At 64.2% G+C, this 55,465-nt stretch carries 50 protein-coding genes, 1 tRNA gene and 5 pseudogenes (2 of these 56 running past the window's edge); 27 read left to right on the forward strand and 29 right to left on the reverse strand.

What is annotated here, in order from left to right:
• Together AC56QQ_RS06650 and AC56QQ_RS06655 are read right to left on the reverse strand one after the other, a co-directional pair.
• Positions 1-2,552, reverse strand: a pseudogene (locus AC56QQ_RS06650) (TIGR02302 family protein); it reaches 39 nt to the left of the window's first position.
• A gap of 116 nt (positions 2,553-2,668) precedes the next feature.
• Positions 2,669-3,610: a threonine/serine dehydratase gene (locus AC56QQ_RS06655; RefSeq protein ID WP_497125994.1), complete on the reverse strand. Its 942-nt coding sequence runs from the start codon at positions 3,608-3,610 to the stop codon at positions 2,669-2,671.
• A 50-nt stretch (positions 3,611-3,660) separates the two neighbouring features.
• On the opposite strand from AC56QQ_RS06655, the gene AC56QQ_RS06660 reads away from it, so the two are divergent.
• Positions 3,661-3,963 (forward strand): ArsR/SmtB family transcription factor, encoded by a 303-nt coding sequence (locus AC56QQ_RS06660; protein WP_489858001.1) that lies wholly within the window; start codon positions 3,661-3,663, stop codon positions 3,961-3,963.
• A gap of 23 nt (positions 3,964-3,986) precedes the next feature.
• On the opposite strand, the gene lysA is transcribed toward AC56QQ_RS06660, so the two are convergent.
• The 3 genes from lysA to argH all read right to left on the reverse strand — a co-directional run bounded on the left by lysA (position 3,987) and on the right by argH (position 6,999).
• Complete coding sequence (gene lysA, locus AC56QQ_RS06665) at positions 3,987-5,255, reverse strand: diaminopimelate decarboxylase (protein WP_497125995.1); 1,269 nt, start codon at positions 5,253-5,255, stop codon at positions 3,987-3,989.
• A gap of 67 nt (positions 5,256-5,322) precedes the next feature.
• The gene (gene lptM, locus AC56QQ_RS06670; RefSeq protein WP_256751764.1) at positions 5,323-5,529 is read right to left on the reverse strand and encodes an LPS translocon maturation chaperone LptM; all 207 of its coding nucleotides are present in this window, start codon (positions 5,527-5,529) and stop codon (positions 5,323-5,325) included.
• A gap of 69 nt (positions 5,530-5,598) precedes the next feature.
• Entirely contained in the window at positions 5,599-6,999 is a 1,401-nt protein-coding gene (gene argH, locus AC56QQ_RS06675; protein WP_091585322.1) for an argininosuccinate lyase, read from the reverse strand.
• A gap of 35 nt (positions 7,000-7,034) precedes the next feature.
• Here argH and tlpA point away from each other — a divergent pair, with 35 nt between their 5' ends.
• Positions 7,035-7,715 (forward strand): thiol:disulfide interchange protein TlpA, encoded by a 681-nt coding sequence (gene tlpA / locus AC56QQ_RS06680; RefSeq protein WP_497125996.1) that lies wholly within the window; start codon positions 7,035-7,037, stop codon positions 7,713-7,715.
• Between the two features lie 161 nt (positions 7,716-7,876).
• Here tlpA and AC56QQ_RS06685 read toward each other — a convergent pair whose 3' ends face one another.
• Positions 7,877-8,068, reverse strand: coding sequence for a hypothetical protein (locus AC56QQ_RS06685; RefSeq protein ID WP_497125997.1), 192 nt, complete (start codon positions 8,066-8,068; stop codon positions 7,877-7,879).
• A gap of 236 nt (positions 8,069-8,304) precedes the next feature.
• Between AC56QQ_RS06685 and AC56QQ_RS06690 the strand changes: the two genes are divergently transcribed.
• The 5 genes and pseudogenes from AC56QQ_RS06690 to AC56QQ_RS06710 all read left to right on the forward strand — a co-directional run bounded on the left by AC56QQ_RS06690 (position 8,305) and on the right by AC56QQ_RS06710 (position 13,613).
• A complete protein-coding gene (locus AC56QQ_RS06690) occupies positions 8,305-9,657 on the forward strand; it encodes an extracellular solute-binding protein (RefSeq protein ID WP_497125998.1) in 1,353 nt (450 codons plus the stop codon).
• A gap of 142 nt (positions 9,658-9,799) precedes the next feature.
• Complete coding sequence (locus tag AC56QQ_RS06695) at positions 9,800-10,684, forward strand: carbohydrate ABC transporter permease (protein WP_497125999.1); 885 nt, start codon at positions 9,800-9,802, stop codon at positions 10,682-10,684.
• 7 nt (positions 10,685-10,691) lie between these two features.
• On the forward strand, positions 10,692-11,606 hold the full coding sequence (locus tag AC56QQ_RS06700) for an ABC transporter permease subunit (RefSeq protein ID WP_497126000.1): 915 nt from the start codon (positions 10,692-10,694) through the stop codon (positions 11,604-11,606).
• Positions 11,607-11,619: 13 nt separating this feature from the next.
• Positions 11,620-12,719 (forward strand): annotated as a pseudogene (locus tag AC56QQ_RS06705) (sn-glycerol-3-phosphate import ATP-binding protein UgpC).
• Between the two features lie 63 nt (positions 12,720-12,782).
• Positions 12,783-13,613 (forward strand): phosphodiesterase, encoded by an 831-nt coding sequence (locus tag AC56QQ_RS06710; protein WP_497126001.1) that lies wholly within the window; start codon positions 12,783-12,785, stop codon positions 13,611-13,613.
• A gap of 29 nt (positions 13,614-13,642) precedes the next feature.
• On the opposite strand, the gene AC56QQ_RS06715 is transcribed toward AC56QQ_RS06710, so the two are convergent.
• The 3 genes from AC56QQ_RS06715 to AC56QQ_RS06725 all read right to left on the reverse strand — a co-directional run bounded on the left by AC56QQ_RS06715 (position 13,643) and on the right by AC56QQ_RS06725 (position 17,484).
• Positions 13,643-14,725, reverse strand: a complete 1,083-nt coding sequence (locus AC56QQ_RS06715) for an ABC transporter ATP-binding protein (protein ID WP_497126002.1) — start codon at positions 14,723-14,725, stop codon at positions 13,643-13,645.
• Positions 14,722-16,302, reverse strand: coding sequence for an ABC transporter permease (locus tag AC56QQ_RS06720; RefSeq protein ID WP_497128895.1), 1,581 nt, complete (start codon positions 16,300-16,302; stop codon positions 14,722-14,724). The genes AC56QQ_RS06715 and AC56QQ_RS06720 overlap by 4 nt, the downstream gene beginning before the upstream one ends.
• A 174-nt stretch (positions 16,303-16,476) precedes the next feature.
• Entirely contained in the window at positions 16,477-17,484 is a 1,008-nt protein-coding gene (locus AC56QQ_RS06725; RefSeq protein WP_497126003.1) for an iron ABC transporter substrate-binding protein, read from the reverse strand.
• 326 nt (positions 17,485-17,810) lie between these two features.
• Between AC56QQ_RS06725 and AC56QQ_RS06730 the strand changes: the two genes are divergently transcribed.
• From AC56QQ_RS06730 to AC56QQ_RS06740, 3 genes are all read left to right on the forward strand, one after another.
• On the forward strand, positions 17,811-18,362 hold the full coding sequence (locus AC56QQ_RS06730) for a sigma-70 family RNA polymerase sigma factor (RefSeq protein ID WP_497126004.1): 552 nt from the start codon (positions 17,811-17,813) through the stop codon (positions 18,360-18,362).
• A gap of 1 nt (position 18,363) precedes the next feature.
• Positions 18,364-19,002 (forward strand): NrsF family protein, encoded by a 639-nt coding sequence (locus tag AC56QQ_RS06735; RefSeq protein WP_497126005.1) that lies wholly within the window; start codon positions 18,364-18,366, stop codon positions 19,000-19,002.
• A gap of 165 nt (positions 19,003-19,167) precedes the next feature.
• Positions 19,168-21,147 (forward strand): PAS domain S-box protein, encoded by a 1,980-nt coding sequence (locus AC56QQ_RS06740; RefSeq protein WP_497128897.1) that lies wholly within the window; start codon positions 19,168-19,170, stop codon positions 21,145-21,147.
• Between the two features lie 132 nt (positions 21,148-21,279).
• On the opposite strand, the gene AC56QQ_RS06745 is transcribed toward AC56QQ_RS06740, so the two are convergent.
• The 7 genes and pseudogenes from AC56QQ_RS06745 to AC56QQ_RS06775 all read right to left on the reverse strand — a co-directional run bounded on the left by AC56QQ_RS06745 (position 21,280) and on the right by AC56QQ_RS06775 (position 26,676).
• A complete protein-coding gene (locus tag AC56QQ_RS06745) occupies positions 21,280-22,158 on the reverse strand; it encodes a 3-hydroxybutyryl-CoA dehydrogenase (protein WP_489857989.1) in 879 nt (292 codons plus the stop codon).
• Between the two features lie 117 nt (positions 22,159-22,275).
• Positions 22,276-23,205, reverse strand: a complete 930-nt coding sequence (locus AC56QQ_RS06750; protein WP_497126006.1) for an electron transfer flavoprotein subunit alpha/FixB family protein — start codon at positions 23,203-23,205, stop codon at positions 22,276-22,278.
• Between the two features lie 23 nt (positions 23,206-23,228).
• Positions 23,229-23,978 (reverse strand): electron transfer flavoprotein subunit beta/FixA family protein, encoded by a 750-nt coding sequence (locus tag AC56QQ_RS06755; protein WP_497126007.1) that lies wholly within the window; start codon positions 23,976-23,978, stop codon positions 23,229-23,231.
• 181 nt (positions 23,979-24,159) lie between these two features.
• Entirely contained in the window at positions 24,160-24,957 is a 798-nt protein-coding gene (locus AC56QQ_RS06760) for a rhomboid family intramembrane serine protease (protein WP_497126008.1), read from the reverse strand.
• A 31-nt stretch (positions 24,958-24,988) separates the two neighbouring features.
• Positions 24,989-25,570 (reverse strand): cob(I)yrinic acid a,c-diamide adenosyltransferase, encoded by a 582-nt coding sequence (locus tag AC56QQ_RS06765; RefSeq protein WP_489857986.1) that lies wholly within the window; start codon positions 25,568-25,570, stop codon positions 24,989-24,991.
• 25 nt (positions 25,571-25,595) lie between these two features.
• Positions 25,596-25,787: a twin transmembrane helix small protein gene (locus AC56QQ_RS06770; protein WP_256751747.1), complete on the reverse strand. Its 192-nt coding sequence runs from the start codon at positions 25,785-25,787 to the stop codon at positions 25,596-25,598.
• A 24-nt stretch (positions 25,788-25,811) separates the two neighbouring features.
• Positions 25,812-26,676: pseudogene (locus tag AC56QQ_RS06775) on the reverse strand (SDR family oxidoreductase).
• 59 nt (positions 26,677-26,735) lie between these two features.
• On the opposite strand from AC56QQ_RS06775, the gene AC56QQ_RS06780 reads away from it, so the two are divergent.
• A complete protein-coding gene (locus AC56QQ_RS06780) occupies positions 26,736-27,584 on the forward strand; it encodes a YihY/virulence factor BrkB family protein (RefSeq protein WP_489857984.1) in 849 nt (282 codons plus the stop codon).
• Here the strand turns inward: AC56QQ_RS06780 and AC56QQ_RS06785 are convergent.
• Positions 27,554-28,462 carry a DMT family transporter gene (locus AC56QQ_RS06785; protein WP_489863419.1) on the reverse strand — a complete coding sequence of 303 codons (909 nt, stop codon included), beginning with the start codon at positions 28,460-28,462 and terminating at the stop codon, positions 27,554-27,556. The genes AC56QQ_RS06780 and AC56QQ_RS06785 overlap by 31 nt on opposite strands.
• Positions 28,463-28,612: 150 nt before the next feature.
• Positions 28,613-29,488, reverse strand: a complete 876-nt coding sequence (gene gluQRS / locus AC56QQ_RS06790) for a tRNA glutamyl-Q(34) synthetase GluQRS (RefSeq protein ID WP_497128899.1) — start codon at positions 29,486-29,488, stop codon at positions 28,613-28,615.
• A 73-nt stretch (positions 29,489-29,561) separates the two neighbouring features.
• On the opposite strand from gluQRS, the gene AC56QQ_RS06795 reads away from it, so the two are divergent.
• Together AC56QQ_RS06795 and AC56QQ_RS06800 are read left to right on the forward strand one after the other, a co-directional pair.
• Positions 29,562-30,203: a DNA-3-methyladenine glycosylase family protein gene (locus tag AC56QQ_RS06795; protein WP_489863418.1), complete on the forward strand. Its 642-nt coding sequence runs from the start codon at positions 29,562-29,564 to the stop codon at positions 30,201-30,203.
• A 128-nt stretch (positions 30,204-30,331) separates the two neighbouring features.
• On the forward strand, positions 30,332-30,889 hold the full coding sequence (locus AC56QQ_RS06800) for an HNH endonuclease (RefSeq protein ID WP_008874122.1): 558 nt from the start codon (positions 30,332-30,334) through the stop codon (positions 30,887-30,889).
• 161 nt (positions 30,890-31,050) lie between these two features.
• Here AC56QQ_RS06800 and AC56QQ_RS06805 read toward each other — a convergent pair whose 3' ends face one another.
• Together AC56QQ_RS06805 and AC56QQ_RS06810 are read right to left on the reverse strand one after the other, a co-directional pair.
• On the reverse strand, positions 31,051-31,569 hold the full coding sequence (locus tag AC56QQ_RS06805; RefSeq protein WP_497126009.1) for a disulfide bond formation protein B: 519 nt from the start codon (positions 31,567-31,569) through the stop codon (positions 31,051-31,053).
• Positions 31,570-31,659: 90 nt separating this feature from the next.
• Positions 31,660-32,247 (reverse strand): YqaA family protein, encoded by a 588-nt coding sequence (locus tag AC56QQ_RS06810; protein WP_497126010.1) that lies wholly within the window; start codon positions 32,245-32,247, stop codon positions 31,660-31,662.
• 263 nt (positions 32,248-32,510) lie between these two features.
• Between AC56QQ_RS06810 and AC56QQ_RS06815 the strand changes: the two genes are divergently transcribed.
• Positions 32,511-32,595 (forward strand) — tRNA-Leu (locus AC56QQ_RS06815).
• A 286-nt stretch (positions 32,596-32,881) separates the two neighbouring features.
• Here the strand turns inward: AC56QQ_RS06815 and AC56QQ_RS06820 are convergent.
• The 3 genes from AC56QQ_RS06820 to secA form a co-directional block, all read right to left on the reverse strand.
• Complete coding sequence (locus tag AC56QQ_RS06820) at positions 32,882-34,162, reverse strand: GNAT family N-acetyltransferase (RefSeq protein ID WP_497126011.1); 1,281 nt, start codon at positions 34,160-34,162, stop codon at positions 32,882-32,884.
• Complete coding sequence (locus tag AC56QQ_RS06825) at positions 34,162-35,562, reverse strand: lipopolysaccharide biosynthesis protein (RefSeq protein WP_497126012.1); 1,401 nt, start codon at positions 35,560-35,562, stop codon at positions 34,162-34,164. Before AC56QQ_RS06825 ends, AC56QQ_RS06820 begins: the two co-directional genes overlap by 1 nt.
• Before the next feature lie 118 nt (positions 35,563-35,680).
• Positions 35,681-38,413, reverse strand: coding sequence for a preprotein translocase subunit SecA (secA, locus tag AC56QQ_RS06830; RefSeq protein ID WP_497126013.1), 2,733 nt, complete (start codon positions 38,411-38,413; stop codon positions 35,681-35,683).
• Positions 38,414-38,677: 264 nt separating this feature from the next.
• Between secA and AC56QQ_RS06835 the strand changes: the two genes are divergently transcribed.
• On the forward strand, positions 38,678-39,619 hold the full coding sequence (locus tag AC56QQ_RS06835; protein ID WP_489863412.1) for a peptidylprolyl isomerase: 942 nt from the start codon (positions 38,678-38,680) through the stop codon (positions 39,617-39,619).
• Positions 39,620-39,698: 79 nt separating this feature from the next.
• Here AC56QQ_RS06835 and AC56QQ_RS06840 read toward each other — a convergent pair.
• A pseudogene (locus AC56QQ_RS06840) lies at positions 39,699-40,297 on the reverse strand (TetR/AcrR family transcriptional regulator).
• A gap of 172 nt (positions 40,298-40,469) precedes the next feature.
• A complete protein-coding gene (locus tag AC56QQ_RS06845) occupies positions 40,470-41,699 on the reverse strand; it encodes a caspase family protein (RefSeq protein ID WP_497126014.1) in 1,230 nt (409 codons plus the stop codon).
• Between the two features lie 166 nt (positions 41,700-41,865).
• On the opposite strand from AC56QQ_RS06845, the gene argJ reads away from it, so the two are divergent.
• The 5 genes from argJ to AC56QQ_RS06870 all read left to right on the forward strand — a co-directional run bounded on the left by argJ (position 41,866) and on the right by AC56QQ_RS06870 (position 45,039).
• Positions 41,866-43,107 (forward strand): bifunctional glutamate N-acetyltransferase/amino-acid acetyltransferase ArgJ, encoded by a 1,242-nt coding sequence (gene argJ, locus AC56QQ_RS06850; RefSeq protein ID WP_497126015.1) that lies wholly within the window; start codon positions 41,866-41,868, stop codon positions 43,105-43,107.
• 29 nt (positions 43,108-43,136) lie between these two features.
• Complete coding sequence (locus AC56QQ_RS06855; protein ID WP_489863540.1) at positions 43,137-43,886, forward strand: GNAT family N-acetyltransferase; 750 nt, start codon at positions 43,137-43,139, stop codon at positions 43,884-43,886.
• Positions 43,883-44,305, forward strand: coding sequence for a (deoxy)nucleoside triphosphate pyrophosphohydrolase (locus AC56QQ_RS06860; protein WP_489863408.1), 423 nt, complete (start codon positions 43,883-43,885; stop codon positions 44,303-44,305). Before AC56QQ_RS06855 ends, AC56QQ_RS06860 begins: the two co-directional genes overlap by 4 nt.
• A 126-nt stretch (positions 44,306-44,431) precedes the next feature.
• Complete coding sequence (locus AC56QQ_RS06865; RefSeq protein ID WP_489863407.1) at positions 44,432-44,749, forward strand: hypothetical protein; 318 nt, start codon at positions 44,432-44,434, stop codon at positions 44,747-44,749.
• 110 nt (positions 44,750-44,859) lie between these two features.
• Positions 44,860-45,039, forward strand: coding sequence for a Flp family type IVb pilin (locus tag AC56QQ_RS06870; protein ID WP_091585376.1), 180 nt, complete (start codon positions 44,860-44,862; stop codon positions 45,037-45,039).
• Between the two features lie 36 nt (positions 45,040-45,075).
• Here AC56QQ_RS06870 and AC56QQ_RS06875 read toward each other — a convergent pair whose 3' ends face one another.
• Positions 45,076-45,939, reverse strand: coding sequence for a methyltransferase domain-containing protein (locus AC56QQ_RS06875; protein ID WP_497126016.1), 864 nt, complete (start codon positions 45,937-45,939; stop codon positions 45,076-45,078).
• A 64-nt stretch (positions 45,940-46,003) separates the two neighbouring features.
• On the opposite strand from AC56QQ_RS06875, the gene AC56QQ_RS06880 reads away from it, so the two are divergent.
• From AC56QQ_RS06880 to AC56QQ_RS06895, 4 genes are read left to right on the forward strand one after another with little or no spacing between them, the layout of a single operon-like run.
• Positions 46,004-46,804: a ComF family protein gene (locus tag AC56QQ_RS06880; protein WP_497126017.1), complete on the forward strand. Its 801-nt coding sequence runs from the start codon at positions 46,004-46,006 to the stop codon at positions 46,802-46,804.
• Positions 46,805-46,831: 27 nt separating this feature from the next.
• Entirely contained in the window at positions 46,832-47,101 is a 270-nt protein-coding gene (gene grxC, locus AC56QQ_RS06885) for a glutaredoxin 3 (RefSeq protein WP_269907762.1), read from the forward strand.
• Positions 47,102-47,112: 11 nt separating this feature from the next.
• Entirely contained in the window at positions 47,113-47,979 is an 867-nt protein-coding gene (locus tag AC56QQ_RS06890) for a carbon-nitrogen hydrolase family protein (RefSeq protein WP_497126018.1), read from the forward strand.
• Positions 47,976-48,401, forward strand: coding sequence for a DUF1178 family protein (locus tag AC56QQ_RS06895; RefSeq protein WP_497126019.1), 426 nt, complete (start codon positions 47,976-47,978; stop codon positions 48,399-48,401). The genes AC56QQ_RS06890 and AC56QQ_RS06895 overlap by 4 nt, the downstream gene beginning before the upstream one ends.
• A gap of 4 nt (positions 48,402-48,405) precedes the next feature.
• On the opposite strand, the gene AC56QQ_RS06900 is transcribed toward AC56QQ_RS06895, so the two are convergent.
• The gene (locus AC56QQ_RS06900) at positions 48,406-48,891 is read right to left on the reverse strand and encodes a MarR family winged helix-turn-helix transcriptional regulator (RefSeq protein ID WP_497126020.1); all 486 of its coding nucleotides are present in this window, start codon (positions 48,889-48,891) and stop codon (positions 48,406-48,408) included.
• Between the two features lie 97 nt (positions 48,892-48,988).
• Between AC56QQ_RS06900 and AC56QQ_RS06905 the strand changes: the two are divergent.
• A pseudogene (locus AC56QQ_RS06905) lies at positions 48,989-49,893 on the forward strand (DMT family transporter).
• Positions 49,894-49,905: 12 nt separating this feature from the next.
• Here the strand turns inward: AC56QQ_RS06905 and ubiG are convergent.
• A complete protein-coding gene (gene ubiG / locus AC56QQ_RS06910) occupies positions 49,906-50,655 on the reverse strand; it encodes a bifunctional 2-polyprenyl-6-hydroxyphenol methylase/3-demethylubiquinol 3-O-methyltransferase UbiG (protein ID WP_256751725.1) in 750 nt (249 codons plus the stop codon).
• Positions 50,656-50,741: 86 nt separating this feature from the next.
• Positions 50,742-52,583: a CHASE3 domain-containing protein gene (locus AC56QQ_RS06915; protein WP_497128901.1), complete on the reverse strand. Its 1,842-nt coding sequence runs from the start codon at positions 52,581-52,583 to the stop codon at positions 50,742-50,744.
• Between the two features lie 247 nt (positions 52,584-52,830).
• Here AC56QQ_RS06915 and AC56QQ_RS06920 point away from each other — a divergent pair, with 247 nt between their 5' ends.
• Together AC56QQ_RS06920 and ptsP are read left to right on the forward strand one after the other, a co-directional pair.
• Positions 52,831-54,084: an aspartate kinase gene (locus tag AC56QQ_RS06920; protein ID WP_256751723.1), complete on the forward strand. Its 1,254-nt coding sequence runs from the start codon at positions 52,831-52,833 to the stop codon at positions 54,082-54,084.
• An 82-nt stretch (positions 54,085-54,166) separates the two neighbouring features.
• Positions 54,167-55,465, forward strand: the 5' portion of a protein-coding gene (gene ptsP, locus AC56QQ_RS06925) for a phosphoenolpyruvate--protein phosphotransferase (protein ID WP_497126021.1). Its footprint extends 972 nt past the window's final position; only the first 1,299 of its 2,271 coding nucleotides appear in the window; it begins with the start codon at positions 54,167-54,169; its stop codon lies off the right edge, out of view.

Genomic DNA, 55,465 nt, shown 5'->3' on the forward strand with positions numbered 1-55,465 from the left:
GATGTCGGGGCTGAGCGCGTTGCCGAGCCGCTTGCGGATCGCTTCCAGGATCTGGCGCGCGCGCTGCACGTCGATCTCGTCGGGTACCTTCACCGAATCGCCGAAATCCGGGCCTTGGCTGGCGCGCGGCCGGCCGAGCGGGTCACGATCGGCGTCCTGCTGGCGCCCACCGTCCTGGCTGCCGCCCTGGTCGCCCTGCATGGCCTGCATCTGCTTCATCATGTCCTTGGCGCCCTTGCGCAGCGCCTCCAGAGCCCGGCCCTGGTGGCCAACGGCCTCATCGCCCTGGCCCTCGCCGAGCGCCTGTTCGGCGTTGCCCATGGACTTGCCGGCCTCGCCAAATCCTTCATTGGGCTCCATGCCCATGCCTTCGAGCCCCTTCTTCAGCTGCTCGAGGTCGCTTTTCAACTGGCCCTGACCCTGCTGCAGCTGTTTCAGCGCATCGGCGAATTCCTGTGGCGTCATCGGCTTCGGCCGCGCAAGCGGATCGCGGTCCTGGCCCACACCCGGCAGGTTCTCATCCTGGCCGCCACCAAGCTGCTCATCCCGGTTCTGTCCGCGCTGACGCTCGCCGCGCTGCATCTGGTCCATGCGGAAGGTGTCGTTCATCATCTCCTGCTGGCGCCGCAGGATCTCGCCGAGCTTGTCCATCTGCTGGCGCATCTGGCTGTCCTGCTCGCCGCCTTGCTGCTGACGGCCGGCCTGCAGATTGTTCATCATGTCCTGCAGTTGCGACAGCAATTGCTGCGCCTTGTCACGATCGCCCGACTTCGCCAGGTTTTCGATCTGGTCCATCATGCGGTCGATGTCGCTCTGGCGCAGTTCCTGGCCGTTCTGCTGCATCTGCGGTGCGTTCGGGTTCTGCTTGGCGCGCTCGGCGAATTCCTGCAGGAACTGGTTCATCGCCTCGCGCAGTTCCTTCATCGCCTTCTCGATTTCCGCGTCGCTGGCGCCATTCTTGATGGCGTCCTGCAGCGCTTGCTGCGCCTGGCGCAACCGCTTTTCCGCGGCCGAGAGATTGCCTTCCTCGATGCCGAGCGCGATTTCCCAGAGATAGGAGACCTCATTGCGCAACTGGTCGTCGCTGGCGGCCATCTTCAGCCGGCTGCGGGCGCTCGTGATGGCGAGGTAGTGCGCCATGTTGTCGAAGGTATCTTCGGGCCGCAGCGTGATCGCGTCCATCAGGTCGAGCACACGCGGCTTGGCGTTGGCGTCGAGCGCCAGCAGGCGGCGTTGCTCGATCACCGCCCGCGCCAGCGGGTTGGCGAACGGCCGCTCCGGCATCGTCAGCGTCTTGGTCTCGCTCGACGCGGTGTGTCCGGCATCGTCGGTGGCGACGAGCGTCAGCTTGATGCTGCTGCCGGCCCAGACATGCTCGGTCAGGTCCTTCGACGTCCTGGCGGCATTCGACTTGCCGCCGCGGCGCGGAAGCGTCAGCGGCATCTCGGGCGGACCATAGAGCGGATGCGCATTCGGCGCCTGCGGATCAGCGAGCGCGAAAACCGCCTTGGCGGTGGCGGCGCCATAGTCGTCGTCGATCTGGTAGTTGAGTTCGAAGGCGCCGTTGGCGGCGCGCTTCGGCTCGCCCACGAAGCGGATCTGCGGCGGCTTGTCGGGCACGATCGCGAAGGCCCAGCGACCAAGCTCGTCATCGCCCGATTTCAGGGTCAGCGTGCCGTCGCCGGTCAGCTTGCCGGTGAATTGCCGCACTTTGGACGGCGTCGCCGGGCTTGCCGCCGGCTTGGCCGTGGCGTCGGCCTGCGGGCCTGCCGGGTCGATGGGGCGGGAATTGCCATCCTTGCCAGCATAAGCCAGCGTTTCCTCGCCCGAGCCGCCGGTAACGCGCAGCGAGACGTCGCTGCCATCGGGAACGGTGAAGGTCGGCGTCATCTGGTTGGCATCGGCGGTCAGGAAGATCGGTGGCTTGCCGGTGTAGGCCGGCGGCGTCACCCATGCGTCTATGCGCGGCGGCACGGCATCATGCGCGCCGTGGGCATTGAACCCGTCGCTCAGTCTGCCCCCGGCCGGTCCGAAGGAGAAGGCAAAGGCGGTAACCAGCAGAAGTGCCGCTACCGCGCGCACCCCCAGGGGTCGCGCTCCGGCACGCGCGTGCGCGGCAGGTCGGCGCCGAGACTGTCGAGCTTTCCGGCCATGCGCTTCTGGTGTTCGCGCCAGAGCGCCCGCGAGAAGCTGCTTTCCCTGCCGCTTGGCCGGTCGGTCTGCACCAGCACCGGGCTGTGCAACAAATGATTGGCCGCCTCGATGCGGCGGTCGACCTCGGCGGCGCCTGGCATGCGGAAGAAGCGCAGCGGATAGAGCGCGGCCAGTGCGGCTATGCTGAATGCGGCGACCGCGCCGATGCGCGCGATGTCCGGCAACCGCGAAAAGATGCCGAACCAGGAGACGCTGAGGAAGAGGCTGGCGACGATGACAAGCGGCAGCAGCAACGGCCAGCCACGCTCGACCATCATCGAGACCCGCGTCGCCAGCCGGCTCAAGGCAAGGCGCCCGGCCAAGCCGCGATCGCTGCTGAAGGTGGGTCGTTCCGTCATCGGCCCTTCCATGGGGCGGGCAGGATAGCCCATGCCTCACGACTCGAAGAATACCAGCAAACACGGCAAAGGCGAGGCGGTTCCAAAAAACGTGAAGTCCGCCGCGGTGGTTGCGGTCAGGAGGTCGCCGGATTCGCGTTCGCGCCGCAGACCAGCACAGCGATCCGTTCACCGGGTTCCGGCGCGTAGCGTCCGGACAGAACGGCCGCGAAGGCGGCGGCGCCACCCGGCTCGGAGATGATGCGCACCCGGTTCCACAGTGCCTTCTGCGCGGCGATGATGTCGTCATCGCTGACGAGGATGGAGCGCTCGACAAAGGTCTCGGCGATCGGGAACATCATCTCGCCGACGCGCTTGGGCGCCAGCGAATCGGCGGCGATGCCCTCGGCCGGGGCGTCGACGGGTCGTCCGGCCTCGAAGGCGCGATGGAGCGTCGGCGCCCCTTCCGGCTCGACGGCGATGATGCGGATGCGGCCGGCAAACCAGGCGGCAATGCCGCCGATCAGGCCGCCGCCGCCGACGGCGACCAGCAGCGTGTCGATATCGGGCAGATCGCTCTCGATTTCCAGCCCAAGCGTGCCCTGGCCGACAAGCGTTTCCTCCTGGTTGAAGGCATGGATCTGCAAGGCACCGGTTTCCTCGGCGAAACGTTCGCTGGCGGCCAGCGCCTCGGCATAGCGAGCGCCGCCGACGACCAGTTCAGCGCCGTAGCTTCGGATCCGCTCCAGCTTGGCCGGCGGGCTCACCTCGGGAACGAAGATGGTTGCCTTGTGGCCAAGCCGCATGGCGGCATAGGCAACGGCGGCGCCATGGTTGCCGCCCGACGCGGCGACGACGCCGGCCTCGGGAACCGGCCGCTCCAGGAGGTTGGTGAAGGCGCCGCGCGCCTTGAACGAGCCGGAATGCTGCAGGCATTCGAGCTTGAGGTCGACCGCCAGCGGCGCGCGGTCGAAGTCGGCCATGTCGACGCGCAGCACCGGCGTGTGGCGCACATAGGGGCGGATGCGCGGTTCCATCGCGGCAATGCGTTCGCGTGTGATCGTGTTGCCCTGCGACATGGGTATCTCCCTGGGATTGACAGTAATTAGTAACTTGGCAAAATGACTAAATGCAAGAGGTCGATGTCCTCAAGGCGATCGCCAACGAACGCAGGCTGCAGATCCTCGATTGGCTGAAGGATCCGCGCGCGCATTTCCCGCGCCAAGTCGACGGCGATCTGGTCGAGGACGGGGTTTGCGCGCTGTTGATTGCCGAGAAGCTCGGCATCACGCAAGCAACGCTCAGCGAGCATATGCGCGTGCTCACCCAGGCCGGCCTGCTGCGAACCAGGCGCATCAAGCAATGGACGTTCTACCGCCGCGACGAGGACAGGATCGCCGACACCAGGGCGCTCATCCAGAGCCGGCTGTAGGTGCGTTCCGGACTGAACAGCTTTTATGCAAGCCAGTCGGGCACGGAATCCAGCCCGATCAGATCGTCATAGGTGAGGCGCGGACGCACGACGTGGAAACGGTCGCCGTCGACCAGCACCTCGGGCACCAGCAGGCGGGTGTTGTAGGTGCCGGCCTGCACCGCGCCATAGGCGCCGGCGGTGGAGACGGCAATCAGGTCGCCGGCCTTCAGCCTTGGCAGATCGCGGTCGAGGCCGAGATAGTCGCCAGTCTCGCAGACCGGGCCGACCACATCGACCATCATGCGCGGCGTGTCAGCCGGCGGCTGCACCACAGGGCGGATGTCGTGGAAGGCGTCGTAGAGCGTCGGCCGGATCAGGTCGTTCATCGCGGCGTCGACGACGAGGAAGTTCTTGGCGTCGCCTTCCTTCACGAAAATCACTTCCGAGACGAGGATGCCGGCATTGCCGACGATCAGCCGGCCTGGCTCGAACATCACCTTGAGCCCGAGCTTGGTGACATGCTTCCTGACGATCTGGGCATAGGCGTCGGGGAGCGGAGGCGGGTTGTTGTCGACGCGATAGGGAATGCCGAGGCCGCCGCCGAGATCGACATGCTCGATGGCGTGACCATCGGCGCGCAGCGTACCGACCAGATCGACAAGCAGCGCGAAGGCATCGTCGAAGGGCTGCAGTTCGGTGATCTGGCTGCCGATATGGGTGTCGATGCCGGTGACCCTGATGCCCGGAAGCTCAGCCGCGCGGGCATAGACCTGGCGCGCCCTCTGCCACGGGATGCCGAATTTGTTCTCGGCCTTGCCGGTGGAGATCTTCTTGTGGGTCTTGGCGTCGACGTCGGGATTGATGCGCAGCGAGATCGGCGCCACCTTGCCAAGTGCCGCGGCACGCGCCGACAAGAGTTCGAGTTCGGGCTCGGATTCGACGTTGAAGCAGAGGATGCCAGCGGTCAGCGCAAAGTCCATTTCGCGCGCGGTCTTGCCGACGCCCGAGAACAGGATCTTGCCGGCCGGAATGCCGGCGGCCAGCGCCCGGCGCAATTCGCCCTCCGACACCACGTCGGCGCCGGCGCCGAGCACGGCCAGCGTTCTCAGAACCGCCTGGTTGGAATTGGCCTTCATGGCGTAACAGACCAGCGCGTCGAGCCCGGCAAAGGCCTGGGCAAAGACCCGGTAGTGCCTGGTCAAGGTGGCCGTTGAATAGCAGTAGAACGGCGTCCCGACCTGTGCGGCGATATCAGGGATCGCCACGTCCTCGGCATGCAATACGCCGTCGTGGTAGTCGAAATGGTTCACGAGGATGGTTCCGGAAAGTTGGAGCTCGATGAGATCGGGTTCAGAAGGAAACCCAGTCTCATCGGCTCTAGATCAGCGGGTCGAGGATGAACTTCTTGTCCTGGACCGGTTTTTCCGGCTCCGGCGGCACGGGCTGGTGGGCCTTCGAGGCATCCTTGCGCGCTTGCACGGCGGCCTCATAGGGCGTGTCGAGAGCGCCCCTCCGGCCGCAGGCCGAGACGGCCGCAATCGCCACCAGCAGCGTCAGCGTCACCAAAATCCTGCTTCCGGTCATCGATCCATCCGTCCGAAACTTTTGCCAGCCGCCGCTTTTAGCCGAGTTCTCTGCGTATTGCACCCTAGCTCACGCTTTCGTCAGCCGCTTTTTCCAGGCGCGGATCTGCTTCCGCACTTCCGACGGCGCCGTGCCGCCGAAACTGGTGCGGCTCTTGACCGAGTTCTGCACCGCCAGCACCGAAAATATGTCCGCGGTGATGCCAGGATTGATCGACTGCAAATCCTCCAGCGAGAGCTTCTCCAGCCCGACCTTCTTCTCTTCCGCCAGCGCCACCGCCCGGCCGGTGACATGATGCGCCTCGCGGAACGGCAGGCCGAGCGTCCGCACCAGCCAGTCGGCCAGGTCGGTCGCGGTGGCGTGGCCGGAGCCGGCGGCCTTTTTCATCGCCGCTGCGTTCACCGTCATGTCCGAAACCATGCCGGTCATCGCCGCCAGCATGAGATCGAGCGTCTCGGCGGCGTCGAACACCGATTCCTTGTCTTCCTGCATGTCCTTGCCATAGGTCAGGGGCATGCCCTTCATCACCGTCAGCAGGCCGACAAGATGGCCGGTGACGCGGCCGGTCTTGCCGCGCACCAGTTCGGCGGCGTCGGGGTTTTTCTTCTGCGGCATGATCGAGGAGCCGGTGGAGAAGCTGTCCGAGAGCCTGACGAAGCCAAATTGCGGTGTCGACCAGATGATGATCTCCTCGGCCAGCCGCGACAAATGCGTGGCGCAGATCGCCGCCATGCCGAGGAACTCCAGCGCAAAATCGCGATCCGAAACGCTGTCCAGCGAATTACGCATCGGTTCGCGGAAGCCGAGCGCCTTGGCGGTTCTGTGACGGTCAATGGGGAAGCTGGTGCCGGCAAGCGCGGCCGCACCGAGCGGGCTCTCATCCATGCGTTCGATCGCGTCGCGGACGCGCGACAGGTCACGCGAAAACATCTCGACATAGGCCATGCAGTGATGGCCGAAGGTCACCGGTTGCGCCGCCTGCATATGGGTAAAGCCCGGCATCACGGTCGCCGCATGCTCCTCGGCCCGCTCCAGCAGCGCCTTGATCAGTCCTTTCAGCGCCTCGGCGACGCGAAAACATTCGTCCTTGACCCACAACCTCAAGTCGACAGCCACCTGGTCGTTGCGCGAGCGGGCGGTGTGCAGGCGGCCGGCCGCCGGACCGATCAGGTCGGCGAGGCGAGCCTCGATGTTCATGTGAATGTCTTCCAGCCGGGTCGAGAACTCGAACGTGCCGGCTTCGATCTCTTTCAGAATCGTGTTCAGCCCGTGAGCGATTTTTTCTTGATCGGCCGCCGAAATAATGCCCGTTTGCGCCAGCATCTCGCTGTGGGCGATCGAGCCTCTGATGTCCTGCGCATAGAGTTTGCGGTCGAACGAGATCGACGCGTTGATCGCTTCCATGATCGCGGCCGGACCCGAGGCAAAACGTCCGCCCCACATCTGGTTGCTGGTCTTCGTGTCGCTCATCGCTATAACCCGTGCTTCGGAGCAGTTTTGAGAAAATGGCAGACGGTAATAGATTCTTCCCGGCCCCACGCCTGATCCTCGCCGCCTTGGTGGCGGGCGTGCTGGCTGGCGCGGTCGCGGTATATGTCAGCGAGAGCCGGTCTGGCAACAATGCCGCGAACCAAGTCGCGGTCGGCGACAGCAAGGACGATGTCGCCTGCGCCGCCAAGAGCGGCCGCGCCAAGAAAATCGCGGCCGCGGCGACAGGCGAGGTCGCGGCACTTTTGCCGGCCGATCCGCCGCAATCCTTGAAGAACCTCGCCTTCAATGGGCCGGACGGCAAGCCGATGACGATCGCCGACCATGCCGGAAAGACGATGCTTCTCAATCTGTGGGCGACGTGGTGTGCGCCGTGCCGTGCCGAAATGCCGGCGCTCGACGCGCTGCAGAAGGAAAAGGGCAGCGACGCCTTCCAAGTGGTCGCCGTCAATGTCGATGCCGGCGATGATGTGAAGCCGAAGAAGTTCCTCAAGGACACCGGCGTCGAGACGCTCGGCTACTACCGGGACTCGACGATGGCGCTGTTCAACGACCTCAAGACGCGCGGCCTGGCGCTTGGCCTTCCCGTCACCATGCTCATCGACGGCGAAGGCTGCCTGATTGCCCACATGAACGGCCCGGCCGAGTGGTCGGGGCCGGACGCCAAACGGCTGGTCGAGACGGCGCTGGGCAGCTGAGGCAGGCTGGCCGTCGTCGGTTTTGCCGTCGCGCCTATTTGTCCCAAAGGCCAGCCAAACGGGACAAGGGCCTGGATCGTGTCGCCATCCGGGATCGTTCGGCGATCTGATCGACGATTTGCTGAAGGCCTCCATGTCGATCCTCGGATAGGCGATCTCGTTCAGCGAAAAATCAACCGGCTGCCGACCGCTTGTTGAAAGCGAAGGCGTCGTCCTCGCTCATTTTGATCGGCCAAAGCCTTGATCGGCCAAGCCTGGCTGGTGCTGTCTCGCATGGCCTGGTTGTCGGTGAGGGGAACATGTTTCGGCCGCGGCACCAGCATTTCATCCATCCATTTCGGCTCGATATCCACGACCGCCTCCCTCTGGTCTTGCTCAGGCCTTTACGCCGAAGCACGACGCTCTAGCTACCCTGGGCGCCGATGTGACGGGTTCATTTCATGTTGGCGCAAGCCGTCGAGGGAGGAGAGATTGGCTGTCCACAGGCCTGAAAAGGCAACAACAGAACTGTCACATACTTTCTCTAAGAGACGGCCGGGGACCTGCGCAACGATCCTTGAAACGAGCCACTCAACAGGGAATGAGATTCATGTCGATGATCAAAAATGGTCTGGCGGCTCTGGCCGCCGGCGCAATCAGCGTTTCCATGGCGCTGCCAGCGGTCGCCGCGCCCACCAAGTTCGACTTCTGGTTCGGCCTTTCGGGCGACCTCGCACGTGTCGTTGACACGCTGTGCAAGAACTTCAACGCCTCGCAGTCCGACTATGAAGTCGTCTGCACCAGCCAGGGCAATTACGACGCCACGCTGCAGAACACCATCGCCGCCTTCCGCGCCGGCAAGCAGCCCGCGATCGTCCAGGTCTATGACGTCGGCACCGCCACCATGATGCTGTCGGGCGCCTACAAGCCGGCCGACAAGCTGATGGAGGAAAACGGCTACAAGATCGACTACAGCGACTATTTCCCCGGCATCGCGCGCTACTACGCGACGTCGAAGGGCGAGATGCTGTCGTTCCCGTTCAATTCCTCGACGGCGCTGATGTACTGGAACAAGGACGCCTTTGCCAAGATCGGCAAGACCGAGGCGCCGAAGACCTGGGAAGATGTCGGCGCCGACCTCAAGGCGATGAAGGACGCCGGCTACGACTGCCCGATGGCGATCAACATCTCGGCCAACGAAAGCTGGCAGCTGATGGAGCAGTTCTCGGCCCTCCACAACCAGCCGATCGCGACCAAGAACAATGGCTATGACGGCCTTGACGCCCGTCTTGAAGTCAACAAGACCAAGTTCGTGCAGTACGTCACCGATCTGAAGAAGTGGTATGACGCCGGCCTTATCAAGATCAAGTCCAAGGACCTTGGCCAGGACATGGTCCAGGCCTTCGCTTCCGGCACCTGCCAGGTGATCATGACCTCGGTCGGCGATCACGGCACCGTCGGCAAGACGCAGAAGGAAGGCATGAACTGGGATGTCGCCGAGCTGCCGGTTTATGCCGGCACCGAGCGCAAGAACTCGCTCGTCGGCGGTGCTTCGCTGTGGGTTCTCTCCGGCAAATCGGATGCGGAATACAAGGGCGCGGCCGCGTTCCTCAACTTCATCCACGACCCCAAGACCGCGCTGTTCTGGTCGACCAACACCGGCTACATCCCGGTGACCAAGTCGGGCTTCGACTACATGAAGTCCAGCGGCTTCTACGACAAGGCGCCCTATAAGGGCCGTGAAACCGCGATCGCCAGCCTGACCGCGACGGAGCCTACCGAAATCACCCGTGGCATCCGGCTGGGCAACTTTACCCAGATCCGCGCCGAGTTCGGCACGCAGATGCAGGCGATCTTCGCCAACAAGGTCAGCGTCCAGGAAGGCCTCGATACGCTGGTCAAGAACGGCGACGCCATCCTCGACCGCTTCCAGCAGACCTATCCGGGCAAGACCTTGCCCTGATCGCTGAAAACTCCAGGGCCGCCCGTACGCTTGCGAGCATGGTCACTTCCGAAAACCGGTTTCCACTTTCGGGATCATGCTTGGATCGACGGGCGGCCGTTTCATAATCTAGACTGCCGTTTGAACGGCGTCGGCGGGACCGATGGAAAAACGGGTTACCTTCAGCAGTTGGACAATCGGCATCCTCTTCGCGGTGCCGCAGATCCTCCTGATCTTCACGTTCTTCTACTGGCCGGCGGGCCAGGCGGTCTATTGGTCGCTGACGCTGCAGCAGCCATGGGGTGGCGGCAACATCTGGGTCGGGCTCGACAATTTCCGTTCGATCCTGTCCAGCGCCGACTACTGGAACTCGATCACCGCCAGCCTTGTCTTTGCCGGCATCAGCACCGGTCTTGCGATGTTCATCGCGCTTGTGCTCGCCGCCTTGACCGATCGGCAGCTCACCGGCTCGCGTCTGTATCGCGTGGTGCTGATCTGGCCCTACGGCATCGCCGCACCCGCTCTGGCGATGGCGTTCCGCTTCATCCTGGCGCCTGAAGCTGGCTTCATGGCTGTCGTCAACCAGGTCTGGCCCGGCTTCTGGGACCCCGGCCTCGACGGCGCCGATGCCATGGCTTCGATCATCGCAGCCTTTTCCTGGAAATATGTCGGCTACAACTTCATCTTCTTCCTCGCCGCGTTCCAGGCCATCCCGCGCTCGCTGATCGAGGCGGCTGCGATGGACGGGTCCGGCGTCATCAGGCGTTTCTGGGACATCCAGTTCCCGCTGATCACGCCGACGATCTTCTTCCTGTTGGTCATCAACATCACCGAGAGCTTCCAGGATTCCTTCGGCATCGTCGACATCATGACCGCTGGCGGCCCGGCGAACGCCACCAATTTGATGGTCTACAAGATCTATTCCGACGGCTTCAAAGGCCTCGACTATTCAGGTGCCGCCGCACAGAGCATCATCCTGATGCTGCTCATCATCGTGCTGACCATCTTCCAGTTCCGCTTCATCGAGCGGCGCGTGCACTACCGGTGAGAATGACATGGTCGAGCGCACCCCAATCCTCAATTTCTTCACGCATCTGATCCTGTTCGTCGGCTTCGTCTTCTGCGTCGCGCCGTTCATGGTCGTGGCTATCGCCGCGTCGCATAATCTCAGGGATGTCAACGATGTGCCGATGTCGCTGCTGCCGGGCCGTGACTTCTGGGTCAACATCAAGACCGCCTGGACGACGGCCGACCTGGGTCCCAAGCTGCTCAACAGCTTGATCATGGCGACCGGCGTCGCCGCCGGCAAAGTGATCATCTCGGCGCTCACTGCCTTCTCGATCGTGTACTTCCGCTATCCCGGCCGCATGCTGATCTTCTGGCTGATCTTCATCACCTTGATGCTGCCGCTCGAAGTGCGTATCGTGCCGACCTACGCTGTGGTCGCCAACGTGCTCGAGCCTTATCAGGCGATCCTGGACCTGACCGGGCTTTCCTGGCTGATCGAAAAAGTGTCGGGTGTGCAGGTCTCCCTCAGCCTTGGACTGCTCAACTCCTACAGCGGCCTGATACTGCCGCTGGTCGCCACCGCGACCGGCACGTTCCTCTACCGCCAGTTCTTCCTGACCGTGCCGGACGAACTGACCGAGGCCGCGCGCATGGACGGCGCGGGCCCGCTGCGGTTCTTCATCGATGTGCTGCTCCCGCTGTCGCGCAACAACATGGCCGCGCTCGGGACCATCATGTTCCTGTGGGCCTGGAACCAGTATCTGTGGCCGCTGCTCATCACCACCGACCAGTCGCATGCGATGGCGGTGACCGAGCTCAAGCAACTCATCCCCAATGTCGGCGGTGCCCCGGAATGGCATATCGCCATGGCCGGCACGCTGATCGTCATGCTGCCACCGCTGGTCGTCGTGGTGCTGATGCAGCGCTGGTTCGTGCGCGGCCTGATCGCCACCGAGAAATAACAGGAGACAAAAAATGGCCTCCATCGCCATACGCGGCGTCAAGAAGAACTATGCCAAGACCCAGGTCGTGCACGGGGTCGACCTCGATTTCGCGTCGGGCGAATTCGTCGTCATCCTGGGACCGTCCGGCTGCGGCAAGTCCACGCTTTTGCGAATGATCGCCGGGTTGGAAGAGATTTCCGATGGCGAGATCGCGATCGACGGCACCGTGGTCAACAAGCTCGAGCCGCGCGAGCGCGGCTGCGCGATGGTGTTCCAGAACTACGCGCTTTATCCGCATATGAGCGTGGCGCAGAACATCGGCTATTCGCTCAAGGTCGCCGGAGTTCCCTCGGCTGAGCGCACGCAACGGATCCAGGCGGTTGCCCGCACGCTGGAACTGGAACATCTGCTCGACCGCAAGCCGATGGCGCTTTCCGGCGGACAAAGGCAGCGCGTCGCCATGGGCCGCGCCATGATCCGCGAGCCGAAGGTGTTCCTGTTCGACGAACCGCTGTCCAATCTCGACGCCAAGCTGCGCGTCCAGATGCGCTCGGAAATCCGCAAGCTGCATCGCCGGCTGAACGCCACCTCGGTCTTCGTCACGCATGACCAGGTCGAGGCGATGACGCTCGCCGACCGGCTGGTGGTGATGAATGGCGGACGCGTCGAACAGGTCGGTACTCCCGGTGAAATCTATACCCGCCCAGCCAGCCGCTTCGTCGCCACTTTCGTCGGCGCGCCGGCGATGAACATTCTGGAAGGCACGGTCGAACTCGACGGGTTGTCGTTGCTCGGTGGCAGCCGGCGCCTGGCCATGACACGTGCCGGCCTGCCGGTCGGCACGAAGGTCGCGATGGGCATCCGGCCCGAAGCCGTCCGGCTGGTGACACCGGCACGGCCGGCGCGCTCAAGGCCACCGTCGACCTGGTCGAGGAACTGGGCGCGGGGCGGGTCATCTATGTCGATCTGGACGGCGCGTCGTTTTCGGTGATGACGTCGGAGGCGGTCCACCCCGAGCCCGGCAGTGCTGTCGGCCTGAAGATCTTGCCCGAGGACATGCATTTCTTCTCGTCGGAGACGGGAAGCCGCCTCGATGTCTTCAAGGCATCCGTACCCGAGCCGGCGCTCTGATCCCGAAGCCCCCATCATCGCGGTGATGAATCCGCTGGCCCCCGGCAAGTCCAGGAAAGCATCATGAAAATCATCCAGGTCACCGATGTGCATCTCGGCCAGCGCGGCGAGCGCCGCTATGGGGCGGATCTGCATCAAAGGCTGGCGTCATGCATCGCGCACATCAATGCGCATCACGCCGATGCCGCGCTTTGCGTCTTCACCGGCGACCTGACCGAGACCGGAGCGCCGGAGAGCTATGCCGATCTTCGCGCTGCTCTGAGCACACTGTCGGTACCTTACAGGCTACTGCCGGGCAACCATGACCGGCGGGCCAATCTTGTCGCGGCGTTCCCGGAAAATCCGGTCGCCGAGAATGGCTTTGTGCAGTCTGTCCATGACACCGGCAACGAAGTGCTGGTGTTTCTCGACTGCCTGACGGAAGGACGCATCGAAGGCGAATTGTGCCAAAGTCGGCTTGCCTGGCTCGATGCCCGGCTCGAGGAAGCAGCCGGCAGGCCCGCCTACGTCTTCATGCACCATCCACCGGTCGCGCTCGGCCTGCCGCAGCTCGATCCGCTGGGTCTCGAGGATGCTGAGCAGTTGCTCGGCCGGCTTCGGCGGCATGGAAACGTCCGCCACATCTTCTTCGGTCACGTCCATCGCGACATCGCCGGCACGGTCGCCGGCATCCCGTTCTCGGCACAGCGCGGCCTGCATGCGAGGTTCGCGCTTGCCCTCGACAGATCGAGCGAGATCGTCGAGCAGGCACCGCCATCCTACGCGGTCATCCTCATCGACAGCGCAGGCGGACGCGTGGTGGTGCATGGCTGCGATTTTCTCGAGCAGTGGCCGACCTATTCCGCCGAAACCGGTGAACGCATCACCGCGGACATGGCAGCCGACCGAGCCTGAATCCACAAATGTGTTAACGCGCGGGGCGCTCAGGCGAACACGTGCGCTTTTCCCAACACGGTCAGCCGGACAATCTCGCCGACCGCAGGGGCATCCATGCCCGGCTTGCGCAGGATCAGCGGCGTGTTGCCGATCGCGGCCGCATCGGGCGGGTCGGCATTGTTCAGGAGCCGCACCGCGATCATGCACATCGAGCCGCCGAATTCCGATTCGGTCACTTCGCCGAACAGCATATCGGGCGTGCCCGACATGCCCTCACGCGACGTTCTTTTCAAGGCGATCTGCTCCGGCCGCAGCATGATGCGGGCCACGTCGCGATTGTCGGCGGTGTCAACCGGGATGCGGCCGAGCGGCGAGTTGGCGAAACCGCCCGATATCTTTGCCGGCAGGATGATGGCGTCGCCGAGGAACTCGGCGATCATCCTGTCCCTGGGTCTGAGATAGAGCTCGCGCGGCGTGTCGACCTGCGAGAACTTGCCGTCGCGCATTACCGCCACCTGGCTGGCGAAGGACAGCGCCTCGGCCTGGTCGTGCGTCACCAGGATGGTGGTGATGCCGGCCGCTTCCAGAAGCTCGGCCACCGCCTTGCGCATCGAGGCGCGCAGGCCGGTGTCCAGCGCCGAGAACGGCTCGTCGAGAAGCATCAGCCGAGGCTTCATCGCCATGGCACGTGCCAGCGCCACACGCTGCTGCTGGCCACCGGAGAGCTCGTGCGGGCGGCGTTTGAGGATCGCCTTGTCCAGTCCGACGATGTAGGCGAGTTCGACGATGCGCTCGGAGCGCTTGTCGTCGCCGCGGCTGATGCCGAAACCGATGTTGTCGCCGATGGTCAGATGCGGGAACAGGGCGCCGTCCTGCGCCACCACGCCGATGCCGCGGCGGTGCGCCGGCACGGCATTGCCGCCATTGGCCAGCACTTCGCCGTCCAGCGCGATGCGGCCCTGGTCAGGCGCCTCGAAACCAGCGATCAGCCGCAGCAAGGTCGTCTTGCCGCAGCCGGACGGGCCGACGATCGCCGTGCGGCTGCCGCTGGCGACACTCAGATCGACACCGGCAAGTGCCGCGACCGGGCCGTAATGCTTGTGCAGGCCACTGATTTCGAGAAAGCTCATCGTCCGGCCATCCGTTTCGACTGGACATAGAGCAGCCAGGTCAGGGGCAGCGACATCGCCACCATGATGAAGGCGTAAGGCGCCGCCGAGGCATAATCAATCTCGCCGCTATAGGACCAGAACGCCATCGCCAGCGTGCGGGTGCCGTTCGGCGCCAGCATCTGGGTCGCGGTCAGCTCGTTCATGATGCCGAGCGCCACCAGCGCCATGCCGGCCGCGGCACCCGGCGCCGATAGGCGGATTGTCGTCGACCACAGCGCATTGAGCGGCGGCCGGCCGAGACTTGAGGCGGCGCGTTCGAGCTCGACCGGTGCCTGGGCGATCGAAGCCCGCAGGCTGACAAGGGCTCGCGGCAGGAACATCAGCGCATAGGCAACCAGGATGGTGAACAGGGTCTGGTAGAGCGGCAGCGCGATGCGCACGGTGATGGTGACCAGCGCCAGCGCAATGACGACCCCGGGCAGCGAGCCGACAATGTAGTTGCAGCTCTCCAGCAGGCGCTGCAGCGGTCCCGGCGCGCGTATCGAAATCCAGGCCATCGGCATGGCGGCAACGGTGGCCAGCAACGCGCCGGCGAGAGCCAGGAACAGCGTCTGGCCTAGTGCCAGGCCAATCTCGTCGAAGCGCCAGACTTCCATGCCGCCGGCGACAAGCCAGCGGCCGATGGTGACGAACGGCACGCCAAGCGCCAGCAGTGTGGTGGCGAGAAGCAGCAACAGGCTGGGGATGGTGGCGCGACCGAGACGCGCGCGCTGCTGATAGCGCGCGGCGCCGGAGCCGACGCGGGCATAGCGCTCTTCGCCGCGCACGAGCACTTCGATGCCGAGCAGCACGAAGCAGCAGCTCACCAGCACGCCGGCCAGCATATTGGCTGCCGGTCCGTTGAAGGTCGACTGGAACTGGTCGACGATCGCGGTGGTGAAGGTATCGAAGCGGATGAAGACATAGAGGCCATACTCGGCCAGCAGATGCAGTCCAACCAGCAGCGAGCCGCCGCATATGGCGAGACGCAGTTGCGGCAGCACGACGCGCAGGAAGACACGCCAGGGTCCAAGGCCGAGCGCCGCCGCGGCGTCCTCCAGGGCAGGGTCGAGACGGCGCAGTGCCGCCGACACCGTCAGATAGAGGAACGGGAAATAGGCGATGACGGAAACAAGCACGCCAGCCCAAAGACCGTGCAGCCGGGGCACCATGGTGATCCACGCATAGCTGTGCACGAAAGCGGGGATGGCCAGCGGCGCCACGCACAGCCAGGACCAGAGCCGGGCGCCAGGCAGATCGCTGCGTTCGGTCAGCCAGGCCAGCGCAACCGACAGCACGATAGCGATCGGCACGGCCAGCAACACCAGCAGGCCGGTGTTGACCAGAAGCTCGCCGACGCGCGGCCGAAAGACCAGCGCCGAGACGGTTTCCCAGCCGGTTTGCACCGCGATCCAGATAATGAAGGCAAGCGGCAGCAGCGACAGCAGCGAAACGAAGACGGCAGCGATGACTATCCATGGCGCCATGCGCCGCAGCGTTCTTTGGCCTGTGCCCGAAGGCAGGCCCGAGCGCGCGAGATCGACCGCGGACTGCATCAGTTCAGGCGCCGCGCCGCTGCCGCCCGGTGGCAGCAATTGAAGGACCGCGATTGCGGTCGGGAACACAGCGTGTCGTCATGGACGAATGCCATCTCGAAAAACAAAGCACTCCCGCGGAAGGTGAATTCCCCGCGCGAGCGCGGTCGGTTGTCCTTTTAGGACGAACGGCAACTAAAGCAAGCCGGCTGCGGTCATCAGGTCGGTGACCTTCTTGGAGTTCAAGGTCGTCGCGTCGACCTTTGGCGCCTGCAGATCGGCCAGCGGCACCAGCTTCGGATTGGACTCGGCACCCTTGCCGACCGCGTATTCGAAGGAATCGCCGGTTTTCAGGATGTCCTGGCCACCCTTGCCGGTAACCCATTTCAGGAAGGCCTGGGCTTCTTTCGGATGCTTGCTCGAGGCCAGCACGCCGCCGCCGGAAATCGAGACAAAGGCACCCGGGTCCTGGTTCTTGAAGTAGTGCAGTTCGACATTCTTGCTGTTCTCGCCCGTCTTGGCCTGATCGCCGAAGTAGTAATAGTGGTAGATCACGCCGCCTTCGATCTCGCCGGCGTTGACCGCCTTCATCACCGTGCTGTTGCCCTTGTAGGCGGTGAAATTCGTTTTCATCGCCTTCAGCCAGTCCGCCGTGGCGGCTTCGCCCTTGAGCTGAAGAAGCGCGCTGACGATGGCCTGAAAATCGGCACCAGATGGCGAGGCGGCCCAGCGGCCTTTCCAGCTTGGGTCGGCGAGATCGAGCAGCGACTTGGGCAACTGATCGGCGTTGAGCTTGGTCTTGTTGTAGGCAAAGACGGTGCTGCGCGCCGCGATGCCGACCCATTTGCCGCTGGCCGGCTGATAGTCCTGCGGAACCTGCGCCAGCGTGTCGGCGTCGACGGGTGCGAACAGGCCGGCACTCTCGACCAGCACCATGGCCGGCGAGTTTTCCGTCAGGAACACGTCGGCCGGCGAGGATGAGCCTTCGGCGACGATCTGGTTGGAGAAGTCGCTGTCGCCGCCATTGCGCACGGTGACCTTGATGCCGGTTTCCTTGGTGAAGCCTTCGGCCCACGCCTTGGTCAGGTTTTCGTGCTGGGCGTTGTAGACAATGATGCCATCGTCTTCCGCCATCGCCGGGCCGGCGATCAGGCCGATTGCAAGCGCTGCCGCGCCGGCAAGGGTGGAAAGAGCGTATCTCATGGCGTCGTCCTCGGTCTCGTTGGTCTTGGTCTCGCAGGCTGCACCTATCGATACCTGACAGCGATAGTCAAGATTGATGATCTGCTTCAATCGGTCGCTGAGGCGCAAAGGCTGGTGACAGATGGACAATTCCGCGTGATGCCAGCTCGGCGGATTGGCGCGTGATGTGCCCGCGAAGCTGTTGCCGGTGGAGGGCGAAGCGGTTTGCGGTCGCCGCTAAAGAACCCGCAAACTTTCGTGATTTGCCCGTAGTTTGCCTTGGACATTATTTCGCCGGCCACGTAACAAATCAGCGCCGAGACGCGAAAACCGGGGGAGTAACTCTTGTGAGCGGCAAGGACGAGGCCGAGCTTTCCCGGCTGATGCGAGCCGCGATCGCGGGAGACGAAAAGGCCTATGGAGACTTTCTGCACCGGATCGCCGCGCTGGTCCGCGGTTTTGTCAGGCGCAAGATCGTACAGGGCGGGGTCGATCCCGAGGATGTCGTGCAGGAAACCTTGCTGGCCATTCATGTGAAACGGCATACCTGGCGCCAGGACGCGCCGGTGTTGCCGTGGATCTATGCGATCGCCCGCTTCAAGCTGATCGATGCCTTCCGGCGGCGCGGACGACGTATCGAGATCGATGTCGACGATATCGCCGAGACTTTCGCCGAGCCGGAAACGGAGACCGTCAGCGAGCGCGATATCAACCGGGCCCTGGACGGGCTGTCGCCGGCACAGCGTTCCGTGGTTTCGGCCGTATCGGTGGAAGGACGGTCAATCGGCGAGACGGCGGCGAAATTCGGCATCAGCGAAACGGCGGTGCGGGTGTCGCTGCATCGGGGGCTTGCCGCGATAGCCAAGCGATTTGGGCAGGGGCGGTTCGGGCGGGAATGACATGAGGACGGACGATCTCATCAAGGCGCTGGACGCCGATGCCCGCGGCAGGGCGATGCCTCTGAGCTCGGCCTGGTGGCTGGCCGCCGGTGCGGCCGCCATCATCGCGGCAGTCGTTTTCCTGCTGACGATCGGCCCGCGCCCGGACTTCATGACAGCGATGCACACGATGCGCTTTGTCTCAAAGTTCCTTTTCACCATCGTGCTTGCTGTCAGCGCCTTCGCGCTGATCCGTGTCTTGTCGACGCCTGGCGCGGCCACCGGCCGGGCGATGGCCTGGATGATGGCCGCTCCACTGCTGGTCGCTGTGGCGGTGGTTCTGGAGCTTTTCGCTGTGCCGGAAGCCGACTGGGGAACGCGCCTTGTCGGCTCCAACATGATGATCTGCATGGGTTTCATTCCGCTGATCGGCATCGGCCCGCTTGCCATCTTCCTGTGGATGCTGCGCTACGGCGCGCCGACACGGCCGGTGCTTGCCGGGGCGGTCGCCGGCCTGCTCGCCGGCGGACTGGCGGCGACCTTCTACGCCGCGCACTGCTTTGACGATTCGCCGCTTTTCGTCGCCACCTGGTACACTATCGCCATCGCGGTGCTCGCGCTGCTCGGCGCGCTCGGCGGGCGGCTATTCGTGCGCTGGTAAGTGCCCGTCGCGATCACGCTGCGCGCACACTGATTCTTAATCATGCCGGCAATGTTTGTCGGTTGGCGATGGCACCGGCATGCCCTACGCAACCTTTCCTTAAAGCCAATCCATCAGGGTCAGCGCGACAACATCGGCTTGCGCACGGGGGTGGCACGTATCGCGATGTGGCGAGGATTGATCGGCCGACGATTTTTTGGGCACGCAGGGTCGGCGCTGCTTGTGGCCGGCCTCTGTGCCGCGGTTGCCTCGATGGTGTTGTCGCGACTGGATCCCGGTGCTGACGCGCTGAAACTCTGCCTGCGGATATCGGTAGCGGTTGCGGTGGGTGGCCTCTTCCTCGCCGCCCTGTTGGCTCGCCGGATCACCAAGGACCGCCGGCAGATCGCGCAGAGCGAAGAGCGCTTCCGCCGCGCCATGAAGGATTCGGCGATCGGCATCGCCGTTGTCGGCCTCGACGGGAGCATTCTCGAGGCCAATCCGGCCTTCGCCGCCATGCTTGGCTACAGCCGCCAGGATATCGAGGCGCTGACCTTCTTCCAGATCACCCATCCCGACGATCTGCAGATCGGGCGGGAAACTATGGACGGTCTGAAGGCGGGCAACGTCGACGCCTTCCAATTCGAGAAGCGTTACCTGCGAAAGGACGGCACGCCCGTCTGGGCCCATCTTGCCGGTTCCGTCATTCGCGACGAGAAAAGCGGCCGTCCGCTCTATCTGGTCTCGCAGATCGAGAACATCGACGCACGCAAGCAGGCCGAGGCGCGTGTCGCCGAAGCGGAAACGCGCTGGAATTTCGCTCTCGCCGGCGCCGGCCAAGGCGTCTGGGACCTCGACATGCGCAAGGGCGGCACGACCTATTCCTCGACCTGGGTCAGGATGCTTGGTTATGCGGATGGCGAGCTCGATGGCGATCCCGACCATTGGCTGACGATGATCCATCCCGATGATCGCGAGACCGTCGCCGAGGCGGATCGCGCCCATCTCGACGGCAAGACGCCATTCTTCGAAGCCGAGTTCAGGATGCGCCACAAGGACGGCCACTGGATGTGGATCCTCGACCGCGGCAAGGTCATCGAGCGTGACGCCGAGGGGAGGCTGATCAGGGCCATTGGCAGCCTGACCGACATTACCCGGCGCAAGGAGGTCGAAGAGCGCCTCGCTGTGTCGGCGACAATGCTCGCCGATGAGAAGGAGCGACTCAGAGTGACGCTCCAGTCGATCGGTGATGCCGTTATCTGCACCGACGCCGCGAACCGCGTCACCTTCATGAATCCGGTCGCCGAAAAGCTGACCGGAGTTTCCGGCGGCGAGGCCCTTGGCAAGATGCTCGGCCATGTCTACTGGGCGGTAGACGAGGAGACGGGTCACAGGATCGGCGTAACCCGACCGGCGATCGGCGGCCAAGCCCCTTCCGACCAGAACAGCCGCGCCGTCCTCATCCGGCGCGACGACACGCGATGCAGCATCCGTCAGGTCGTGTCGCCGATCATCAACGAGCGGAACGAGTTCTGCGGACTGGTCATCGTCTTCCAGGATTTCACCGATGCGCGCGCGCTGCAGCGACAGCTTGCCCACGCCGCTGCGCATGACGCGCTGACCGGCCTGGCCAATCGCTCGAGCTTCATCCGCACGATGGAGGAACTGGTCGATCAGGCGCGCAAGGACGGCACGACAGTGTCGGCCGGAGGCGGCGGACATCAGTTCATGTTTATCGACCTCGATCACTTCAAACTGGTCAACGACACCGGCGGCCACGCGGCGGGAGACGCCTTGCTCAAGCGGGTCGCCGAGGCTATCCGCGGCGTCCTTGGTCCCGAAGACATCGTCGCGCGTCTGGGCGGCGACGAATTCGCGGTCATCCTGAAATCGGGTTCGGCTGCCCGCGCCAAGATCGTGGCGCGATCCATTATCGATGCGATAGCCGGCCTGGATTTCACCTGGGATGGCCGTCCCCACCTGATCGGCGCCAGCGTCGGATTGGCTGCGATCGGCGCCAATTGTGGCGAGGTCGACGAAATCATAGCGAGCGCCGACGCAGCTTGCTATGCCGCCAAGGCGGCCGGCCGTGGATGCGTTTCCGTGGCGCCGCATAGGGTCGACAACAAGACAGAGCCATCCGAGCCGCGGGCTGCCGCGTCCTGAGCAGGGTCAATCGGCCGGCGGCCTGTTCGCTGACGCGGACCTGACCAGAGCTCTTTGTTTCACGCAATTCCCAAGGGAAAGCGCTGTGCGCTTTTCCCGGGAAAACCGTTTCACACTTTTCCTGGAATTGCTTTAGCGCGTCGGAACGGGCTGTTCGCCGCGATAGTCGTAGAAACCACGCCCGGTCTTGCGGCCGAGCCAGCCGGCCTCGACATATTTGACCAGCAGCGGGCAGGGGCGGTATTTCGAATCCGACAGGCCGTCATGCAGCACCTGCATGATCGACAGGCAGGTGTCGAGGCCGATGAAATCGGCAAGCTGCAGTGGCCCCATCGGATGGTTGGCGCCGAGCCGCATGGCAGTGTCGATGGCGTCGACCGAGCCGACGCCCTCGTAGAGCGTGTAGATCGCCTCGTTGATCATCGGCAGCAGGATGCGGTTGACGATGAAGGCCGGAAAATCCTCCGAAACGGTGATCGTCTTGTCGAGCTGCTTCACATAGGTCTTTGCCGCCTCGAAGGTCTGGTCCTCGGTGGCAATGCCGCGCACCAGCTCGACCAGCTTCATCAGCGGCACCGGATTCATGAAATGGATGCCGATGAAACGCTCCGGCCGGTCGGTCTGCGCGGCGAGCCGCGTGATCGAGATCGACGAGGTGTTCGTCGCCAGGATGGCTTCGGGATTGAGCAGCGGACAGAGCTGCGCGTAGATCTTGCGCTTGACCGTCTCATCTTCGGTCGCCGCCTCGATCACGAGATCGGCGCCGGCAAGGTCGGCCATGGCCGGTGCTGCCGAAATGCGCGCCATCGCGTCGTTGCGCACCTTCTCGTCAAGCTTGCCGGACCCGACCTGACGGGCCATGTTGCCGCTGATGGTGGCGATGCCCTTCTCGATACGGTCGGGCGATATGTCGTAGATCAGCACCTTGTAGCCCGAAAGCGCGGAGACATGGGCGATGCCGCCGCCCATCTGGCCCGCGCCGATGATGCCGATCGTCTCGATCTTGCTCATTACACCGATCCCGTCAAAAGGCCTTTGCAGCCTGCTTTTTGTGCGGTGCAAACTAAAAGGGCGGGGCGACTTCGTCTACCCCACCCCTCACAATTTAATACGGTTTGGCAGAAAGCGTCAAAGCGCCTTTTGCAGTTCCGGCAGGATGACGAAGAGGTCGCCGACAAGGCCATAGTCGGCAACCTGGAAGATCGGTGCCTCCTCGTCCTTGTTGATGGCGACGATGACCTTGGAATCCTTCATGCCGGCAAGGTGCTGGATGGCGCCGGAGATGCCGACGGCTATGTAGAGATCGGGCGCCACCACCTTGCCGGTCTGGCCGACCTGCCAGTCGTTCGGCGCATAGCCGGCATCGACTGCGGCACGCGATGCACCAACGGCGGCCCCGAGCTTGTCGGCGACCGGCAGGATGACCTCCTGGAACTTCTCCGAGGAGCCGAGCGCGCGGCCGCCCGAGATGATGATCTTAGCCGAGGTCAGTTCCGGACGGTCAGTCTCCGAGAGCCTGTTCTCGACGAAGGTCGAGAGGCCGGGATTGGCCGCCGCCTTGATGGTCTCGACCGCTGCCGAGCCACCCTCGGGGGCCGCCTGGAAGGAGGCCGTGCGGACAGTGATGACCTTCTTGGCGTCGCTCGACTGCACCGTCTGGATGGCGTTGCCGGCATAGATCGGCCGCTTGAAGGTGTCGGGCGACACCACTTCGATGATCTCGGACACCTGCGCGACATCGAGGAGCGCGGCCACGCGCGGCGCGACATTCTTGCCCGACGAGGTCGCCGGCGCGATGATGGTGTCATAGGCGCCGGCCAGCGACACAACGAGCGCGGCCATTGGTTCGGCGAGACGCTCGGTGAGTTCGTCGGCGTCGGCGAGCAGCACCTTGCTTACGCCCTTGAGCTTGGCGGCGGCATCCGCTGCCGGCTTGGCGCCCTTGCCGGCAACCAGCACATGCACGTCCGAACCGATCTGCAGGGCCGCAGAAAGCGCCTTGGCGGTCTGCTCGGAAAGGGTGGCGTTGTCGTGTTCCGCAATCAGAAGAATAGCCATTTTCTTGTTCCTTTCCCGATCGCTTACAAAACGCCGGCTTCGTTCTTGAGCTTGTCGACCAGTTCGGCGACGCTCTTGACCTTGACGCCCGCCTTGCGGCCGCTTGGCTCCTCGGTCTTGATGACCTTCAGCCGCGGCTTGACGTCGGCGCCGTAGTCGGCCGGGGTCTTTTCGTCGAGCTGCTTCTTCTTGGCCTTCATGATGTTGGGCAGCGAGGCATAGCGCGGCTGGTTGAGGCGAAGGTCGGCGGTGACGATCGCCGGCATCTTCAACTCCACTGTCTGCAGGCCGCCGTCGACTTCGCGCGTCACCTTGACCTTGTCGCCGTCGATCACCACCTTGGAAGCGAAGGTGCCTTGCGCCCAGCCGAGCAGTGCGGCCAGCATCTGGCCGGTCTGGTTGGAATCGTCGTCGATCGCCTGCTTGCCGAGGATGACGAGGCCAGGCTGTTCGGCGTCGACCACACCCTTCAGCACCTTGGCGACGCCGAGCGGCTCGGTCTGCTCGTCGGTCTTGACCAGGATGGCGCGATCCGCGCCCATGGCGAGCGCGGTGCGCAGGGTTTCCTGCGCCTGCTGCGGGCCGATCGAAACGACGATGATCTCTTCAGCCTTGCCGGCTTCCTTCAGCCGGATCGCTTCCTCGACCGCGATCTCGTCGAACGGGTTCATCGCCATCTTGACGTTGGCGAGTTCCACCGCCGAACCGTCAGCCTTCACGCGAACCTTCACATTTGCATCCACAACCCGCTTCACGGGCACAAGGATCTTCATTTGCCTGTCACCTCTTCACGATAGTTGGGCGCGCTATAACAGCCTGCGCCCCTTCTGAGTTGTCGAAAGCCGACATTCCGGATGGAAATTCTGGTCTTTGACCGCCTTGGGCTCAGACGGAGACGTTTCCGTAGTTGCGGCAACCCTGCACGTCAATACGCCGCAAGCCGGTCAAATCGGTTCAGTCGGGACTGGAAGTGTTTCCTCGCCCCCAGCGCGGCATCGCGGCGGGCGGCTCGGGCGTCACCGGGGCGGAAACCGGAGACTGCTCGGGACGGGCAACGGCGCCATCCTCGTCAGCGGGCGCAAACAGCGGCACGCCGCGGCTGCGCAGGACAAGCACCAGCACGGCTCCGGCGATGATGCCGCCGATATGGCAGGCCCAGGAAATCTGGTCCTCGCCCCCGGCGACGAACATCACCACCTGGAAAAGCACCCACAGGACGAGCGGGATGAAGGCTGGAATGCGTAGCGGGATGCGGGCAAAGGCCAGCACCCATACCTTCACGCGCGGATAGAGGATCAGATAGGCGACGACCACGCCGGCAATGGCACCCGACGCACCGATCAGCGGCACCTGCGAGTCCCATCCGACGAGCCCCTGGAAGGCAGCTCCGGCGATGGCGCACAAGACATAGAAGATGAGGTAGCGGAAATGGCCGAGCGCGTCCTCGACATTGTCGCCGAACACCCACAGGAACAGCATATTGCCGCCCAGGTGGAAGATGTCGGCATGCAGGAAGGAATAGGTGAGATAGCTCAGGCTCTCGGGGATGACGACAAAGCGGGGGTCGAGTTCGGCGGTGTCATGAACGACCGACGGGATGAAGCCGAGGCCGAGCACCGCCGCATTGGTGAACGTCTCGCCGCCGAGCGATGTGATGAGATAGACCACGGCGTTGACCACGATCAGGCCGATCGTCACATATTGCAGCCTGATATGCCGCAGCCTGTTGGTGTCGTAAAGCGGGATGAACATCGATCCCCGGCCCCTTCCGCTTTCGGACAGTTCAGCGGTTCTTGCCGGGAACCCATAGCACGTCGGCATTTCCGTTGTCATTGACCGCACGGGCGGCGACAAACAGGAAATCCGAGACACGGTTGATGTATTTCAGCGCGTCGCGGTTGACGTGCTCGCGCGGGTCCTGGGCCAGGGCCACGATCAGCCGTTCGGCCCGCCGCGCCACGGTGCGGGCCAGATGCAAGGCGGCGGCCGCCGGCGAGCCGCCGTTCAGCACGAAGGATCTGAGCGGCTGAAGGTCCTTGTTGAGCAGGTCGATATCCTTTTCGATCCGGTCGGTCTGCGCGGCGATGATGCGTAGCGGTTCATAGCCGAGCGGCTTGCCGTCGTCGGGCACGGCGAGATCGGCGCCGAGATCGAAGAGATCGTTCTGGATGCGGGAAAGCATGGCGTCGATCGCCTGATAGGTCTGCGCGGTGTGGACGCGGGCCATGCCGATACAAGCATTGGCCTCGTCGACCGTGCCATAGGCGTCAACCCGCAGATCGGATTTCAGCCGCCGTTCGCCGGTTCCGAGACCCGTGGTGCCATCGTCGCCGGTGCGGGTGTAGATCTTGTTGAGCTTGACCACGTCGCCTCCTGGACGGCCGGTTTCCTCACTTGCGGGTGAAATACACCGCCAGCAGAATCAGCGCCAGCGCCATGGCCTGCAGGAGAACGCGCGCCTGCATCAGCTTGTTCGAGGTGACGCCGGAACCGCCACGCATCATATTGATGAGACCGCGAATGAGCACGATCACCACGGCGACCATGACCAGAATGGCGAGGATGTTGAAGGTGGTGGCCATTGTTGCGTTCCCAGTTCCCTTGCGTCAGGCGCGTTTGGCGAGCAGGCGGTAGAGCATCGATGCCGGCAGGATGCGCTTGAGCACGACGCCGATTCTGGCCGGCACTGTTACCACATAGTGCGGACGCGGGCGCCGCGACAGAAGTGCATGGCGCAGGGCCTTGTGAACCACTTCCGGCCCGGGCTTCAGCCGTGATCGGCTGCCGCCGGCCCTCAGCCGTTCCAGCTGCGCCTGGTAGTCCGCACGATGCACGGAATTCTCGTGGTCGATGTTCTTCAAGAACCACACCAGGCCGTTGCTGGCGATCTTCGATGTCACCGGCCCCGGCTCGATCAGCGAGACATGGACGCCGCTGCCGGCCAGTTCCTGGCGCTGGCAAAGCATCAAGGCCTCCAGCGCGTGTTTCGACGCCGAATAGGCGCCGCGAAAGCGCACCGGCGTCAGGCCGAGGATCGACGAACAATGGACGATGCGGCCATGACCCTGACGGCGCATCACCGGCACCAGACGGCGGGTCAGGTCATGCCAGCCGAAGAAATTCGCCTCGAATTGCTGCTTGAGCGCCGCAACGGCCAAGTCCTCGACGGCGCCGGGCTGAGCGTAGGCGCCGTTGTTGAACAGGGCATCGAGCTTGCCGCCCGTGCGTTCCAGAACCGATGCAACCAGCGCCTCAATGGATGCGGCTTCGCTATAGTCGAGGTAGAAAGCCTCGATGCCGTCAGCCTCCAGCGCGGCGATATCCTCAGGCTTGCGCCGTCGCGAACACCCGCCAGCCTTCAGTCTTCAACGCACGCGCGCAGTGGGCGCCTATTCCCGAGGATGCGCCGGTGACGATGATCGAGCGCAATTCTCGCGCCTGACTGTTCGTGGTTTCGCCAAGGGTTGCCATTTGCCGCAATCCCTTCCCATATTCCCGGCGTGGAGACAATTGGAGGGACGCGGTTCTCAATGCGGAAGATCGTAGCCCTCAAGCGCGTTCTCTATGACGCGCTCGGCCATTTCAACACCGATGACGGCTGGGCGATGGCCAGCCATCTGGCGATCACCTCGTTGATGGCGCTATTCCCGTTCCTGATCTTTGCCACGACGCTCGCCAGCTTCCTTGGCGCGCAGGCGTTCTCCGACACGGCGGTGCACCTGGTCTTCGACACCTGGCCCGAACAGATCGCCAAGCCGATCGCGCGTGAAGTGCTCAATGTGCTGACCGTCAGGCGTACCGACCTTTTGACCTATGGCGTGCTGCTGGCCGCCTACTTTGCCTCGAATGGCATCGAGGCGCTGCGCACCTCGCTCAACCGCGCCTATCGCGTCTCGGAAACACGTGGCATTATCTACCGCCGGGTGCAGAGCATCGTCTTCGTGCTGATCGCGACGGCCGGGTTCCTGGCCATCAGCGTGCTTCTGGTGTTCGCGCCGCTGCTGGCGCGGCTCGCCGAAGCCCATATCGAAGGTATCAAGCCCTATATGGGCACGATCACGCTATGGCGTTACGTCATCGCCTCGGTGGTCATTGTCGGCGGGCTGTTTGCCGTGCATTTCTGGCTCCCGGCGGGCAAGCGCCGCTTCGTGTCGATCGTACCCGGCATCATCTTCACCTTGGCGGCATGGCTTGTCGGCTCGACCGTCTTCGCTTCCTACCTCGATCATTTCTCGTCCTATGTGACGACCTATGCCGGCCTTGCCTCGATCATGATCGCGGTGGTTTTCCTCTATATGATCTCGGCGATCTTCATCCTCGGCGGCGAGCTCAATGCCGCGATCAGCCGCTACCTGGAGGCGCGCGCCCGAGTCGGCTGACCCTGTGCCTTGGTCTGTCGAGCTGTTGCCAGGCCAACCCCGAAGGTCGTGATCGCCATGCCGACAATCTGCAGCGCATTGAGCTGCTCGTCGAACAGGGCCCAGGCGATGATAGCCGTCACCGCCGGCACCAGGTAGAACAGCGAGGCGACCTTCGACATCTCGCCGTCGCGGATCATCACCATCAACAGGAAGATGGCGCCGAGCGACAGCACCAGCACCAGCCAAGCCATGGCGAAGATCAATTCGCCGTTGATGACCACGGTGCGTGTTTCAAAAGCGAGCGAGGCCAGTATCATCAGCGAGGCGCCGCCGACATACTGCCACATGGTCGCCGCGACGAGGTCGCCGCCGGAGGCGAAGCGCTTCTGCCAGATGGTGCCGGCGCTCATGCCGAGCACTGAGACCAGCGAGGCGGTGAGCGTGGCCGCCGTCACGCCGCCGCCTAGCGCACCAAGCTTTGGCCACAGCACGATGACGATGCCGACGAGGCCGATGCCCAGGCCAAGCCAGTGGCGCGGCAGGATCGCCTCGCCGAGAAACTTGCCGGCAAGAACGGCCGTGATCAGCGGCTGCAAGCCGACGATCAGGGCCGAGAACCCGGCCGGCATGCCCCTGTGGATGGCCCAGAAGACGGCGCCGAGATAGACGCCATGCATGAGGATGCCGGCGCCGGTGGCATGCAGCGCTTCCTTGCGCGTGGCTCGCTTCGAGCCCAGCACGGGCATCAGGACAGCCAGCAGGATGGCAGCTATGACGAAACGCGCGGCGAGGAAGGTGAACGGCTCCGCCCATGGCATGGCGTAGCGCGCGCCGATGAAGCCGGTTGCCCACAGGACAACGAAGGTGGCGGGGATGAACCGCTTGATGCTGTGCATTTTCCGGAGACCGCCGCGCTGGTGAGAATTGACCTGGCGATGCTCTAATGCGGTTCAACCCGGCGCGCAAAACGAAACGATTGATCCATGCATCACCGGAATTCAACGGGCGGCGAATTAGACGCGTGGTTTGTTCGAACCGCGCAGGGATCAAAGCCCGACCATCCGCCTGACGTCCTCCGGGGACGCGCCGGCATCGCGCAAGGCGGCAAGGCCCGTGTCCTTCAGGCTCTTCGACAGCTTTCGTCCGTCCGGTCCGAGGATGAGACGATGGTGGAAATAGGCCGGCCGCGGCAGTTCCAGGATTTCCTGAAGCAGGCGCTGCACGCCGGTGGCGGAAAACAGATCCTGTCCGCGCACGACATGGCTGACGCCTTGCAACGCATCGTCCATGACGACCGCGAGGTGGTAGCTGGTCGGGATATCGCGGCGCGCCACGATCACGTCGCCCCAGTCCTGCGGACGGGCTTCGACGGAGCGCGTCGCGGAAAGCGTCTCATCGACGAATTCGGCCCATGCGAGGTCGTGGCCCGCACGCGCCATGGCGGTGCTGACATCAAGCCGCCAGGCGAAGGGCGTATTCTCGGCGATCCGCCGCTTGCGTTCCTTGACCGGCAGCGCCTTGTCGGCCGGGGGATAGAGCGGCACGCCGTCGGGATCGCGCGGCCAGTCGCGCCCGCGCTGTTCGCTTTCGGTGATGAAAGCACGGATTTCGCCACGGCTCATGAAGGCGGGGTAGACGAGGTCCTCGCGGATCAACCGGTCAAGCGTCGCCCCATACTCGGCGAAATGCTCGGACTGGCGGCGCACCGGCTGTTCCCAGACAAGCCCCAGCCACTTCAGATCGGCTAGCATGCCTGCCTCGAATTGTGGCGTGCAGCGCGTCGTGTCGATGTCCTCGATGCGCAGCAGCAGCCGGCCGCCGGCGGCGCGCGCCAATTTTTGGTTGAGCAGCGCCGAATAGGCATGGCCGAGATGCAGTTCGCCGTTGGGGCTGGGAGCGAAGCGGAATGTCAGGAGTGTCATCTGTCCGGCGGCAATCATGTTTTGCGGCGCTTCGCCAATTGCTACCTTGTAGAGGATCAAGGAACAAGAATGCATGCAACGCATCGCCACGCTCGACGACATTGCACGGGGGCTCGACGCGCTTTGCGTGATCGACCCGCGGCTGGAAAAGGTGCGTGGCATGGCAGGCGAAGTGCCGCTGCGGCTCTCCGAGCCAGGGTTCAGGAGCCTCGCCTCGATCGTCGTCTCACAGCAAGTGTCCCGCGCCAGCGCCGATGCCATCTTCGGACGGCTGACCAGGCTCGTCGATCCGTTGACGCCGCAGGCGATCCTTGCCGCCGGCGAGGACATGTTTCGCGAGGCCGGCCTGTCGCGGCCGAAGCAGCGTGGTCTGGTCGCCGTTGCCCAGGCCGTGGTCGGCGGCCTCGACCTTCACCACCTCTGTTCGCTCGACGCCCAGGAGGCGATCACGACGATGACGGCGGTGCCCGGCATCGGTCCCTGGACGGCGGAAGTGTATCTTTTGTTCGCCGCCGGCCACCCCGATATCTTCCCCGCGCGCGACGTCGCCTTGCAGAGCGCGGTCGGCCACGCGCTCGGCATCGATCCGCGTCCGCCGGAGAAAACGCTGATCGCATTGGCCGAATCATGGAGCCCGTGGCGAGGTGTCGCATCGCGGCTTTTCTGGTCCTACTACCGCGAAACAAAGGGGCGGGATGCCGCGCCCCCGGCCTGAATCCGCGAAAAGGCATAAAAATCATACATTTTTGGCGCTTCAGCGACGCGACAATCCGCTTCACATCCCTGTCATGTCGGGCTTACAGTATCCGCGCCGTTCGGTCCTAGAACGAAGGAGGTCAACACGTGACGGTTGCCGTATCTCCGGATGGGCTTCCAGCGCTGGTGCTGAATGCGGATTACCGTCCGCTCAGCTATTACCCCTTGTCGCTCTGGTCGTGGCAGGACGCCATCAAAGCGGTGTTCCTCGACCGGGTGAATATCGTCGCCGAATACGAGCACGCCGTATCCTCGCCGACCTTCTCGATGAAGCTGCCGAGCGTCGTCAGCCTGAAGGCCTATGTGAAGCCGTCCAGGCATCCGGCCTTCACCCGCTTCAATGTCTTCCTGCGCGACCGCTTCCAGTGCCAATATTGCGGCACGCCGGAGGATCTGACCTTCGATCACGTCATCCCCCGCCATCGTGGCGGCGCGACGACGTGGGAGAATGTCGTCGCCGCCTGTTCGCCATGCAATCTCAGGAAGGGCGGCATGATGCCGGCGCACGCCAAGATGTGGCCGCTGCAGAAGCCCTACCAGCCGACGGTGCACGACCTGCACAACAACGGCCGCCTGTTCCCGCCCAACCATCTGCATGAGAGCTGGATGGATTATCTGTACTGGGATGTCGAACTCGAACCCTGAGATCGTCCGAGAATTCGGGAGGCTGGCCGTCTGGAGCGATTGTCTGCGCTTCCGATGCTCACAGACCAAATGTCCGCTCCGCTTCGGTTCTCGACAATCACTCCATACGACTCAGCCTGCCGAATTCTTGAACGATCTCGGATCGGCTCAGTTCTGGTGAGTTAGTCGCGGGTGAGGGCGCCGCGGAAGGCGACGGCGGCGAGGACAAGGCTGGCGATGGCGTTCCAGCCGGCCAGCGACAGGCCGAGGATGCGTAGCGCCGCCTTGTCGCAGGAGGGCGGCACGAATTTGTCGAGCGCGTCGAGCACGCCCTTGCCGCCGGTATCGACCGGCCCTGCGCCCGCGGTGCAATCGGTCGGGCCTGCCCACCACGCCCATTCGACGCCGGAATGGTAGACGCCGAGATAGAGGCCGTAGAGCATCAGCAGGCCGCCGATGGCCAGCAGGCCGCGCGTCACCCATGCGGGCGCTTGCAGCGTTGATGCAAGCACCGCCAGCACCATCAACGGCACGCCGACATAGTAGGGTGTGCGCTGCTCGAGGCAGAGATGGCATGGGATGTATCCGCCGAAATATTGGAAGCCCAGCGCCGAGCCGACCGTGGCGGCCATGGCGACTGCGAGAAACAAGGCGGTCCGCGTCCGCTGGCGTCCGGTGTCGGCATTCATGGTCGCTGTCATGGGTCTTTCGTCCGTTGCGTTCGCCGCCCGCTCAGTCTCGTTTCAATCCATGTGTCCCAAAGCCGCCGGGCACTTTTTGGGCGACATGGACTAGAGGGCGTATTTGACCAGGATATAGAGCAAAATCAGGGCAGCCGCCGCGGCACCCGCGATCAGGCCAAGGCGCTTTTCGATGAACTCGCGGATCGGCTCGCCGTAACGGCGCAACAGCCAGGCCAGCAGCAGGAAGCGGGCGCCGCGTGCCACGATCGCCAGCACGATGAACAGCGCCAGATTGACGCCGATGACGCCGGACAGGATGGTCACCACCTTGATCGGCGGCAAATGGGCAGCGCCCGAAGTGACCAGCATCAGGATGATGAAGCCGACGCCTGACGAGGTGCGCAACTGTTCGAATTCGTCATATTTGCCATAGAATTCGAGGATGGGCCTCGCCACCGCGTCATAGGCGTAGTGGCCGATGAACCAGCCGGCGATGCCTCCCAGCACCGAGGCGACGGTGGCGATCAGCGCGTAACGATAGGCGCGATCCGGCCGCGACAGCGCCATCGGCAAGAACAGCACGTCGGCCGGCACCAGAAACACCGAGCTTTCGACGAAAGCGATGAAGGCCAGCCACCATTCGGCGGATTTCCTGGCCGCCAGCGACAAGGTCCAGTCGTAAAGTCCGCGAAGCATCGGCACTCCTAATGCGTGTCGCCCAAAAGTGCGCAGCGGTTTCGGGACAAGACAAGGAACCCAAAGCACGCCATCCGTCCTTTCAGACACGCCGCGCCTTGATGCGCCGCCTGTCTAGAAAGATTTTCCGCGCTGCACAATGGCAGGGCCATCACGAAATCGAAAGGCGCAGTTTGGTCGCATCCGGGGCACCTGAGAATTGGCCTGTTGACGAACAGGCCTCCGACCGTATAGTCCGCGCCCATCCAGGCCGCCCGGCCTGAGCCCCTATGGCGGAATTGGTAGACGCGCTCGACTCAAAATCGAGTTCCGCAAGGAGTGCTGGTTCGATCCCGGCTAGGGGCACCAATTCATTTGTCGAGCCATCGGCGCTCAGCGCATGTTGCCGGTGTGGCCCTGCGAATCACGCTGCCCGGCCCCTTCGAACGGCCTTGCTCCACTTGTGCGAGCCGCGGTTCGAAACGAAGAGCTTTGTCCCGTCACGGCTCACGACAAACCCGTGCGTTCCGATACCGGTGGCGATGAAGCCGATCTCGGAAAAGCTGTCTCCGTCGATCACGCCCGTCGTTCATCATGTCGGCGACATGGAAGACCTTGCCGCGTCCATCCAGCCGCGGAAGATCGAGGTCATGGTCTACCGCCGTTTCAACAAGCTCTTCATCCGGTTGCGCAACAGGCGGGCCATGTTGCGGGTCTCGCGGTAGAGATGCAGTTGCGAGGCGGCCTGGCGGGTGAGCCGGTCGGCATCGGGTGTCAGCCCGATCACCAGCGTGCCCATTGGCTTGCGCTCGGTCCACAGCCGGCTCATCACCGGATGGTCGGGCACGGCGCAGGAATCGGTCATCATGATGTTGGGATCGTCGAGATGCTGCTTCGTCACCTCGATCATCAGCAGCGTGCCCGGCGAATAGGCCGACAGCGTCTCGTCATAGGCCGTCTTCCAGGTGTAAGCGACGCCAGCTTCGACGAAGACGATCAGGCAAGCGATGGTGCGGCCGTCGAGCGTCAGCGAATGGATGCGGCACATGTCCTGCTCGGCCAGCCGATGCACGGCTTCGCGGGCAAAGGCAGCACGGTAGCGGTCGATCGCCATGGCGGTGCGTTCGCGACCTTTCCAGCCGGCCGCTTCCAGCGTCAAGAAGCTTTCGATGGCATGGCGGATGTCTTCGGGCCCGCGCGCCACGATATGGTCAAGCTTGCCGAGGTCGCCAAGGCGCCGCTTCAGGCGGCGGAACTCGCGATAGTGGTGCGAGCGCAGCGAGACCTTCAGATACTCGTCGCCGTCGAGCGCGCTCTCCAGCACGGGGCGCTGGGTCTCACCGGTGGTGACCAGCATCAGGCCGCGCGTCTCGGCCACGGTGGCCAGCAGGCTCGCCACCTGGCCGTCGAGCCTGATGTCGGGCAGGACGAACACTTTCGGCAGCTTGAGGTGCGGGCGTGACAGCATCGCGAAGAAATCCTCGACGACGCCGACCGGGTCGTCGCGGTCGACCAATGGCGTGCCTAGCGGGCCGAACGGGCTCGACCATGTGCGCATGACCGGGACACCGAGCGGCGTCACCGGCCGCTCAACCGAGAACGGCACCAGCAGGCGCAGCCTGTTGCGGTATTCGTCGCCGTCGCGGATGACCGCCAGCCGCACCTCGCGATCCTCCAGCCGGGGCATGGCGGGCGCCAGGAAGCGCGGATTGAAGAAAACGTTCGGCTCGATCGTGCGGGCGCACAAATAGTCGAGTTCCTCGACAAGGTCGAAGCCGGCCGATGCCGGGTAGATGGCCAGTTTGCGCTCGGGCCGGTTGTTGGCGAGGATTTCGATATGGGCGGGATCGGCGTCGCGGGTCAGCCCGGCAAGGCCGGACACCATCGCGCCGGCCGTGCCGCCACTGGTTTCCTCGAGCAACGGGACGGCGGCCATCACGCGGCTCCTTTCGCGGGCACGAAGATGAGCATGACGATGCCGAGCTTGCGCCAGACCGTGAAGGACAGCGCGCTGGCCTCGAAGATCATGGCAAAGGCGGTGGCCATCGCCGCACCCCACAGGCCGAAAAGCGGGATCAGCACCACGTTGAGAGCGATGTTGAAGGCCAGCGTCATGGCATAGACGGCGGCGCAGATGTTCTGGTTGCCGCTCATCGTCAGCAGGCTTTCGCAAGGGCCGACGGCGGCCCGCGCGACGACGCCGAAGACGAGCAGGAACAGCAGCGGATAGCCGCTGGTGAATTCGGGGCCGAACAGCACCAGCATCGGTTCGCCCAGCGCCAGCACCAGCGTCGCCATCAACAGCGACGGCCAGAATGTCCACGACACCGTCTCGCGGGCGAAGGCGGCAAGTTTCTCCGGCTCGCCATGGGTGAACTGCGCATAGCGCTGGGCAACGCCGGCCTTGACGGCGAAATAGACGAAATGCACCAGCGCCAGCGTCTTGACGGTGGCGAAATAGATGGCGACGTCGTTGGGATCCATATAGGCGCCGACCATCAGCACGTCGGCATTGGTGAGCAGGAAGAAGAAGCTCTCGACCAGGAAGATCGGCAGCGAGACGACGAACCATTCGGCGAAATGCACCTTCATCGGCCCAGCCGGAATCCGCTTTTCCAGGCGATGGGTGACGCCGATGAGTTGACCGAGCGTGGTGACGTAGGTGGCGGCGATCGAGGCGAATATCGCCGTCCTGGCATCGGGGGCGTAACCCGCCAGCAGCAGCAGCGCCATGAACAGCAGGATCAGCACCGGCCGCACCAGATAGGTCGGCGACAGGGCGAACAACGCCCAGCTGTTCGCCCTGGCCTGGCCTTGCAACAGATCCGAGAGCGCGATCATAGGCAGGCAAATGACGCCGAGGATGAACGGTATCACATAGTAGTTTTCGATCCACGGCGAAGCCAGCCAGACGCCGAGCGCGCCGAGCCCGGCGATGGTCGTCGAGGCGATCAGCACGAACAGGCGGCTGGCCAGCACGATGCCGCGCAGTTCGTCCATCAAGCCGCGCTCGCGGTATTCGGGGATGAAACGGATGACCGAGGTGTGGAAGCCGAGGCAGGCGAGGTTGCCGACGATGACCATCGTCACCCAGACGAGGACGAAGATGCCGTACTCGAACGAGCCTATCCAGCGCGCCATCAGCACCTGGCTGACGAAGGCGATGACGGCGCTGATGATGCGGATGGAGAAGGCGATGACCGACATGCGGCCGGCCTCGCCGCGCTCGTCGGCGGTGAACAGCACGGCATCGATGCGGTCAAGCAACGGCCCGATGCGCAGCGCCAAACGCTGCGGCAGGAACCGCCCGGCTGTCGTGGCCGCGGAAAAGCGCACCCCGATTACTCTCCGTTTTCCGCCTCTTTTTCAGGCGTTGGTGTAGCGGAGACACCTTAAGAAACGGTTGGGTGGGTTCTCCCTTCGCCCCGTTCACGGGGAGAAGGGAAGAAGCGCCTTACGCGAACGCGCCGTGGCAGTGCTTGTACTTCTTGCCTGACCCGCACGGGCAGGCTTCGTTGCGGCCGACCTTGCCCCAGGTCGCAGGGTTGTTCGGGTCGCGGTCCTCGGGAGCAACGATGGCGGCCGCATCCGGGCGGACCAGAAGGGCGGTCTCGCCGCCTTCAAAATCGTTCTCGCCGGTGGTGCCGTCGATATGCGTGCCGAACATGTCGGGTGCCTCCGGCGGCGGCGCCTCGGCGGCCTGGCGGACCAGCTCGACGCGCATCAGCTGCGCGGTGACGGCCTGGCGCAGATTGCCGAGCATCGCCTGGAAGAGCTCGAACGCCTCGCCCTTGTATTCCTGCAGCGGATCGCGCTGGGCGTAGCCGCGGAAGCCGACGACCGAACGCAGATGGTCGAGATTGACGATGTGCTCGCGCCACAGATGATCGAGTGTCTGCAGCACCACCGAACGCTCGACATAGGTCATCACCTCGGGGCCGAAACGATCGGCGCGCTCCTTGGCGGCGGCTTCGGCAGCCTGGGTGATGCGCTCGCGGATGTCGTCCTCGGCGATGCCCTCTTCCTTGGCCCACTCGTCGACCGGCAGGTCGAGATTGAGGAATTCGGCGACCTCGGCCTTCAGGCCCGCGACATCCCACTGCTCGGCATAGGCGTTTTCGGGAATGGCCTTGGCGACGATCTCGTCGATGACGCCTTCGCGCATCTCGGCGATGATCTCGGGCAGACCCTCGCCGTCCATCAGCTCGATGCGCTGCTCGAACACCACCTTGCGCTGGTCGTTGGAGACGTCGTCGTACTTCAACAGGTTCTTGCGGATGTCGAAGTTGCGCGCCTCGACCTTCTTCTGCGCCTTTTCCAGCGCCTTGTTGATCCACGGATGGATGATCGCCTCGTCTTCCTTGAGGCCGAGCTTCTGCAGCATGCCGTCCATGCGCTCGGACCCGAAGATGCGCATCAGGTCATCCTGGAGAGACAGGAAGAATTTCGAGCGGCCGGGATCGCCCTGGCGGCCGGAGCGGCCGCGCAGCTGGTTGTCGATGCGGCGCGATTCGTGGCGTTCGGTGGCGAGCACATAGAGGCCGCCGGCGGCCAGCGCCTTTTCCTTCAGCCTGGCGACGTCGTCACGGATAGCCTTTTCCATGGCCTCGCGCTCGGGCCCTTCAGGCATGTCGCCCAGCTCGTCGGCGATGCGCATGTCGGCATTGCCGCCGAGCTGGATGTCGGTGCCGCGACCGGCCATGTTGGTGGCGATGGTGATGGCGCCAGGCTTGCCGGCCTGGGCGACGATCGCCGCCTCGCGCTCGTGGTGGCGGGCGTTCAGCACCTCGAAATCCTTGAAGCCCTCCTTGCGCAGGCGCTCGGCCAGCTGCTCGGACTTCTCGATCGAGGTCGTGCCGACCAGCGTCGGCTGGCCCTTGGCGCTGGCTTCGCGGATCTCCTTGACGATCGCCTTGTATTTTTCCTCGACCGTCCGGTAGACCTCGTCGTCCTCGTCCTTGCGGATGACCGGCAGGTTGGTCGGGATCTCGGTGACGTCGAGATTGTAGATGTTGCCGAATTCCTCGGCCTCGGTCAGCGCCGTGCCGGTCATGCCGGCGAGCTTTTTGTAGAGGCGGAAATAGTTCTGGAAGGTGACGGAGGCCAGCGTCTGGTTCTCCGGCTGGATCGTCACGTGCTCCTTGGCCTCGAGCGCCTGGTGCAGGCCTTCCGAATAGCGGCGGCCGGGCATCATGCGGCCGGTGAACTCGTCGATGATGACGATCTCGTCGTTGCGGACGATGTAATCCTTGTCCTTCTGGAACAGGCGGTGCGCCTTGAGCGCATTGTTGACATGGTGGACGATGGCGACGTTCTCGACGTCGTAGAGCGACTCGCCCTTCAGCAGGCCGGCGTCGCGCAGCAGGTTCTCCAGCTTCTCGGTGCCTTCCTCGGTGAAGATCGAGGTCTTCTGCTTTTCGTCGATCTCGTAGTCCTGCGGCTGCAGCTGGATGATGAAGGTGTCGATGGTGTTGTACATTTCCGAGCGGTCCTCGAGCGGACCGGAAATGATCAGCGGTGTGCGCGCCTCGTCGACCAGGATGGAATCGACCTCGTCGACGATCGCGTAATTGTGGCCGCGCTGCACCATCTGGGCGCGCTCGTATTTCATGTTGTCGCGCAGATAGTCGAAGCCGAGCTCGTTGTTGGTGGCGTAGGTGACGTCGGCGGCGTAGGCGACGCGACGTTCCTCGTCGGACAGGCCATGGACGATGACGCCGACCGAGAGGCCGAGGAACTTGTAGACGCGGCCCATCCATTCGGAGTCGCGGGTGGCGAGATAGTCGTTGACGGTGACGACATGGACGCCGTTGCCGGCGAGCGCGTTGAGATAGACCGGCAGCGTCGCGACCAGGGTCTTGCCCTCGCCGGTGCGCATCTCGGCAATGCCGCCATTGTGCAGCACCATGCCGCCGATCAGCTGGACATCGAAGGGGCGCATGCCGAGCACACGGCGCGCCGCCTCGCGGGCTGTGGCAAAGGCAGGCACCAGCAGGTCATCGAGCGTGGCGCCATTGGCGATGTCCTGGCGGAATTTCGCGGTGCGGCCGACCAATTCCTCGTCGGAGAGCGCCCGCATCTCGTTTTCCATGGCGTTGATCGCCTCGACACGGGGCCGGGTCGATTTGACCCGACGGTCGTTGGAGGAACCGAAAACCTTACGGGCGAGACCGCCGAGACTGACCATCCAATGGTCCTTTCGATAGAATTCTCAATCTTGAGACGGGCGCCGGCCGGCCCCATCAATTCCACGTGAACGCACCGCCTGAATACGGGCAAACACAAAAAGCGCCCGGAAAACGGTTCTGGACGCAAAGTCGTTGGACAGATAAGAGGGGGCTCAACTGATGTCAACGTCGCGCCGGCCCTGCCGGTCGCGCCAAATTCCGCCACAATCTGGCTGATCTGGAAGCCACCCCGCTCTTTACAATCCCTTACCGGAGTTATCTTCATGTCCTTGTTGTTCCGCCGCGCGTCGCTCGCCAGCCTTGGCTTGGCATTCGGCCTGTCGGCTCTTTCGCTGTCGCCGCTGAGGGCGCAGGAAGCCGCTCCCGCCCCAGCCGATGCCGCAGCACCTGCCCCGGCGGACGCGGCAGCACCTGCCGCGAAACCCGTCGACCCGAACGCCGTCGTCGCCACGATCAACGGCCAGCCCTTGACCGAGGCCGACCTCGTGCTCGCCGAAGGCGAGCTGTCGCAGCAGTTCGCGCAGCTGCCGGCCGAGCAGCGCCGCGCCGCCGCGCTTTCGGCGGCCATCGAAATCCGCGTCATGGCCGCCCAGGCGGTCACCACAGGCCTCGACAAGGATCCCGACTTCCAGCGCCGCATGGCCTTCCTGCAGCAGCGCGCGCTGCATGGCGAGATGGTCGAGAAGGGCGTCGTCGACAAGGTCACCGACGCCGAGGTTCGCGCCCGCTACGACCAGGAAATCGCCAACACGCCGCCGGTCAACGAGGTGCATGCCCGTCACATCCTCGTGAAGACGAAGGAAGAGGCCGAGGCCATCATCAAGCAGCTCGACGGCGGCGCCGATTTCCAGAAGCTCGCCAACGAACACACCAGCGACCCGAGCGGCAAGACCAGCGGCGGCGATCTCGGCTGGTTCGGACCTGGCCAGATGGTGCCGGAGTTCGACAAGGCAGCTTTTGCGCTCGAGGTTGGCAAGTACACCGAGCAGCCGGTGCAGTCGCAGTTCGGCTGGCATGTCATCAAGCTCGAAGACAAGCGCACCAAGCAGCCGCCGGCCTTCGACGAGGTCAAGGACCAGGCCAAGCAGGCGGTCATCCGCGACAAGTATTTCGCGCTGGTCAAGTCGCTGCGCGGCGGCGCCAAGGTCGAGATTCCGGACGCCAACCTGAAGAAGGCGGTCGATACGCTGGAAAGCGCCAAGTAAGCCTGGAAGGGTTTTGAAAAAGGGCGCGGCAGCCGAGGGTTGCCGCGCCCTTTTTTGTCGACCCGGCGCCAGTCGTGTTTTATCTGCCCGGCGCGGCTATGCCCCGCATCACGTAGTGGACCGCCTTGCGCATCGTCGCTTCGTCCTCGTCGAGACGATTGGTCAACAGATGCGTCCAGGCGAACGACGCGATCAGGTCGGCGACCAGCGCGGAATCGACATTGTCGGCAATTTCGCCCCTGGCCTTGGCGCGCTCCACCATCTGGCCGGTATGAGCCCGGCGTCCCCGGCATAGTCGGCAAGGGCCGCGGCCGCGATTTCGTCCGACTGCGCCTCGGCGATCAGCGACCTGAACACGCTGCCCGACGATGTCTCGCGCCAGTGCGAGAACAGGTTCTTCAGGAAGCCGACGAGATCCTCCTCCAGCCTTCCGGTATCGGGAATGTCGACGCGCTTCTGCCGCTGGTAGACTTCGAGCAACAGTGCCGCCTTGCTCGGCCACCAGCGGTAGATGGTGGGTTTGCCGGCGCGGGCCCGCCGCGCCACGGCCTCGATCGAGAAACCGGCGTAGCCAGCCTCGACCAGCACCGCTTCGGCTGCATCGAGAATGGCGCCGGCGCTGTCGGGGTTGCGCCGTGCACCGATCGATTTGCGCGCCGGATCGACGTCTTCGGCCATTCCTGTCGTCCTCGCCAACAATTTCGTCGGCAATCATAGGTGAGCTCGCGACGAAACGAAACGGCCCGTTTTCAGGACTGTTTCCACAAGCAGGCGATCAGCACAGTGGATTGCCACCGGGGAGGTCGCCAATGATGGCGGGGCAGCCCACCCCGCCGCCGACGGCCGGTGTTCAATTCATCGCTTCCGATGTCTCCGAGACGATGCGCCAGCCGTCGTCTGCCTTGACCAGCCCAAGCGTGACGCGCGCCTTGCCGGTCAGCCGTACCGCTGACTTGTCCTTCGGCACATAGTCATAGCGCATCGCAAAGGCGGCCTTGGTGCGATCCTCGCCAAGCGGGGTGACCTCCAGGCTGCCGGGCTCAAGGCCGAGCGACCAGGAGGCCCATTGCGCAAACCAGTCGGCCTTGACCTTGGCGATGGCATCGGCGTCGTAGCGCGTGCCGAAAATGGTGGCCGACGGTGCATAGAGCCGCTTGACGGTCTCGGCCATCGCCCTGGTATCGGGTGCCAGGTAGTCCTGGCGCAGGAATTTTTCGATCGATCCCTTGTCGTCGCCGACGGACCGTTCCAGCGCCGCCACCTGCGTGGCCGGCGCCGGTGTGGCCGCCGGCTTGGCTGGCAGCGCCGGCTCGCCGCCGGGCACAAACTCGAAACGCTCGAGCAGCGAGCCCTGTTCCCAGGGGCGCTGGGCCTCGCGCGTCTGCGAGACCACGTCGCGGCGCACCGCGATCATCATGTCGTTGATGCTCTGGCCCGGCTCGGCGATGTGCCGGAGCAAGGCGGCGGCGAAGGGCGAGTTGCGGCCGCTTCCGTCCATGGCGACGGCGCCGGGCGCGGTCGAGAAGGCAATGAACGAGCCGCGCGTCGAATCGAACTGTGCCAGCCCGGCCAGCGCCGTCGCCGAGCGGGTTGTGGCGTTGCGGCTCAGGCCGCGGGCAAACGGATTGTTGCGGCAGGCATCCAGGAACACCAGGCTGACCTTGGTCTGCTGTTCCATGATGTCGAGGACTTCGTCGATCGGCACGGCCTCGAGCTGCAGCTTCACCGGCATGTCGAGCCCGGCGTCGACCGGCACGATGTAATTGCGCCCCTCGACCTGCAGGCCATGGCCGGCATAGTAGAAAAGCCCGACGCCCGCGCCTTCAAGCGCATCGGAAAACGCACCGATGCTGCGTTCGAGTTCGCGCTTGCCGAGATCGTTGCCTTCGATGACCTCGAAGCCGATGGAGCGCAGCTTGTCGGCGATATCGAGCGCATCGTTGACCGGATTGGCCAGCGTCCCGGCTTCGGCATAAGTGCCGTTGCCGATGACGAGCGCCACGCGCCGCTGCGGCTCAGCGTCGGCGCTCAGCAGCAAAAGTCCCAGAAATGCCCAAGCGAGGATCGCAAGCCTGCCCATGGGGCAGGATCATAATGCCATGGCCCCCGGCAACGCCAACAGATTTGAAATGCAAGCTTAATCCCGGGCGAGCTCTGCCTTGCCGCAGCGACGAAAACGCCCTTGCGCCCGCGCGGCGTATCGGGCAAACCGGCCTTCCCTTGCGATTTTTGCCGCCCGAGGTCCCATGTCCACGACGATTTCGCCGCTCGCGCCGAAGAAATACCCCAAGATGCCGGCCATCGAGGGGGTGCGCATCGCCACCGCCGAGGCGGGGATAAAGTACAAGAACCGCACCGACCTCTTGACCATGGTCTTCGACGCGGGCACCGCGGTCGCCGGTGTTTTCACGAAATCGAAATGCCCTTCGGCCCCGGTCGATTTCTGCCGGCAGAATCTCGGGGCTGGCACAGCGCGGGTGCTGGTCGTCAATTCCGGCAACGCCAATGCCTTCACCGGCAAGAAGGGTCGCGAGTCCACCGCGGTGACGGGCGAGGCGGCTGCGAAGGCTGCCGGCTGCAAGGCCAGCGAGGTTTTCCTGGCATCGACCGGCGTCATCGGCGAGCCGCTCGACACCACCAAGTTCAGCCATTTGCTGGCTGGATTGGTCAGCAACGGCAAGCCTGACCTGTGGACCGAAGCGGCAAAGGCCATCATGACCACGGATACCTATCCGAAAGTGGCGACCGCGACCGTCAAGCTCGGCGACACCGATGTCACCATCAACGGCATCGCCAAGGGCGCCGGCATGATCGCGCCCGACATGGCGACTATGCTCTCCTTCATCGCCACCGACGCGCCGATCGCGGCCCCCGTGCTTCAGGATCTCTTGTCGCGCGGCACCGCCAAGACCTTCAACGCGGTCACCGTCGACAGCGACACCTCGACCAGCGACACGCTGCTAATCTTCGCCACCGGCAAGGCCGCCAGTCGCGGCGCGCCCGCGATCTCCGATCCAAAGGATGCGCGCCTCGGCGCATTCCGCCGGGCGCTCGGCAAGGTGCTGAAATCGCTGGCGCTGCAAGTGGTGCGCGACGGCGAGGGCGCCCGCAAGCAGGTCGAAGTCACCGTCACCGGGGCGAAATCGGCGAGATCGGCCAAGCGCATCGCGCTGTCGATCGCCAATTCGCCGCTGGTCAAGACGGCGGTCGCCGGCGAGGACGCCAATTGGGGCCGCGTCGTCATGGCCGTCGGCAAGGCCGGCGAGCCCGCCGACCGCGACCGGTTGTCGATCTGGTTCGGCGACAACAGGCTGGCGCACGAGGGCGAACGCGACCCCGGCTATTCCGAGCAAGCGACGTCGGCTTACATGAAGCGCGACGATATCCGCATCCGCGCCGATATCGGTATTGGCCGCGGCAAGGCGACGGTGTGGACCTGCGATCTCACCAAGGAATACGTCGCCATCAATGGCGATTATCGGAGCTGATGGTTTTGGCTTCCAAGCATCCGGCAAGCATGCTCGCGATCGTACGCCGCTATGAGGCGGCCGGCTTTCGCGCCTGGCCGGCAGCCGCTGTCCATTATGACGGTACCTGGGTGGTGCGGCTGACCGCCGGCCATCCGGCCAAGCGGCTGAACTCGGTCAATCCGCTCGATCCGGGCGACATACAGCACATTGCCGATCGTATCGGCCGCGCCAGCCGCCGTTTCGATGCCTATGGCAGGCCGCTGACCTTCCGCATGTCGCCGCTGTCCGGTCCCGATCTTGCCAGCCATCTCGACAAGGAGGGCTGGAGTAAATTCGACGAATCGCTGGTCATGCGGCTGCCGCTGGCCGATGCCCAGCTCGATGCCGCCATGGACCAGATCCCGCTGAAGGATATCAGCCGCTTCATCGGTGCCTCGCTCAAGGTCAGTGGTTCGGATGTTTCGCTGCGGCCTGGCCTGTCGGAGATCATCGGCGCCATCCAGCCCGAGGCAGGGCTGTTCGCGCTCGAAGACGGGGCCGAACCGCTGGCGACGCTGATCTGCGTGCACGACGGCGATCTCGCCGGTCTGTTCGAGGTCGCCACCGACAAGTCGGCGCGCAACAAGGGCCATGGCCGCAACCTGATCCTGTCGGCGCTGAAATGGGCGCGGCTGCGTGGCGCGCGCGAAGCCTGGCTGCAGGTCGAAGCCGGCAATGCGCCGGCGCTGGCGCTCTACCGTTCGCTCGGCTTCGACGAAGTCTATCGCTATCATTATCGCCGGCCGCCTGGCGCATGAGTGGCGTGACGATCGCCGGCAAGCGCCTGCTCCTGGTCGCCGCCTGTGCGCTGGTCGATGCCGATGGCCGCGTGCTGTTGGCGCAGCGCCCGCAGGGCAAGCAACTCGCCGGCCTGTGGGAATTTCCCGGCGGCAAGGTCGAACCTGGCGAGACGCCCGAACAATGCATCATTCGCGAACTGCATGAGGAAATCGGCATCGAAACCGACATTCCTTGCCTGGCGCCGCTCACCTTCGCCAGTCACTCCTACGACGAGTTCCATCTGCTGATGCCGCTGTTCGTCTGCCGCCGCTTCCGCGGCATCGCTCAGCCCAGGGAGGGGCAGGCGTTGAAATGGGTGCGGCCAAAGCAGATGCGCGACTATCCGATGCCGCCGGCCGACGCTCCGCTGATCCCGTTCCTCATCGATCTTCTTTGAGGGCGCCCTTCCGGCCGGCTGCCGGTCGACGTATCAGCCAGCGTTAATGGAAGATTTATCTCGTCATGAAAAATTGAAGCAAGGCCGTGTCGCGGCCGCGCCACCGATTCGCTGGGGAGCGATAGCATGAGCCTAGACAGGGATTGGGACTCGATCCGGCCCGACCGCAGCTTTCGTGTCGCCGACGCTGGCATGGGCATATTGCGCATCACGCTGCTGTTCGGTTCGGCCGCGGTGGCGCTGGCACTGATCGCGGCCCCGTTCCTCGAGAGCCAGACGCGCTCGCTGGCTGCCCGCAATGATTTTCCTGGCGGGCTCGACATGACGGCCACCGGTTCAGTCAGCCGTCGCGACACCTACACGGTGCGCCGCAGCGTGCTGCAGCCGCAGCCCGATTCGGTTTGCATTATACGGTCCGATGGCAAGCGCAGCGGCGACTGCTGACATGGTTAAGGCATTGGCGGAAACGCGGCGGTTTCACCGCCTGTTAAGCCTTTGCCGTTAACCTTTCTTAACAGATCGAGGGTAGAGTCATGGCAAGAGGGATCGAGGTCATGAAAACAGTGCTGCAGCGTTTTCTGAAGGACGAGAACGGCGCCACGGTCGTCGAATATGCCCTGATCGTCGCGGTGCTGTCGTTGACCATCATCGGCGGCATCGGGCAGGTCTTCAACTCGATCACATGGCTGTTCAGCGACAACACCAGCAGGCTTTCGAACGCCTTCGCCCCCTGAACTGGCGCATCCGCGCCCGCGGACGGTTTGTTGCCCTTAGTGGCCTTCCAGTATCTGCTTCAGCGAGACCTTGGCCGAACCCGGTTTCAGCGGTTTTTGCTGCGAGGCGTCAGGCGCCCAGCCGGACATCCAGACGATCGAGAAACTTGCCCTCACGCGACCGTCGGGGTCGGAAAACCGCTCGGCGTAGATTTCCGCCGCTCGGGCAAACAGCTTGCGTGCGCCGGGCCGCCGGCTGCGATCGGTGAGCGCGCTGGTTTCGCCCATGGCACGCAGGTCCGCCATCAGGCCGAACAGGTTGGCATAGCGGACCGTCACCGTCTCGACGTCGGCGACCGGCAGTGCGAGACCGGCGCGCTGCAGCAGCGCACCCGCATCGCGCACGTCGGTGAACGGGGTGACGCGCGGGCTGGCGCCTCCATAGAGCTCGGTCTCAGCCGCGAGCAGGCTCTCGCGCAATTCACCGAGCGTGCCGGCACCCGCGAAGGCGCCGAGAAAAAGTCCGTCCGGCCGCAGCGCGCGGCGGATCTGGATCAGCATGCCGGGGATGTCGTTCACGGCTTGCAGCGACAGAAGGGAGACCGCCAGATCGAGGCTTTCCGGCTCGAAGGGCACGGTTTCCAGCGGCGCGATCAAGCCGGCAGCGCCATTCAGGAACGCGGCGTCCGTCTCGACGCGGACAATCTCCGCTACCTTGCCGCTCTCGCCAAGCACATTGGTCGCCGCCGGCGTCTGGCAAAACAGCACCGCTGCCTTGGCGAACTTGCGCTCGACGGCACCCAGCCGATCGGCAAGATCCTCGGCGGCGCGGTTCATCAGGAAGTCCGCGCCGTCGACCGGATCGGCGAGCGCGCGCCGCTTGCGCGTCAGCCAGAGAGAGGTGTCCATTATAGGCTGCAACGGGCGGATCCTTGTTTGTCCACGCTCTGATATAGTTGATATAGTGGCGCCGAGGACCAATCACGTGGCCGATCCGATGCCCAAGATCAAGCCCATCGCGATCAGCAACTTCGCCCGATCGGCGCTCGCCCGGCCGGCGCGCATCCTGTTTCCGCCGGTCTGTGCCGGCTGCCGCCGGCATGTCTCGCAGCCCGGCGTGCTGTGTGGCTCCTGCTGGCCGAAGCTGCGGCTCCTGGAACGGCCATGGTGCCCGGTGATGGGCACGCCGTTCACCCATCATATGGGCGAGGGCTTTCTGTCGGCCGAGGCGATTGCCGATCCACCGCCCTTCGAGCGGGCGCGGGCCGCGGTGGCGTATTCCGGCGTCGCGCGCCAGATGGTGCAAGGGCTGAAATACCAGGACCGCACGGATCTCGCGCCATGGATGGCGCGCTGGATGGTGCGCGCAGGCGCGGATCTCATCGCCGAGGCGGATGTGGTGGTGCCGGTGCCGCTGCACTGGCGGCGCTTCTTCAGGCGGCGGTTCAACCAGTCGGCGGAATTGGCAAGGGCGGTCTCGGTGCTCAGCGATCTGCCCTTCGCCCCCGCCGCGGTGCGACGCGTGAAACTCACCCGCCAGCAGGTCGGCCTGGAGCGAAAGGAACGCGAGGAGAATGTGCGAGCCGCCTTTCGGGTGCCGGCCGAGGCGGAAATCGAGATTGCCGGCCGCAGGGTGCTTCTGATCGACGATGTCTACACCACGGGCGCCACTGTCCGCGCCGCCACCAAGGCACTGAAAAAGGGTGGCGCTGGCGCTGTCGACGTACTGACCTTCGCGCGTGTGTTGCCGGGGGACTTCCGGGCGGACGAGTCCGCGACTATATAAGTCGGCAACGAACAGCGGAAATTCGTCATGGTCGACGTCACCATCTACACCCGCATGATGTGCGGCTATTGTACGGCAGCCAAGCGGCTGCTCGAGCGCAAGGGCGTCGCTTATACCGAGCACGACGCTTCCTTCTCGCCGGAGCTGCGCCAGGAGATGATTTCCCGCGCTCATGGCCGCTCGACCTTTCCGCAGATTTTCATCGGCGACACGCATGTCGGCGGCTGCGACGACCTTCACGAGTTGGAGGCCGAGGGCCAGCTGGACAGACTGCTCGCCAACGGCGCGACGATTTGAGGAAGATGACGATGGGTGTTTTCAAGGTCGCTGCGATCCAGATGCGTTCAGGCGAGAGCCCCGAGCGCAACGCGATCGATCTCGAACGGCTGGTGCGCGAAGCGGCGGCGCAAGGTGCGACCTACATCCAGACGCCGGAAATGACCGGAGCGCTGATCCGTGACAAGGAAGCGCGCGCCGCTTCCTTCACCTCCGAGGACAAGGACATCATTGTCTCGACCGCGCGCGGACTGGCGAGCGAGCTCGGCGTCTTCCTGCATATCGGCTCGACCGCCATCCTGCGCGCCGACGGCAAGCTCGCCAACCGGGCGCTGCTCTTCGGCCCTGACGGCGCCACGCTCGCCAGCTACGACAAGATCCATATGTTCGATGTCGATCTCGACAATGGCGAGTCATGGCGCGAATCCGCCGCCTATGAGCCGGGCACCGAGGCCGTGGTGACCGGGATCGCAGGCGCGAAACTGGGTTTCGCGGTCTGCTACGACCTGCGCTTCCCGCAATTGTTCCGCGCCGAGGCGCTGGCCGGCGCCGATCTGCTCTCCGTACCCGCCGCCTTCACCCGTCAGACGGGCGAGGCGCACTGGCATGTGCTGCTCAGGGCGCGCGCCATCGAAAACGGCGCCTATGTCGTCGCCGCCGCACAAGGCGGCCTGCATGAGGACGGCCGCGAGACCTATGGCCATTCGCTGATCGTCGATCCGTGGGGCCGCGTCATCGCCGAAGCCGCGCATGACGAGCCTGCGGTGATCGTCGCCGAGATCGACCCGGCGCAGTCGGCCGCGGCGCGCAAGAAGATCCCCAACTTGAAAAATTCGCGGGATTTCGCCGTCAAAGCCGGTTCGCCGGAGGCGTCGCGACTCAGGGGTGCGGCGTCTTGATACGCTTTGCGCTGATCTGCGAGCACGAGCACGAATTCGAGGGCTGGTTCCGCGGCAATGAAGATTTCGACACCCAGAAGAAACGTGGCTTCGTCGATTGCCCGACCTGCGGCTCGCACAAGGTGCAGAAAGCGCTGATGGCGCCGGCCGTCTCCACGGCGCGCAAGCAGGAAACCATCGCGCTCGCCATGGGCGAAGCGCAGAAGCAGGCCCTGGCGCAGCTCAAGGCGATGGCCGAGAAGGTGCGCGAGAATGCCGACTATGTCGGCGACAAGTTTGCCGAGGAAGCGCGCAAGATCCATTTCGGTGAAAGCGATGCGCGCGGCATCTATGGCGAGGCGACGTTGGAAGAGGCCAAGAGCCTGGCTGAGGACGGCGTCGAGTTCATGCCGATCCCGGTGTTTCCGGACGACCGCAACTGACCGGTCAGGTCACGATCCCGATCAATTTCTCCAGCAGACGAGAGAGCGTTTCCCGTTCGGCCTGCGACAGGCCGGACAGGATCTGATGCTCATTGGCCACATGGGCGGTAACAGCCTCGTCGATCAGGGCGAGACCCTTTTCGGTCAGCCGCACGACAATGCCGCGCCGGTCGTTGGGGTGCGGGCCGCGCAGGATCAATCCAGACGATTCGAGCCGGTCGAGCCGGTTGGTCATGGCGCCCGACGTCACCATCGTCGCTTCGTAGAGCGCGGTTGGCGTCAGCGCGTAGGGTGATCCGGAGCGACGCAGCGTCGCCAGCACATCGAATTCCCCGGACTGCAATCCATAACGGGCAAACAGCGGCGCGAGGCGTTCGCGGGCGACCAGGGATGCGGCCTCGTTCAGCCGTCCAAGCACGGCCATCGGCGAGACATCCAAATCGGGCCGCTCCCGTTTCCATTGCTCGATCGCTCTTGCTGCCCTGTCCAACTGCCTCACCATCATGTATCTTGACGTTAAGAATCTTTCCATTATCTTACCGCAAGATGAAACGCTGGCCAAGGGCGGCGCACGACAGGGCTCGATCATGAAATTTCTCTGGGATTCGGCGCTCGGCCTGCTGGTCGTCACCGGCGGCCTGCTCGGCCTGACGCTGCCGTTCGGCAAGCTTGCCACGGCTGCCGGCGTTCCGGCCATGGTCTGGGCTTTCGTCATCTCGCTCGGCGCCGGCGGCGTGCTGCTGTGCTCGTTGCTGCTGCACGGCCAGCGCATCCGGCTCACCACACACAAATTGCGCTACTTCTTCGTGACCGCGGCTGTGTCCTATGCCGTCCCCAATCTCCTGATGTTCTCGGCCATACCGCATCTTGGCGCCGGCTACACCGGCATCATGTTCACGCTGTCGCCGGTGATCACGCTGGTGTTCTCGATCCTGCTGCGTGTCCGGCGCCCGAACATGCTGGGCATCGTCGGCATCGCCGTCGGCTTCGTCGGTGCGGTCATGGTGGCGGTGACACGCGGCGAGGCCGGTCAGCCGGCCGAGCTGTTCTGGGTGGTGATGGGCCTGCTCATTCCGGTCAGCCTTGCCGCCGGCAACATCTACCGCACGGTCGACTGGCCGGAAGGCACCGGCCCGATCGAGCTTGCCGTCGGCAGCCATCTGGCATCGGGGGCGCTGCTGCTGGCCGGTATTCTCGCCTTGCTGGGCGCGGGGGCTTTCGCTCCGCTTGGGGGGTGCCACTGGTGGTCGTCGCGCAGGTCGCCTCGGCGTCGGCGATGTTCGCCTTCTTCTTCCGGCTGCAGGCGGTCGGCGGCCCGGTCTATCTCAGCCAGATCGGTTATGTGGCGGCAGCCGTCGGCTTGTTTGCCGGCACCATCTTCCTCGGCGAGCATTATCAGTTGCTGACCTGGGCAGGCGCGGTCATCGTCACCGCCGGCGTGTTCATCACCGCCATGGCGCAAAGTCAGAAGGCTAGGACATCCGTTGCCTGAATGGATTCAGGGTCAGACCGATCCCTTTTCCGCCAGCACCATGTAGTTGACGTCCATGTCCTTCGACCGCGTCCACCGGTCGGCAAGTGGGTTGTAGGTGACGCCAGTGCGGTCAATGATGGTCAGGCCGGCCCCGCCAAGCGCCTTTTCGAGCTCTTCCGGGCGCACCAGCTTGCCGAATTGATGGGTGCCGCGCGGCAGCCAGCGCAGCACATATTCGGCGCCAATGATGGCGAGGCCCAGCGCCTTCAGCGTGCGGTTGATGGTGGCCACGAACATGATGCCGCCGGGCCGAACCATCTCGCCGCATTTGGCCACGAACAGATCGATGTCGGCGACATGCTCGACCACTTCCATGTTAAGGATGACGTCGAATTTCTCGCCGGCGTCGGCCAGATCCTCGGCCGTCGTGGCGCGATAGTCGATGCTCACATTGCCCTCGGCCGCGTGAAGCTTCGCGACTTCGATGTTTGTTTCGGAGGCATCCGCTCCCACCACCTCGGCGCCAAGCCGCGCCATCGGCTCGCACAAAAGGCCGCCGCCGCAGCCGATGTCGAGGATGCGCAGGCCCTCGAAAGGCCGTGCCGCGCGTGGATCACGGCCGAAGCGCGTCGCTATCTGGTCGCGGATATAGGAGAGCCGGACCGGGTTGAACTTGTGCAGCGGACGGAACTTGCCGTTCGGGTTCCACCATTCGGCGGCAAGGGCGGAAAAGCGTTCCACTTCTCCGGCATCGATCGTCGATCGTCGGGGCTCTGGCATCGGTTGGTCTCCTCAAGCGCTAGGAAGTCGGGCGTGAGGCCGCGAATGTCAAGGCGGCAATTTTGAATGCTGACAAGTGCCAGACCTCAAGTGCTGGCGTCGAGTACTTCGCGCAGCTTGGCCTCGAGTTGCTCGATCGTGAAGGGCTTGGCCAGGAAGTGCACGTCATGGTCGAGCACGCCGTTGTGGACCACGGCGTTCCTGGTGAAGCCGGTGGTGAAGATGACCTTCAGCCCGGGCCGGCGCGACACGGCCTCTTCCGCGAGCTTGCGGCCGTTCATCCCCGGCATGACGATGTCGGTGAACAGGAGCGCGACAGTGGGGGTTTCCGCCAGCTTCCGCAACGCTTCCTGACCGCTCGCCGTATGGATGACGGTGTAGCCGAGTTCACGCATGGCATCCGTGGTGGAAGCACGCACCCGGGCGTCGTCCTCGACGACGAGAATGGTTTCGGTAACAGACGCAGGACGCTCGCCTCGCCCTGGCGGCACGGCGGCTTCTTCGGTCCCAAAAAAGCGCGGCAGGTAGATCTTGATCGTCGTGCCTTCGCCGGGCTCGGAATAGATCTTGACGTGGCCACCCGACTGTTTGACGAAGCCGAACACCTGGCTCAATCCCAAGCCGGTGCCCTTGTTGACCGGCTTGGTGGTGAAAAACGGCTCGAAGGCCCTGGCCATGACTTCCTGCGACATGCCCTCACCGGTGTCGCTGACCGCGATCATCACATACTGGCCGGCTGTGACCTCCGCATTGGTGGCGGCGTAGTCGTCGTCGAGGTGGCTGTTGGCGGTCTCGATGGTCAGCTTGCCGTCGTCGCCCATGGCGTCGCGCGCGTTGACCGCGAGGTTGAGAATGGCGTTCTCGATCTGGCTCGGGTCGGCGTGGGTCTTCCACAAGCCTCCCGCCAGCACGGTTTCGATACGGATGGTTTCGCCGAGCGCCCGCCGAAGCAGATCGGACATTCCGGTCACCAGACGGTTGGTGTCGACGATCTGCGGCGCCAGTGGCTGCTGGCGCGAGAAGGCAAGCAGCCGGGCCGTCAGGTTGGCGGCCCGGGTTGCCGCGTCGGTCGCGGCTTCTATGAATTTCGCGATGTCGTTCTCGCCACGCGCCAGCTTGCGCTGGGCGAGGTTCATGGCGCTGATGATCACCGCCAGCATGTTGTTGAAGTCATGGGCGATGCCGCCAGTCAGTTGACCGACGGCCTCCATCTTCTGCATCTGGCGAATCTGGGATTCTGCCTTTTCGCGCGTTTGGATTTCATTGCCGAGCGCGATGTTCTTGCGCATCAGCTCCTCCTGGGCAACGGCCACCTCGCGGAAGCGGCGTCGGGATTCGCGGATGGTGTAGGCGCCAAGCAGGAAGATCGCCAGCAGGGCGGCCAGCGAGCCGATGCGCAGCCAGGCCTCGACCTGGTCGGTATGCTCGTCGCGGGCGGCGATGGTGGCGGCGCCGATACGCCGGATCGCGTCCATGCTGGCCCGGATCTCGTCCATGGCGGCCTTGCCCTGGCCGCCGCGCACCAGTTCCAGCGCCTTCGTTGCATTGCCTTGGTCGTACAGGGCAATTGTCTCGGCCAGTTCGGCCTGCTTTTGCGAAAGCGCCTCTTTGATATGGCTGATCTGCAGGGTGAGTTCGTCGTCGGGAGCAGTCATGCTGTCGATGCGGGCAAGTTGCCCCGGGATGGCCTCGACGGCCTGCCGATAAGGCTCGAGATAGGATTTCTCACCAGTCAGCAGGTAACCGCGCTGACCGATTTCCGCATCCTGCGCCAGCGAAAGCAGTCCGGAAAGCGCGTCCTGATACTCAATTGCCTGGCGCGCGGCGGCGCGATTGGCCCTCTGGCTCTCGACGAGCACGGCTCGGGTGCCAACGATCAGCGCCAGCACCGCGAAGCCGACGACGAGCGGCAGCGATTGCCGTCGCATGGCACGCCGAAGACGAGCAATCATCTGTTATGCCGAACCAAAAGGAACTCCCCACACGCAGCATTTGGTAAGGGCCGCCGCCGCGGAACGCAATATGCCGTCGTCTTGAACTCGGCAATCCGCCGCCAGCCTTGCGAAACCTTCATCATTTGGCTAAGGAGGCCGCGCATTCAGCGGCCGGCGTCAGCCGGGCGTCCTCTTCCGCTTTCGGCTTCGGGCCGGCTTCAGTCAAAGGCATTTCGCTTCCATGGCGCGCATCGTGATGAAATTCGGCGGAACCTCCGTCGCCGACATCGCCCGCATCCGCAATGTGGCGCGTCACGTCAAACGCGAGGTCGATGCCGGCCATGAGGTGGCGGTCGTCGTTTCGGCGATGGCCGGCAAGACCAATGAACTGGTTGGCTGGACGCGCGAGGCCTCGCCGATGCACGACGCACGCGAATATGACGCGGTCGTCGCCTCCGGCGAGCAGGTCACGGCCGGCCTCCTGGCGATCACCTTGCAGAATATGGGCGTGCATGCGCGTTCCTGGCAGGGTTGGCAGATCCCGATCAAGACCGACAACGCCCACGGCGCGGCGCGCATCCTCGACATTGACGGCGCGTTCCTGATCAAGCGTTTCGGCGAGGGCCAGGTGGCGGTGATCGCCGGATTCCAGGGCATCGGCCCGGACAATCGCATCTCCACGCTTGGCCGCGGCGGCTCAGACACCAGTGCCGTGGCCATCGCCGCTGCGGTCAAGGCCGATCGTTGCGACATCTACACCGACGTCGACGGGGTCTACACCACCGATCCGCGCATCGAGCCCAAGGCGCGGCGTCTGGCCAAGATTTCCTTCGAGGAAATGCTTGAAATGGCCTCGCTCGGCGCCAAGGTTCTGCAGGTGCGTTCGGTCGAGCTTGCCATGGTGCACAGGGTGCGTACCTTCGTGCGGTCGTCCTTCGACGATCCCGATGCGCCCGGAATGGGGGATTTGCTCAATCCGCCCGGAACGCTCATTTGCGACGAGGAAGAGATCGTGGAACAGCAGGTCGTCACCGGAATTGCCTATGCCAAGGACGAAGCGCAGATTTCACTGCGCCGTGTCGGCGACCGGCCGGGCGTCGCCGCCGGCATCTTCGGGCCGCTGGCCGAGGCAAACATCAATGTCGACATGATCGTCCAGAACATTTCCGAGGACGGCAAGTACACCGACATGACCTTTACCGTCCCTTCGGGGGATGTCGACAAGGCGCTTGCCGTGCTCGAACGCCTGAAGGCCTCCATCGGTTATGACGTCGTGCAATCGGAAGCCGGAATGTCCAAGGTCTCGGTCATCGGCATCGGCATGCGCAGCCATGCCGGCGTCGCCGCCACCGCTTTCAAGGCGCTGGCCGACAAGTCGATCAACATCCGCGCCATCACGACGTCCGAGATCAAGATTTCGATCCTTATCGACGGTCCGTACACTGAACTCGCGGTTCGTACTTTGCATTCGGTCTACGGTCTGGATAAGCAGTAGCAAGACTGAATCAGTTGTTGCGTGAGCGCCGGCCGCAGCCGAAACTGCGGCGGGCAAAATGCCCATTGGAGAAGAAGCCGCGATGCGTGATCAGGCCAGTGGCCCGCGCGTTTTGCTGAAACGGCTCCGCGAGCTCATGCAAGAGCCGCTGGAGCCGCAGGAGCGGCTTGACCGCATTGTGCGCGACATCGCCTCCAACATGGTCGCCGAAGTGTGCTCGCTCTACGTGTTGCGCGCCGACTCGGTGCTCGAACTCTACGCCACCGAGGGTCTGAACCCGAACGCCGTCCACCTGGCGCAGTTGCGGCTGGGGCAAGGTCTGGTCGGCACGATCGCGGCAAGCGCGCGGCCGCTGAACCTCTCCAACGCGCAGGAACATCCGGCCTTCGCCTACTTGCCGGAGACTGGCGAAGAAATCTACAACTCCTTCCTTGGCGTCCCGGTGCTGCGGGCAGGGCGCACGCTCGGCGTTCTGGTTGTCCAGAACAAGACCATGCGCCATTACCGCGACGACGAGGTCGAGGCGCTGGAAACCACGGCGATGGTCATTGCCGAGATGATCGCCACCGGCGATCTGGCGCGGCTGACCCGGCCCGGGCTCGAACTCGATTTGCGCCGCCCGGTCAGCTTCACCGGCCTGTCGTTCAATGAAGGCGTCGGGCTTGGTCACGTCGTGCTGCACGAGCCGCGCATCGTCGTCACCAATCTGTTCAACGAGGACAGCGAGGAAGAAGTTCGGCGGCTCGAAAGCTCGCTCGGTTCGCTCCGGCTCTCCATCGACGACATGCTGGAGCGCCGCGACGTCGCCTTCGAGGGCGAGCATCGCCAGGTGCTTGAAGCCTATCGCATGTTCGCCAACGATCGCGGCTGGGTGCGCCGGCTGGAAGAGGCGATCCGCAACGGCCTGACGGCCGAGGCCGCCGTGGAAAAAGTGCAGAGCGACATGCGCGCCCGCATGCTGCACATGACCGATCCCTATCTGCGCGAGCGAATGAGCGATTTCGACGACCTCGCCAACCGGCTGCTGCGCCAGCTGATGGGGCGCGGGCCGGAGGATGTCGCCGCCTCGCTGCCGAAGGACGCCATCATCGTCGCCCGCTCGATGGGGGCCGCCGAACTGCTCGACTATCCCGGGGAGAAGATGCGCGGGCTGGTGCTCGAGGATGGTGCCGCCACCAGCCACGTCGTCATCGTCGCGCGCGCCATGGGCATCCCCGTCGCCGGCCAGATGAAGGGCGCCGTTTCCATGGCGGAAAATGGCGACGCCATCATCGTCGATGGCGAAGAGGGCGTGATCCATCTGCGGCCGCAGCCCGATCTCGAGGCCGCCTATGCCGAGAAGGTGCGGTTCCGGGCTCGCCGGCAAGAGGTTTACCGCGAG

Source organism: Mesorhizobium sp. RCAM 05099, assembly GCF_059683685.1.

What these genes read in the sequence shown, in the direction of transcription:
- AC56QQ_RS06655 (WP_497125994.1), bottom strand. Translation starts at nt 3,610, where the DNA reads ATGTCGCAGGGCAACACGATCACACGCGAACGCATTGCCGCGATGGAA.
- AC56QQ_RS06660 (WP_489858001.1), top strand. Translation starts at nt 3,661, where the DNA reads ATGCAAGAGGTCGATGTCCTCAAGGCGATCGCCAACGAACGCAGGCTG.
- lptM (WP_256751764.1), bottom strand. Translation starts at nt 5,529, where the DNA reads ATGACCGGAAGCAGGATTTTGGTGACGCTGACGCTGCTGGTGGCGATT.
- argH (WP_091585322.1), bottom strand. Translation starts at nt 6,999, where the DNA reads ATGAGCGACACGAAGACCAGCAACCAGATGTGGGGCGGACGTTTTGCC.
- tlpA (WP_497125996.1), top strand. Translation starts at nt 7,035, where the DNA reads ATGGCAGACGGTAATAGATTCTTCCCGGCCCCACGCCTGATCCTCGCC.
- AC56QQ_RS06690 (WP_497125998.1), top strand. Translation starts at nt 8,305, where the DNA reads ATGTCGATGATCAAAAATGGTCTGGCGGCTCTGGCCGCCGGCGCAATC.
- AC56QQ_RS06695 (WP_497125999.1), top strand. Translation starts at nt 9,800, where the DNA reads ATGGAAAAACGGGTTACCTTCAGCAGTTGGACAATCGGCATCCTCTTC.
- AC56QQ_RS06700 (WP_497126000.1), top strand. Translation starts at nt 10,692, where the DNA reads ATGGTCGAGCGCACCCCAATCCTCAATTTCTTCACGCATCTGATCCTG.
- AC56QQ_RS06710 (WP_497126001.1), top strand. Translation starts at nt 12,783, where the DNA reads ATGAAAATCATCCAGGTCACCGATGTGCATCTCGGCCAGCGCGGCGAG.
- AC56QQ_RS06715 (WP_497126002.1), bottom strand. Translation starts at nt 14,725, where the DNA reads ATGAGCTTTCTCGAAATCAGTGGCCTGCACAAGCATTACGGCCCGGTC.
- AC56QQ_RS06720 (WP_497128895.1), bottom strand. Translation starts at nt 16,302, where the DNA reads ATGCAGTCCGCGGTCGATCTCGCGCGCTCGGGCCTGCCTTCGGGCACA.
- AC56QQ_RS06725 (WP_497126003.1), bottom strand. Translation starts at nt 17,484, where the DNA reads ATGAGATACGCTCTTTCCACCCTTGCCGGCGCGGCAGCGCTTGCAATC.
- AC56QQ_RS06735 (WP_497126005.1), top strand. Translation starts at nt 18,364, where the DNA reads ATGAGGACGGACGATCTCATCAAGGCGCTGGACGCCGATGCCCGCGGC.
- AC56QQ_RS06740 (WP_497128897.1), top strand. Translation starts at nt 19,168, where the DNA reads ATGTGGCGAGGATTGATCGGCCGACGATTTTTTGGGCACGCAGGGTCG.
- AC56QQ_RS06745 (WP_489857989.1), bottom strand. Translation starts at nt 22,158, where the DNA reads ATGAGCAAGATCGAGACGATCGGCATCATCGGCGCGGGCCAGATGGGC.
- AC56QQ_RS06750 (WP_497126006.1), bottom strand. Translation starts at nt 23,205, where the DNA reads ATGGCTATTCTTCTGATTGCGGAACACGACAACGCCACCCTTTCCGAG.
- AC56QQ_RS06755 (WP_497126007.1), bottom strand. Translation starts at nt 23,978, where the DNA reads ATGAAGATCCTTGTGCCCGTGAAGCGGGTTGTGGATGCAAATGTGAAG.
- AC56QQ_RS06760 (WP_497126008.1), bottom strand. Translation starts at nt 24,957, where the DNA reads ATGTTCATCCCGCTTTACGACACCAACAGGCTGCGGCATATCAGGCTG.
- AC56QQ_RS06770 (WP_256751747.1), bottom strand. Translation starts at nt 25,787, where the DNA reads ATGGCCACCACCTTCAACATCCTCGCCATTCTGGTCATGGTCGCCGTG.
- AC56QQ_RS06780 (WP_489857984.1), top strand. Translation starts at nt 26,736, where the DNA reads ATGCGGAAGATCGTAGCCCTCAAGCGCGTTCTCTATGACGCGCTCGGC.
- AC56QQ_RS06785 (WP_489863419.1), bottom strand. Translation starts at nt 28,462, where the DNA reads ATGCACAGCATCAAGCGGTTCATCCCCGCCACCTTCGTTGTCCTGTGG.
- gluQRS (WP_497128899.1), bottom strand. Translation starts at nt 29,488, where the DNA reads ATGACACTCCTGACATTCCGCTTCGCTCCCAGCCCCAACGGCGAACTG.
- AC56QQ_RS06795 (WP_489863418.1), top strand. Translation starts at nt 29,562, where the DNA reads ATGCAACGCATCGCCACGCTCGACGACATTGCACGGGGGCTCGACGCG.
- AC56QQ_RS06805 (WP_497126009.1), bottom strand. Translation starts at nt 31,569, where the DNA reads ATGACAGCGACCATGAATGCCGACACCGGACGCCAGCGGACGCGGACC.
- AC56QQ_RS06810 (WP_497126010.1), bottom strand. Translation starts at nt 32,247, where the DNA reads ATGCTTCGCGGACTTTACGACTGGACCTTGTCGCTGGCGGCCAGGAAA.
- AC56QQ_RS06820 (WP_497126011.1), bottom strand. Translation starts at nt 34,162, where the DNA reads ATGGCCGCCGTCCCGTTGCTCGAGGAAACCAGTGGCGGCACGGCCGGC.
- secA (WP_497126013.1), bottom strand. Translation starts at nt 38,413, where the DNA reads ATGGTCAGTCTCGGCGGTCTCGCCCGTAAGGTTTTCGGTTCCTCCAAC.
- AC56QQ_RS06835 (WP_489863412.1), top strand. Translation starts at nt 38,678, where the DNA reads ATGTCCTTGTTGTTCCGCCGCGCGTCGCTCGCCAGCCTTGGCTTGGCA.
- AC56QQ_RS06845 (WP_497126014.1), bottom strand. Translation starts at nt 41,699, where the DNA reads ATGGGCAGGCTTGCGATCCTCGCTTGGGCATTTCTGGGACTTTTGCTG.
- argJ (WP_497126015.1), top strand. Translation starts at nt 41,866, where the DNA reads ATGTCCACGACGATTTCGCCGCTCGCGCCGAAGAAATACCCCAAGATG.
- AC56QQ_RS06855 (WP_489863540.1), top strand. Translation starts at nt 43,137, where the DNA reads ATGCTCGCGATCGTACGCCGCTATGAGGCGGCCGGCTTTCGCGCCTGG.
- AC56QQ_RS06860 (WP_489863408.1), top strand. Translation starts at nt 43,883, where the DNA reads ATGAGTGGCGTGACGATCGCCGGCAAGCGCCTGCTCCTGGTCGCCGCC.
- AC56QQ_RS06865 (WP_489863407.1), top strand. Translation starts at nt 44,432, where the DNA reads ATGAGCCTAGACAGGGATTGGGACTCGATCCGGCCCGACCGCAGCTTT.
- AC56QQ_RS06870 (WP_091585376.1), top strand. Translation starts at nt 44,860, where the DNA reads ATGAAAACAGTGCTGCAGCGTTTTCTGAAGGACGAGAACGGCGCCACG.
- grxC (WP_269907762.1), top strand. Translation starts at nt 46,832, where the DNA reads ATGGTCGACGTCACCATCTACACCCGCATGATGTGCGGCTATTGTACG.
- AC56QQ_RS06890 (WP_497126018.1), top strand. Translation starts at nt 47,113, where the DNA reads ATGGGTGTTTTCAAGGTCGCTGCGATCCAGATGCGTTCAGGCGAGAGC.
- ubiG (WP_256751725.1), bottom strand. Translation starts at nt 50,655, where the DNA reads ATGCCAGAGCCCCGACGATCGACGATCGATGCCGGAGAAGTGGAACGC.
- AC56QQ_RS06915 (WP_497128901.1), bottom strand. Translation starts at nt 52,583, where the DNA reads ATGCGACGGCAATCGCTGCCGCTCGTCGTCGGCTTCGCGGTGCTGGCG.
- AC56QQ_RS06920 (WP_256751723.1), top strand. Translation starts at nt 52,831, where the DNA reads ATGGCGCGCATCGTGATGAAATTCGGCGGAACCTCCGTCGCCGACATC.